The sequence below is a fragment of the Micromonospora sp. CNZ303 genome (assembly GCF_004345505.1).
Genome location: NZ_SLVT01000008.1, coordinates 113,694 through 162,313, shown reverse-complemented (window position 1 = coordinate 162,313; position 48,620 = coordinate 113,694). Strand labels below are relative to the sequence as shown.

At 73.3% G+C, this 48,620-nt stretch carries 38 protein-coding genes and 1 riboswitch (1 of these 39 only partly in view); of the genes, 20 read left to right on the top strand and 18 right to left on the bottom strand.

Annotation, left to right across the window (positions count from 1 at the left end; translation table 11 throughout):
* Positions 1 to 350: 350 nt before the first annotated feature.
* Positions 351 to 1,997 (bottom strand): phosphoglucomutase (alpha-D-glucose-1,6-bisphosphate-dependent), encoded by a 1,647-nt coding sequence (gene pgm, locus EV374_RS15265; RefSeq protein WP_132235812.1) that lies wholly within the window; start codon positions 1,995 to 1,997, stop codon positions 351 to 353.
* The gene (gene glgC / locus EV374_RS15260) at positions 1,994 to 3,226 is read right to left on the bottom strand and encodes a glucose-1-phosphate adenylyltransferase (RefSeq protein ID WP_132235810.1); all 1,233 of its coding nucleotides are present in this window, start codon (positions 3,224 to 3,226) and stop codon (positions 1,994 to 1,996) included. The genes pgm and glgC overlap by 4 nt, the downstream gene beginning before the upstream one ends.
* 95 nt (positions 3,227 to 3,321) lie before the next feature.
* Between glgC and glgA the strand changes: the two genes are divergently transcribed.
* The 4 genes from glgA (at position 3,322) to glgB (ending at position 9,606) form a co-directional block, all read left to right on the top strand.
* Complete coding sequence (gene glgA, locus EV374_RS15255; RefSeq protein WP_132235808.1) at positions 3,322 to 4,524, top strand: glycogen synthase; 1,203 nt, start codon at positions 3,322 to 3,324, stop codon at positions 4,522 to 4,524.
* A 48-nt stretch (positions 4,525 to 4,572) separates the two neighbouring features.
* Complete coding sequence (locus tag EV374_RS15250; RefSeq protein ID WP_132235806.1) at positions 4,573 to 5,088, top strand: DUF3592 domain-containing protein; 516 nt, start codon at positions 4,573 to 4,575, stop codon at positions 5,086 to 5,088.
* A gap of 334 nt (positions 5,089 to 5,422) precedes the next feature.
* Positions 5,423 to 7,516: an alpha-1,4-glucan--maltose-1-phosphate maltosyltransferase gene (locus tag EV374_RS15245; RefSeq protein WP_132235804.1), complete on the top strand. Its 2,094-nt coding sequence runs from the start codon at positions 5,423 to 5,425 to the stop codon at positions 7,514 to 7,516.
* Positions 7,504 to 9,606, top strand: coding sequence for a 1,4-alpha-glucan branching protein GlgB (gene glgB, locus EV374_RS15240; protein ID WP_132235802.1), 2,103 nt, complete (start codon positions 7,504 to 7,506; stop codon positions 9,604 to 9,606). The genes EV374_RS15245 and glgB overlap by 13 nt, the downstream gene beginning before the upstream one ends.
* A 188-nt stretch (positions 9,607 to 9,794) precedes the next feature.
* Here the strand turns inward: glgB and EV374_RS15235 are convergent, their stop codons facing one another.
* A complete protein-coding gene (locus tag EV374_RS15235; RefSeq protein ID WP_486485771.1) occupies positions 9,795 to 11,831 on the bottom strand; it encodes a family 10 glycosylhydrolase in 2,037 nt (678 codons plus the stop codon).
* Between the two features lie 758 nt (positions 11,832 to 12,589).
* Entirely contained in the window at positions 12,590 to 13,630 is a 1,041-nt protein-coding gene (locus EV374_RS15230; protein ID WP_132235800.1) for an App1 family protein phosphatidate phosphatase, read from the bottom strand.
* A gap of 237 nt (positions 13,631 to 13,867) precedes the next feature.
* On the opposite strand from EV374_RS15230, the gene EV374_RS15225 reads away from it, so the two are divergent.
* The 4 genes from EV374_RS15225 to EV374_RS15210 all read left to right on the top strand — a co-directional run bounded on the left by EV374_RS15225 (position 13,868) and on the right by EV374_RS15210 (position 18,233).
* Positions 13,868 to 15,487, top strand: coding sequence for a hypothetical protein (locus EV374_RS15225; protein WP_132235798.1), 1,620 nt, complete (start codon positions 13,868 to 13,870; stop codon positions 15,485 to 15,487).
* Between the two features lie 60 nt (positions 15,488 to 15,547).
* Positions 15,548 to 16,345 carry a peroxide stress protein YaaA gene (gene yaaA / locus EV374_RS15220; protein ID WP_132235796.1) on the top strand — a complete coding sequence of 266 codons (798 nt, stop codon included), beginning with the start codon at positions 15,548 to 15,550 and terminating at the stop codon, positions 16,343 to 16,345.
* A 101-nt stretch (positions 16,346 to 16,446) separates the two neighbouring features.
* On the top strand, positions 16,447 to 17,121 hold the full coding sequence (locus tag EV374_RS15215; protein WP_132235794.1) for a hypothetical protein: 675 nt from the start codon (positions 16,447 to 16,449) through the stop codon (positions 17,119 to 17,121).
* A gap of 137 nt (positions 17,122 to 17,258) precedes the next feature.
* Positions 17,259 to 18,233, top strand: coding sequence for a TAXI family TRAP transporter solute-binding subunit (locus tag EV374_RS15210; RefSeq protein ID WP_486485770.1), 975 nt, complete (start codon positions 17,259 to 17,261; stop codon positions 18,231 to 18,233).
* 54 nt (positions 18,234 to 18,287) lie between these two features.
* Here the strand turns inward: EV374_RS15210 and EV374_RS15205 are convergent, their stop codons facing one another.
* The 3 genes from EV374_RS15205 to EV374_RS15195 form a co-directional block, all read right to left on the bottom strand.
* Positions 18,288 to 19,739 (bottom strand): ATP-binding protein, encoded by a 1,452-nt coding sequence (locus EV374_RS15205; RefSeq protein ID WP_132235790.1) that lies wholly within the window; start codon positions 19,737 to 19,739, stop codon positions 18,288 to 18,290.
* Positions 19,740 to 19,748: 9 nt separating this feature from the next.
* On the bottom strand, positions 19,749 to 20,405 hold the full coding sequence (locus tag EV374_RS15200) for a response regulator transcription factor (protein WP_132235788.1): 657 nt from the start codon (positions 20,403 to 20,405) through the stop codon (positions 19,749 to 19,751).
* Between the two features lie 141 nt (positions 20,406 to 20,546).
* The gene (locus EV374_RS15195; RefSeq protein ID WP_132235786.1) at positions 20,547 to 20,858 is read right to left on the bottom strand and encodes a hypothetical protein; all 312 of its coding nucleotides are present in this window, start codon (positions 20,856 to 20,858) and stop codon (positions 20,547 to 20,549) included.
* Between the two features lie 114 nt (positions 20,859 to 20,972).
* On the opposite strand from EV374_RS15195, the gene EV374_RS15190 reads away from it, so the two are divergent.
* Both EV374_RS15190 and EV374_RS15185 read left to right on the top strand, forming a co-directional pair.
* The gene (locus tag EV374_RS15190) at positions 20,973 to 21,311 is read left to right on the top strand and encodes a DUF952 domain-containing protein (protein WP_132235784.1); all 339 of its coding nucleotides are present in this window, start codon (positions 20,973 to 20,975) and stop codon (positions 21,309 to 21,311) included.
* A gap of 159 nt (positions 21,312 to 21,470) precedes the next feature.
* Positions 21,471 to 22,016 carry an acyltransferase gene (locus tag EV374_RS15185; protein ID WP_132235782.1) on the top strand — a complete coding sequence of 182 codons (546 nt, stop codon included), beginning with the start codon at positions 21,471 to 21,473 and terminating at the stop codon, positions 22,014 to 22,016.
* A gap of 64 nt (positions 22,017 to 22,080) precedes the next feature.
* Here EV374_RS15185 and EV374_RS15180 read toward each other — a convergent pair whose 3' ends face one another.
* Positions 22,081 to 23,838: a CDP-glycerol glycerophosphotransferase family protein gene (locus tag EV374_RS15180; RefSeq protein ID WP_207914203.1), complete on the bottom strand. Its 1,758-nt coding sequence runs from the start codon at positions 23,836 to 23,838 to the stop codon at positions 22,081 to 22,083.
* A 497-nt stretch (positions 23,839 to 24,335) separates the two neighbouring features.
* Here EV374_RS15180 and EV374_RS15175 point away from each other — a divergent pair, with 497 nt between their 5' ends.
* Complete coding sequence (locus EV374_RS15175; protein WP_132235780.1) at positions 24,336 to 26,414, top strand: DUF6541 family protein; 2,079 nt, start codon at positions 24,336 to 24,338, stop codon at positions 26,412 to 26,414.
* A gap of 75 nt (positions 26,415 to 26,489) precedes the next feature.
* On the opposite strand, the gene EV374_RS15170 is transcribed toward EV374_RS15175, so the two are convergent.
* Positions 26,490 to 27,455 (bottom strand): Gfo/Idh/MocA family protein, encoded by a 966-nt coding sequence (locus EV374_RS15170; RefSeq protein WP_132235778.1) that lies wholly within the window; start codon positions 27,453 to 27,455, stop codon positions 26,490 to 26,492.
* On the bottom strand, positions 27,452 to 28,552 hold the full coding sequence (locus EV374_RS15165; protein ID WP_165947798.1) for a DegT/DnrJ/EryC1/StrS aminotransferase family protein: 1,101 nt from the start codon (positions 28,550 to 28,552) through the stop codon (positions 27,452 to 27,454). The genes EV374_RS15170 and EV374_RS15165 overlap by 4 nt, the downstream gene beginning before the upstream one ends.
* A gap of 204 nt (positions 28,553 to 28,756) precedes the next feature.
* Between EV374_RS15165 and EV374_RS15160 the strand changes: the two genes are divergently transcribed.
* Complete coding sequence (locus EV374_RS15160) at positions 28,757 to 29,884, top strand: lysylphosphatidylglycerol synthase transmembrane domain-containing protein (protein ID WP_486485769.1); 1,128 nt, start codon at positions 28,757 to 28,759, stop codon at positions 29,882 to 29,884.
* Between the two features lie 98 nt (positions 29,885 to 29,982).
* Here the strand turns inward: EV374_RS15160 and EV374_RS15155 are convergent, their stop codons facing one another.
* Genes EV374_RS15155 through EV374_RS15140 form a run of 4 tightly spaced genes read right to left on the bottom strand, consistent with a single transcriptional unit; the run spans position 29,983 to position 33,746 of the window.
* The gene (locus EV374_RS15155; RefSeq protein WP_132235774.1) at positions 29,983 to 31,170 is read right to left on the bottom strand and encodes a glycosyltransferase family 4 protein; all 1,188 of its coding nucleotides are present in this window, start codon (positions 31,168 to 31,170) and stop codon (positions 29,983 to 29,985) included.
* A 13-nt stretch (positions 31,171 to 31,183) separates the two neighbouring features.
* Positions 31,184 to 31,651 carry an acyltransferase gene (locus tag EV374_RS15150; RefSeq protein WP_132235772.1) on the bottom strand — a complete coding sequence of 156 codons (468 nt, stop codon included), beginning with the start codon at positions 31,649 to 31,651 and terminating at the stop codon, positions 31,184 to 31,186.
* Positions 31,648 to 32,580: an NAD-dependent epimerase/dehydratase family protein gene (locus tag EV374_RS15145; RefSeq protein ID WP_132235770.1), complete on the bottom strand. Its 933-nt coding sequence runs from the start codon at positions 32,578 to 32,580 to the stop codon at positions 31,648 to 31,650. Before EV374_RS15145 ends, EV374_RS15150 begins: the two co-directional genes overlap by 4 nt.
* A 26-nt stretch (positions 32,581 to 32,606) precedes the next feature.
* Complete coding sequence (locus EV374_RS15140) at positions 32,607 to 33,746, bottom strand: DegT/DnrJ/EryC1/StrS aminotransferase family protein (protein WP_132235768.1); 1,140 nt, start codon at positions 33,744 to 33,746, stop codon at positions 32,607 to 32,609.
* 119 nt (positions 33,747 to 33,865) lie between these two features.
* On the opposite strand from EV374_RS15140, the gene lhgO reads away from it, so the two are divergent.
* Entirely contained in the window at positions 33,866 to 35,062 is a 1,197-nt protein-coding gene (lhgO, locus tag EV374_RS15135) for an L-2-hydroxyglutarate oxidase (protein WP_132235766.1), read from the top strand.
* 73 nt (positions 35,063 to 35,135) lie between these two features.
* Here lhgO and EV374_RS15130 read toward each other — a convergent pair whose 3' ends face one another.
* A complete protein-coding gene (locus EV374_RS15130; protein WP_132236034.1) occupies positions 35,136 to 35,744 on the bottom strand; it encodes a TetR/AcrR family transcriptional regulator in 609 nt (202 codons plus the stop codon).
* Between the two features lie 205 nt (positions 35,745 to 35,949).
* Between EV374_RS15130 and EV374_RS15125 the strand changes: the two genes are divergently transcribed.
* From EV374_RS15125 to EV374_RS15110, 4 genes are all read left to right on the top strand, one after another.
* Complete coding sequence (locus EV374_RS15125) at positions 35,950 to 36,846, top strand: ABC transporter permease (protein WP_132235764.1); 897 nt, start codon at positions 35,950 to 35,952, stop codon at positions 36,844 to 36,846.
* Complete coding sequence (locus EV374_RS15120; protein ID WP_132235762.1) at positions 36,839 to 37,657, top strand: ABC transporter ATP-binding protein; 819 nt, start codon at positions 36,839 to 36,841, stop codon at positions 37,655 to 37,657. The genes EV374_RS15125 and EV374_RS15120 overlap by 8 nt, the downstream gene beginning before the upstream one ends.
* A 143-nt stretch (positions 37,658 to 37,800) precedes the next feature.
* On the top strand, positions 37,801 to 39,303 hold the full coding sequence (locus EV374_RS15115; RefSeq protein WP_132235760.1) for a bifunctional cytidylyltransferase/SDR family oxidoreductase: 1,503 nt from the start codon (positions 37,801 to 37,803) through the stop codon (positions 39,301 to 39,303).
* Between the two features lie 36 nt (positions 39,304 to 39,339).
* Positions 39,340 to 41,067, top strand: coding sequence for a CDP-glycerol glycerophosphotransferase family protein (locus EV374_RS15110; RefSeq protein ID WP_132235759.1), 1,728 nt, complete (start codon positions 39,340 to 39,342; stop codon positions 41,065 to 41,067).
* 60 nt (positions 41,068 to 41,127) lie between these two features.
* Here EV374_RS15110 and EV374_RS15105 read toward each other — a convergent pair whose 3' ends face one another.
* The 3 genes from EV374_RS15105 to EV374_RS15095 form a co-directional block, all read right to left on the bottom strand.
* Positions 41,128 to 41,871 carry an alpha/beta fold hydrolase gene (locus tag EV374_RS15105; protein WP_132235757.1) on the bottom strand — a complete coding sequence of 248 codons (744 nt, stop codon included), beginning with the start codon at positions 41,869 to 41,871 and terminating at the stop codon, positions 41,128 to 41,130.
* 105 nt (positions 41,872 to 41,976) lie between these two features.
* Positions 41,977 to 42,822, bottom strand: a complete 846-nt coding sequence (locus tag EV374_RS15100) for a C39 family peptidase (protein ID WP_132235755.1) — start codon at positions 42,820 to 42,822, stop codon at positions 41,977 to 41,979.
* Positions 42,823 to 43,051: 229 nt separating this feature from the next.
* Positions 43,052 to 43,192: riboswitch (cyclic di-AMP (ydaO/yuaA leader) on the bottom strand.
* 320 nt (positions 43,193 to 43,512) lie between these two features.
* Positions 43,513 to 44,751, bottom strand: coding sequence for an acyltransferase family protein (locus tag EV374_RS15095; protein WP_132235753.1), 1,239 nt, complete (start codon positions 44,749 to 44,751; stop codon positions 43,513 to 43,515).
* 287 nt (positions 44,752 to 45,038) lie between these two features.
* On the opposite strand from EV374_RS15095, the gene EV374_RS15090 reads away from it, so the two are divergent.
* The 3 genes from EV374_RS15090 to EV374_RS15080 all read left to right on the top strand — a co-directional run.
* Positions 45,039 to 46,364, top strand: coding sequence for a polysaccharide pyruvyl transferase family protein (locus tag EV374_RS15090; protein ID WP_132235751.1), 1,326 nt, complete (start codon positions 45,039 to 45,041; stop codon positions 46,362 to 46,364).
* A 100-nt stretch (positions 46,365 to 46,464) separates the two neighbouring features.
* A complete protein-coding gene (locus tag EV374_RS15085; protein WP_132235749.1) occupies positions 46,465 to 47,100 on the top strand; it encodes an alpha-ketoglutarate-dependent dioxygenase AlkB in 636 nt (211 codons plus the stop codon).
* Between the two features lie 245 nt (positions 47,101 to 47,345).
* Positions 47,346 to 48,620, top strand: partial view of a glycosyltransferase family 39 protein gene (locus tag EV374_RS15080; RefSeq protein WP_165947797.1) — the 5' portion only. Its footprint extends 255 nt past the window's final position; 1,275 of the gene's 1,530 nt are visible here — the first part of the coding sequence; the start codon lies at positions 47,346 to 47,348; its stop codon lies off the right edge, out of view.

Below are 48,620 nucleotides of genomic sequence, written 5' to 3'. Positions count from 1 at the left end.
GGGCCCGGCACACGCTGGGCCCGGCACACGCTGGGCCCGGCACACGCTGGGCCCGGCACACGCTGGGCCCGGCACACGCTGGGCCCGGCACACGCTGGGCCCGGCACACGCTGTCGAGCTGATGTCGTAGACGACTCAGCTCGACAGCGAGGCAGGCTCGACCGGTCAGGCACGCACGACGGGCCTGGCAGGAAGGCTCCCGTCAGCGGGCTCCCGCGCCGGAGTCCGCCCCCTCCTGCCCTCGGGCATGGGGCAGCTCGACAGGCGCGCACGGCCTTCTGACGCCGGCACCGGCGCCGCTCGGTCCGGCGCACACCGGTGTCGGCTGCGGTGGGAGGCGCACCGGGCGTTCAGGCCTGCTTGAGTACCTCGGAGACCAGGTCCTTCGCCTCCTGCTGGATCCGGGCGAGGTGCTCCGGGCCCTGGAAGGACTCGGCGTAGATCTTGTAGACGTCCTCGGTGCCCGACGGCCGGGCGGCGAACCAGCCCGACTCGGTGGTCACCTTGAGTCCGCCGATCGGCGCGTCGTTGCCGGGCGCGGTGGTGAGGGTCGCGGTGATCGGCTCGCCGGCCAGCTCCGTGGCGGTCACCTGCTCCGGCGAGAGCTTGCCGAGCACGGCCTTCTGCTCGCGGGTGGCCGGCGCGTCGATGCGGGCGTACGCGGGCGCGCCGAAGCGCTCGGCCAGCTCCGCCCAGTGCTCGCTGGGGGTGCGGCCGGTGGTCGCGATGATCTCGGCGGCGAGCAGGCAGAGCAGGAGGCCGTCCTTGTCGGTGGTCCAGGTGCTCCCGTCGCGGCGCAGGAAGGACGCGCCGGCGCTCTCCTCGCCGCCGAAGCCCACCGCGCCGTCGAGCAGCCCGGGCACGAACCACTTGAAGCCGACCGGCACCTCCAGCAGCGGGCGGCCCAGGTCGGCGGCGACCCGGTCGATCATCGAGGAGGAGACCAGGGTCTTGCCGACGGCGGCGGCCGGACCCCACTGCGTCCGGGTGCGGAACAGATGGCCGATCGCCACCGCCAGGTAGTGGTTGGGGTTCATCAGGCCCCCGTCGGGGGTGACGATGCCGTGCCGGTCGGCGTCGGCGTCGTTGCCGGTGGAGACCTGGTAGTCGGCGCGGGCGGCGATCAGGGAGGCCATCGCGTTCGGTGAGGAACAGTCCATCCGGATCTTGCCGTCGCCGTCCAGGGTCATGAACCGCCAGGTCGGGTCGACCGTCGGGTTGACCACGGTCAGGTCCAGCCGGTGCCGCTCGGCGATCTCGCCCCAGTAGGCCACGCTCGCGCCGCCGAGCGGGTCGGCGCCGATGCGCACCCCGGCGTCGCGGATCGCGTCGACGTCGATCGCCGCCGGCAGGTCGTCGACGTAGCGGGCGAGGAAGTCGTACGACCCGGTGGTGTCGGCGGCGCGGGCGCGGGCGTACGGGATCCGGCGGACCTCCTTCAGGCCGTCGGCGAGGATCGCGTTGGCCCGGTCCTGGATCCACCTCGTGACGTCGGCGTCCGCCGGGCCGCCGTGGGTGGGGTTGTACTTGAAGCCGCCGTCGCCGGGCGGGTTGTGCGACGGGGTGATGACGATGCCGTCGGCGAGCCCGCTGGTGCGCCCCCGGTTGTGGGTGAGGATGGCGTGCGACACCGCAGGGGTCGGCGTGTAGCCGTCGCGGCTGTCGAGCAGCACGGTGACCTCGTTGGCGGCGAGGACCTCGAGCGCGTCCACGGCGGCCGGGGCGGAGAGCGCGTGGGTGTCACGGCCGAGGAAGAGCGGCCCGTCCAGGCCCTGCTCGCGGCGGTAGTCACAGAGCGCCTGGGTGACCGCCAGGATGTGGTCGGAGTTGAACGCGTGGCGCAGGCTCGACCCGCGGTGCCCGGACGTGCCGAAGGAGACCTGCTGCGCCGGGTCCTGCGGATCGGGGTGCTCGGCGTAGTAGGCGGTCACCAGCCGCGGCACGTCGACCAGGTCGGCGGGCTGGGCGGGCTTGCCGGCCCGGGGATGACTGCTCACGGTTCCACCTTCTGTCCCTTGCCGATCACCACGATGCCGTTGTCGGAGACCGTGTAGCGCTGCCGGTCCTTCTCCAGGTCGACGCCGATCTCGGCCCCCTCGGGCACGATCACGTTCTTGTCGAGGATCGCCCGGCGCACGACCGCGTGCCGGCCGATGTCAACCCCCTCCATCAGCACCGCGCCGTCCACGTGCGCCCAGGAGTGCACCTTCACCTTGGGCGAGACGACCGAGTTCTCCACCAGCGAGCCGGAGATCACCGCGCCGGGCGACACCATCGAGGCGACCGCCCGGCCGACCCGCTCGCCCCACTGGTGCACGAACTTGGCCGGCGGGTACGTCAGCTGCCCCGTGTAGATGGGCCAGTCGAAGTTGTAGAGGTTGAACACCGGGTGCACGTTGATCAGGTCCATGTGGGCGTCGTAGAAGGAGTCGAGCGTCCCGACGTCACGCCAGTAGCCGCGGTCCCGGTCGGTGCTGCCGGGCACCTCGTTGTCGCGGAAGTCGTAGACGTTGGCCTCGCCGCGCTCGACCAGCATCGGGATGATGCTGCCGCCCATGTCGTGCTTGCTGGTCTTGTCCTCCGCGTCGCGCTCGACCGCCTCGCACAGCGCCTTGGTGCTGAACACGTAGTTGCCCATCGAGGCATAGATCTGGTCGGGCGCGTCGGGCAGGCCGACCGCGTCGGTGGGCTTCTCGCGGAACGCCCGGATCCGCCGGCCGTCCTCGCCGACCTCGATCACTCCGAACTGGTCGGCCATCGACAGCGGCTGCCGGATGCCGGCCACGGTGACGCCGGCGCCGGAGGCGATGTGGTCCTCCACCATCTGCCGGGGGTCCATCCGGTAGATGTGGTCGGCACCGAAGACGATCACGTGGTCGGGCTGCTCGTCGTGGATGAGGTTGAAGCTCTGGTAGATCGCGTCGGCGGAGCCGGCGAACCACCACGGGCCGCGGCGCTGCTGCGCCGGCACCGGGGTGACGTAGTTGCCGAGCAGGGTCGACATCCGCCACGTCTTGGTGATGTGCCGGTCCAGCGAGTGGGACTTGTACTGGGTCAGCACGACGATCTTGAGATAACCGGCGTTCGCCAGGTTGGACAGGACGAAGTCGACCATGCGGTACATCCCGCCGAACGGGACGGCCGGCTTGGCCCGGTCCGTGGTGAGCGGCATCAGGCGCTTGCCTTCTCCGCCGGCCAGGACGATCGCGAGCACCTTGGCAGCCATGTCCAGACGCTATCTACCCCGCCGTCACTTCACCACTCGTACGGCACAGTTCCACAGCCGGGTGCGGCAGCGCGTTCTGCACTAGGGTGCCGTTCATGAACGACTCCGCCGGGCTGCGCGTCGACCTGCTGACCCGTGAGTACCCGCCCGAGGTCTATGGCGGCGCCGGTGTGCACGTCGAGTACCTGGCCCGGGAGCTGCGCCGGCTCGCCGACGTACGGGTGCGCTGCTTCGGCGCGCCCCGCACCGAGGCGGGCGTCACCGCGTACACCGAACCGGCGGGCCTGACCGGCGCGAACGCCGCGCTGCGGACGATGGGCGTGGACCTGGAGATGGCCGCGGCCTGCGCCGGCACCGACGTGGTGCACAGCCACACGTGGTACGCCAACTTCGCGGGGCACACGGCGAAGCTGCTGCACGGCGTGCCGCACGTGGTGACCGCGCACAGCCTGGAGCCGCTGCGGCCGTGGAAGGCCGAGCAGCTCGGCGGCGGCTACGCGCTCTCCTCCTGGTGCGAGCGCACGGCGTTCGAGGCCGCCGACGCGGTCGTCGCGGTCAGCGAGGGGATGCGGCGCGACGTGCTGACCGCCTACCCGGCGGTGAACCCGGACCGGGTCCGGGTGGTGCACAACGGCATCGACACGGCGCAGTACGCCCCGGACCACGGCACGGACGTGGTGGACCGGCTCGGCATCGACCCGGCCCTGCCCAGCGTGGTGTACGTGGGGCGGATCACCCGGCAGAAGGGCCTGCCCTACCTGCTGCGCGCGGCGCGGGACCTGCCGGCGGACACCCAGCTGGTGCTCCTGGCCGGGGCGCCGGACACCCCGGACATCGCCGCCGAGGTGGAGGGCCTGGTGGCGGAGCTGCGGGCGAAGCGCTCCGGGGTGGTGTGGGTCGCGGAGATGCTGCCGAAGCACGAGGTGATCCAGGTGCTCACCCACGCCACGGTCTTCGTCTGCCCCTCGGTCTACGAGCCGATGGGCATCGTGAACCTGGAGGCGATGGCCTGCGAGACGGCGGTGGTGGCCACCGCCACCGGCGGCATCCCCGAGGTGGTCGCCGACGGCGGGACGGGGCTGCTGGTCCCCATCGAGCAGGCCACCGACGGCTCCGGGCGGCCGCTGGACCCGGACCGCTTCGTGGCCGACCTGGCGGCGGCGATGAACGAGATGCTCGCCGACCCGGCCCGCACCGCCGACCTCGGCCGGGCCGGGCGGCGGCGCGCCGTGGAGCACTTCTCCTGGGACACCATCGCCGCCCGCACCCTCGACCTCTACCGCTCGCTGCTGGCGTAAGGAAGGGCACCGAAGACACGCCTTGCGGGCGGCGGGCAGGATGGCGGCATGGGCTGGCGGAGAAGACGCGCGCCGGTGCGGCTGCGCAGCCGTTGGCTGCCCGGGTACTGGCTGCGGCACCCGCTGCCGAGCCTCATGGTCCTGCTGCTCGGCGCCGTGGTGTTCCTGTGGCTCGGAGTCGACTCGGCGCACCGCGCGCACCGGTTGGCCGCGTACGGCGTGCGTGCCGAGGCGACGGTGCTGGAGGTGCACCATCTTCAACGGGACTCGTACGTGGTGGCCGCCTTCACCACCGCCGACGGCCTCCGCGTCGTCGCTCAGGTCAGCGACTACTACTGGAATCCACCGCCGGTGGTGGGCGACGCGGCCACCGTGCTCTACGACCCGGCCGACCCCGCCGGGATCGTGCGCGACGTACGCCTCGGCGACGACTCCGTCATGGCCTGGCTCGGCGTCGTCCTGGCCGTGGCGTGGGGAGTGGGCGGCGGCGTCCTCCTGTGGCGCACGTGGTCGATGTGGCGCGAGAACGCCGAAGACTGGCGCTCCGGACGCCACTTCGCCTGACGGCGAATCGGGGCTCAGGTGACGTGCAGGGCGGCGGCGAGGCGGGCCCACCTGCTGGGCATAACGTTCCGGATCTCGGGACAGCAATAGATCTTGGCAGGAAACGGCCCTCCAGGGGACCATTTCGTACCAAGATCTACAACGCCACTATCCACACCCCGCCATCGTGCCCACGCCAGCCGCCGCGCCTTGGGCGACGATGGCGGACTCGGGCGGATGGCGCGGGCACCAGGTTGTCCGCCGGGCCCTGACCGGACCTCTCTGGACACGTCGGGAGGGAGGGCGATGGGTGCTTGGCCGCGCGCGAAAGGATCTCGCGCAGTAGGTTGAACCGGTGACTGGACGGTTCCCGATCGAAGACGTCTCCCCCGTCGTCTCCTGCGGTCGCTACCCGGCCAAGGCGGTGGTCGACGAGCCGGTGCCGGTGTCGGCCCGCGCCTACCGGGAGGGGCACGACGCGCTGGGCTGCAACGTGGTCTGGCGCGGTCCCGACGGGCGGGCCCGGCCGTTCACCCGGATGCGCCCCGGCGAGCCCGGGCAGGACCGCTGGCACGCGGTGATCCGCCCCGACGCGGTCGGCGAGTGGACCTTCACCGTCGAGGCGTTCCAGGACCCGTACCTGACCTGGCAGAACGCGGTCACCAAGAAGATCGCCGCCGGTCAGGGGCCGGCGGACCTGGCCAACGACCTCGCCGAGGGCGCCCGGGTGCTGACCGCGGCCGTGGAGCTGGTGCCGGCCGGCGACGCGGGGCGGGTCCGCGCGGCGGTGGCGGCGCTGGGCGACGCCGACAGGGAGCTGCCCCGGCGGGTCGCCCCCGCGCTGGAGCTGGCCGACCTGCTCTGGGCGCACCCGGTCCGCGAGCTGGTCACCACCGGCGCGGAGCACCGGCTGTGGGTGGACCGCCGGCGGGCGCTCTTCTCCGCCTGGTACGAGTTCTTCCCCCGCTCGGAGGGCGCCATCCCGGCGACGGTCGACGCGCCGGCCCGCTCCGGCACGTTCGCCACCGCCGCCGAGCGCCTGCCGGGCGTCGCGGCGATGGGCTTCGACGTGCTCTACCTGCCGCCGATCCACCCGATCGGCCGGGTCAACCGCAAGGGCCCCAACAACTCGCTGACCGCCGGGCCGGACGACGTCGGCTCGCCGTGGGCCATCGGCGCCGCCGAGGGCGGCCACGACACCATCCACCCCGACCTGGGTACGCCGGAGGACTTCCGCGACTTCGTCGCCGCCGCCGCCGAGCAGGGCCTGGAGGTGGCGATGGACCTGGCGTTGCAGTGCGCGCCGGACCACCCGTGGGTGACCGAGCACCCGGAGTGGTTCACCACCCGGGCCGACGGCAGCATCGCGTACGCGGAGAACCCGCCGAAGAAGTACCAGGACATCTACCCCGTCAACTTCGACAACGACCCGGAGGGCATCCGGGCCGAGGTCCTGCGGGTGGTGCTGCACTGGGTCGGCGAGGGCATCCGGATCTTCCGGGTGGACAACCCGCACACCAAGCCGTTCGACTTCTGGCACTGGCTGATCGCCGAGGTGAAGAAGGTCGACCCGGACGTGCTCTTCCTCGCCGAGGCGTTCACCCGGCCGGCGATCATGCACGGGCTGGGCAAGGTCGGCTTCACCCAGTCGTACACGTACTTCACCTGGCGCACGTCGGCGGCGGAGATGCGGGCGTACTGCGAGGAGCTGGTCGAGGCGGCCGACTACATGCGGCCCAACTTCTGGCCGAACACGCCGGACATCCTGCACGAGTCGTTGCAGCACGGCGGCCCGCCGATGTTCAAGATCCGGGCGGTGCTGGCCGCGCTGCTCTCCCCCTCCTGGGGCATGTACGCCGGCTACGAGCTGTTCGAGCACGTCGCCCGCCCCGGCGCCGAGGAGTACCTGGACAACGAGAAGTACGAGCTGCGCCCCCGGGACTGGGCCGGTGCCCAGGCGCAGGGCCGCTCCCTCGCGCCGTTCATCGCGGTGCTCAACCGCGTACGCCGGGAGAACCCGGCCCTGCACGCGCTGCGCAACCTGGTCTTCCACGACATCGACAACCCGGCGCTGCTCTGCTGGTCCAAGCACGACCCGGACACGGGCAACACGGTCCTCGTGGTCTGCTCGTTCGACCCGCAGACGGTGCAGTGGGGCAACACCACGCTGGACATGCCCGCGCTCGGTCTCGACTGGCACGACCGGTTCACCGTGCGCGACGAGCTGACCGGCGCCAGCTACGACTGGGGGCAGCGCAACGCCGTGCGCCTCGACCCGTATCTGCAACCGGCGCACGTGCTGACGGTGCGGCGACCCGCGCCCGGTGCCGGCCCCGTGCCGGCGCAGGCGGCGCCGGACCTGACCGTCGAAGACGTTCCGGACGACCTCTCGGGCGGCACCGCCCCCACCACTTCCGCCCAGAAGGACGACGCCCGATGGACCAGTTGATCGCCGGCGCCACGCACGACCCGCACGCCGTCCTCGGCGCGCACCCGGCCGACGGGCGGACGGTCGTCCGGACGCTGCGCCGGGGCGCCGCCGACGTCGCCCTCGTCGTCGACGGCGAGCGGCACCGGATGCGGCGGGTGCACGACGTCGGCGTCTTCGAGGCGGAGGTCGCGGGCGAGGTGCTCGACTACCGCGTCGAGGTCGACGGCCGGACCCACGACGACCCGTACCGCTACCCGCCCACCCTGGGCGAGCTGGACCTGCACCTCATCGGCGAGGGCCGGCACGAGCGACTCTGGGAGGCGCTCGGCGCGCGGGTCTTCGACGAGGGCGTGGCGTTCACCGTCTGGGCGCCGAACGCGCGCGGGGTGCGGGTGGTCGGGGACTTCGCGGGCTGGGCGCCGGACGACGGCTGGCCGATGCGCTCGCTCGGCGGCAGCGGGGTGTGGGAGCTGTTCGTCCCGGGCGTCGGGGCGGGGGCCCGCTACAAGTACCGGATCCTGGGCGCCGACGGGCAGTGGCGGGACAAGGCCGACCCCCTGGCGGCGTACGCGGAGGTGCCGCCGGCCACGGCCTCGGTGGTGCACCACTCGACGTACGAGTGGGGCGACGCCGACTGGCTGGCGCGGCGGGCCCGGCGGCAGCCGCACCAGGAGCCGATGAGCGTCTACGAGGTGCACCTCGGCTCGTGGCGCCCCGGGCTCAGCTACCGGGAGCTGGCCGAGCAGCTGACCGCGTACGTCACGGAGCTGGGCTTCACGCACGTGGAGTTGCTGCCCGTGATGGAGCACCCGTTCGGCGGCTCCTGGGGCTACCAGGTCACCGGCTACTACGCGCCGACGTCCCGCTTCGGCGACCCCGACGAGTTCCGGCACCTCGTGGACGCGCTGCACGCCGCCGGCGTCGGCGTCATCCTGGACTGGGTGCCGGCGCACTTCCCCAAGGACGAGTGGGCCCTCGGTCGCTTCGACGGCACCGCCCTCTATGAGCACCCCGACCCGCGCCGGGGCGAACACCCCGACTGGGGCACGTACGTCTTCGACTTCGGCCGCCCGGAGGTGCGCAACTTCCTGGTCGCCAACGCGCTCTACTGGTGCGACCAGTTCCACGTCGACGGGCTGCGGGTGGACGCGGTGGCCTCGATGCTCTACCTGGACTACTCCCGCCAGGAGGGGCAGTGGCTGCCCAACCGGCACGGCGGCCGGGAGAACCTGGAGGCCATCGCGTTCATGCAGGAGGTCAACGCAACGGTCTACAAGCACCACGCCGGGGTGACGATGATCGCCGAGGAGTCCACCGCCTGGCCGGGGGTCACCCGCGCCACGGCCGACGGCGGGCTCGGCTTCGGCTTCAAGTGGAACATGGGCTGGATGCACGACACCCTGCTCTACACGTCGAAGGACCCCGTCCACCGGCAGCACCACCACCATCAGCTCACGTTCTCCCTGGCGTACGCCTGGAGCGAGAACTACGTGCTGCCGATCAGCCACGACGAGGTGGTGCACGGCAAGGGCTCCCTGGCCGGCAAGATGCCCGGCGACACCTGGCAGCGGCTGGCCAACGTACGCGCGCTGCTGGCGTACATGTGGGCGCACCCGGGCAAGCAGCTGCTCTTCATGGGCTGCGAGCTGGCCGACGACCGGGAGTGGAGCGAGGAGCGGGGCCTCGACTGGTACCTGCTGCACGACCCGGCCCGCGCCGGGGTGCAGCGCCTCGTCGGCGACCTGAACCGCGTCTACCGGGACACCCCCGCGCTGTGGGCGCAGGACACCGAGCCGGCCGGTTTCCGCTGGATCGCCGGCGACGACGTCGCCAACAACACCGTCTCGTTCGTCCGGATCGCCCCCGACGGCGCGACCCTCGTCTGCGTGGCGAACTTCTCCGCCCTGCCGCTGGAGGACTACCGGATCGGACTGCCGGCCGGCGGCACGTGGGCGGAGGTGCTCAACACCGACGCCCACCACTACGGCGGGTCCGGGGTGGGCAACCTGGGCGCCGTGCACGCCGAGGACGTGCCGTGGCACGGGCTGCCCGCCTCGGCGGCGCTGCGGGTGCCCCCGCTCGGCGTGCTCTGGCTGCGCCGCGACTGACCGGCCGTCACTCAGCACACGCTCACCGACCCCCGGCACGACCGACCTGACGGAAGATCTTGGTAGGAATCCGCCCCTCCAGGGGCCGATTCCTACCAAGATCTCCGACCATCCCAGGAAGCAGAACGTGACTTCCGAAGGGTGGAAACAGGAGGGCGTCTAGGTGCCGTACGGCAGGTCTCTGTCGCTCAGAGGCGGGTGATCCGGACGGCGTCGGCGACGACGTACCCCTGGGTGCTGGTCCAGCGGCTGACCCCGACGACCTGGCGCGTGCCGGCGGCGAGGTCGTAGGTGCCGAGCACCCGCCACTGCCCGCCGCCGGTGCGCTGGTCGACCCTGGTCGTGACGGTCCCGTTCGCCGTCGCCACCAGGTGCGGGGTGGCGCTGTTGTAGCCGGGGTCGGCCGGGTACCACACCTCGACCCGGTACGAGCCGGCGGCGGGCAGCGTCGCGGTGAACCAGGCCGGGTCGCTGACCGCCTGCGGGCTGGCGAACCGGTAGTTGGCCCCGTAGCGCGCCGGGAGGTACGACGACGTGCCCCAGGTGGTGGCGGCCGTGAAGCCGCCGGCCGTGGCGTTGTCCACGATCACGCTGAACGTACCGCCGGTGCCGGTGACCACCCGCGCGTTGCTGGCGGCGCTCTCGTGGTGCAGCCGATCGAGCGCCGTCACCAGGTAGCGGTACGTCGAGCCGGCCGCGGCGGTGGCGTCGGTGAACGTCCCGGTGCCGCCCGAGGCGCGGACCGTGCCGAGCAGGTTGCGGGCGTCTGCCAGGTCGCAGGCGTCGACCGCGCCGTCGCCGGGCAGCCGGTACACCGCGTACGCGGCGGTGCTGCCGGTGGCGCCGCGCTGCCAGGTGAGGGTCACGCCGCCGGTGCCGCGTACCGCCGAGGTGAGGTTCGGGGCGGCGGGCGCGGCGCCGCCCACCCCGGCCGGCGCCAGCGCGGGCCGGCGGTAGTGGTCGGTCGCCGTCCGGGAGACGGCGCCGATGCGGTCCGCGCGGACGTCCTTGGCGCTGAAGTGGATGTCGCCGACGATCCTCGGGTAGCTGCGGTTCAGCGTGAGGTGATCGGTCAGCTCGGCCGGGTCCTGCCAGGCGGTGTCCTGCCCGGACGCGCCGGCGCGGTAGGTGGCCTGCCCGACGAGCAGCTGCACGTCGGTGCCGGCCACGGTCTCGGACCACCAGCGGACCAGCTCCGCGTAGTCGGCCGCCGGGTGGCCGATGTGCCAGTAGATCTGCGGGGCGATGTAGTCGACCCACCCCTGCCGCACCCAGCGCCGGGTGTCGGCGTAGATCGCGTCGTACGACTGGAGGCCCGTGGTACGCGAGCCGAGCGGGTCGGTGCCGGCGTTGCGCCAGATGCCGAACGGACTGACGCCCAGCTTCACCCACGGCTTGGCCGCCCGGATCTTGTCACGCATCTCCCGGACCAGCAGGTTGACGTTGTTGCGCCGCCAGTCGCCGATGGTGCTGAAACCGGCGCCGTACTGGGCGTAGGTGGCCTGGTCGGGGAAGGCCACCCCGCTGACCGGGTACGGGTAGAAGTAGTCGTCCCAGTGCACCGCGTCGATGTCGTAGCGCTTGACGGCGTCCATCATCGCGTCCTGCACGAAGGCGCGGACGGCGGGAATGCCGGGGTTGTAGTAGATGTGACCGCCGTAGGTGACCGTCCAGCCCGGGTTCTTGCGGGCCGGGTGGCTGGCCGCCAGCTTGGTCAGGTCGGTGTGGTTGGCCACCCGGTACGGGTTGAACCAGGCGTGGAACTCCAGGTTGCGGGCGTGCGCCTCGGCCACCATGAAGGCCAGCGGGTCGTAGCCGGGGTTGCCGCCCTGGGTGCCGGTGAGCCACTGCGACCACGGCTCGTACGTCGACGGCCAGAACGCGTCGGCGGCGGGGCGGATCTGCACGACGACGGCGTTCATCCGCCGCTGCTTGGCCAGGTCGAGCCAGCCCCGGTACTCCGCCTGCTGGGCGGCGGGGGTGAGCCCGGTGCGGCTGGGCCAGTCGATGTTGGCCACGCTGGCGATCCACATGCCGCGCAGCTGCCGCTTCGGGGTGGCCGGGTCGGTCACGCAGGCCGCCTGGGCGGACACGGGCACGGTGTCCGGCGCGGTCCCCGGCCCGGCGGGCGAGGTGGCGGGGGCGGCCGTGGGGAGGGCCGCGCCGAGCGCCAGCGCCGCCACCAACGCCAGCCCGGACAGGTATCGACCATAATCTCTACGCACGAAAAGATATTCAGCGTTGCTGCGCCGTTTCGCAAGTATCCTTCACGGTTTTCACCGACCGGGGTCACGGCGGTGCCGATGGTGAGACCTCCCCGGGAGCGGAGCCCGGAGGCTCGACTGGCATCTGCGGGTCGGCCCTCGCTCAGTGGCTGGTCGCCGGGCCCCAAACGCCCGCCTGCGCGCCCGGTGGCTGGCTCGCTGGCGAACCGGCCTTTATCCGAATCCGCATCGGTTACGGAGCGCCACTTTCAGCAGAACCCCACCCTTTCTTACCCTGCGTAATTGACGCTTCCCCCTGCGGCAATCCTTCAACCCGACCCTTCATTGCCGCGAGACGCTGAGCAGGCATTACCTGTCCTTGCGCTTCACCCGCCCCATCATCCCTCCGCGCCCTTTGCTCTGCAGCCATATCGGCACCAGATACGTTGCGTCAGCGGTGCATATGCGGCTGCAGAGCAAAGGGCGCGGAGCAAGGGCAGGCAAGGGCCGAGAACGACCACTTTCCGTAACCGAAGGATTGTTGTCGGGCTCGGCGGGCGTGTCGCCGGGGCGCGGTGTCACGGGTGGACCTGACGAGGCCTGGGCCTGAGCTGAAGATCGCTTCAAGTGACAACGCCCGCATCGACGGTGCCTGTTGGGCCTACTACCGAATCGCCCCGCAGCGGATCCTCGCCCGGCGGGAGGAGCACGAGCTGCCGGGTCGCGAGATCATGCGCGACGGCCACTGGCTCCGCCGGCCGCTGGGCCGGCTGTCGGGATCAGACCAGGCCGGCGTCGCGCAGCAGCTTCCACAGGCCGGCGCCGTCGGGCGCGGAGAGCCACTTCTGCCCCACCGGCCCCGCCGACGACTCGCCGGCCGGGGTGGGCAGGCTACCGGCCAGCACCGCCTGCGTGGGCGAGAGCCGGCGGATGCCCACGCCGGCCACGTTCTCCGGATGGGCGGCGGCGAACTCGCGGTAGATCTCCGGGTCGTGCTGCCCGTCGTCGCCAACCAGCAGCCACTTCACGTCGGGGAACTCCTTGGCCAGCCGGGCCAGGGTGACCCGCTTGTGCTCCCGCCCGCTGCGGAACCAGCGGTCGGCGGTCGGCCCCCAGTCGGTCAGCAGCAGCGGCCCGGCCGGGTAGAGGTGCCGGGACAGGAACCGGGTCAGCGTCGGCGCCACGTTCCAGGCGCCCGTGGAGAGGTAGAAGACCGGAGCGCCCGGGTGCGCGGTGACCAGCCGCTCGTAGAGCACCGCCATGCCGGGCACGGCGTTGCGGGCGTGCTCGTCGAGGACGAACGTGTTCCAGGCGGCGAGCAGCGGCCGGGGCAGCGCGGTGACCATGACCGTGTCGTCGATGTCGGAGAGGATGCCGAAGCGCACCTCCGGGTCCAGGATGCGCACCGGCGCCTCGACCGGCTCGGCGTCCGGCAGGCTGATCCGCACCGAGCCCCAGCCGGGCGGCAGGTCCGCCTCGACCACGGCGTCGACGAACCCGCTGCGGTCGGCCCGCGCCTCGTGCCGTTCCCCGCCGGCCTCGATGGTGACCGTGACGTGCTTGGCCGGCAGCGTGGTGAAGCTGCGCCACCCGCGCACCTTCTCCAGCCGGCCGCGTTGGCGGGTGTCCGGCCGGCCCAGCAGCACCCGGCACATCACCCGCACCCAGCCGGGCGCGCCGTAGCCGGTGTACGCGATGACGTTCGTCCGCCAGCCGGTGCGCCGCAGCCGGCGCTCGACCAACGAGTGCACGGCGTCCTCGATCCGCGCGGCCCGGTGCAGGTTCGGTACGGCCAACTGGCCGGCGGCAGTGGGTGGCACGCCAGCAACCCTGCCACAACCCGGCCACCTCGGCCACGCGAGGCGATCTTCCCCGGCCGCCGGGCAGCCCGACGCCTTCCCCGGCCGCCCGGGAGGCCCGACGCGTTCCCCTGCCGCCGGGAGGCCCGACGCCGTGCCCGCCGTGGTCCGGCGGATCGTCCGCGCTACGCCGAACCGCCCCGGCCGGCCCCCGCGGCGTGAAACACTCCGGTCGGGACGACGACGGGGGCGTTGGTCGTGTCGCAACCAGTGCGCAAGCGTGGGCGGTGGCGCCCGCAGCTCGACCGGCCGGCGCTCGTCGCGCTGCTGCTCGGGCTCGCCGGGGTCGGCTACCGGCTGGTCCTGACCCTGCACACGGTGCCCGTCTCCAACAGCGACGAGGCGACGTTCGGGCTGGCCGCGCTGCACATCGCGCAGGGCCGCGAGCTGCCGGTCTTCCTCTACGGGCAGCGCTACATGGGGGTGCTGGAGTCGTACCTGGCCGCGCCGCTGATCGCGGTGGCCGGGCCGGGCTGGCCGCTGCTGCGCCTGCCGCTGCTGCTGCTCTACGCCCTCTTTCTCTGGCTGATCCACCGGCTGACCCGGCGGATCGGCTCGCCCTGGTTCGCCACCGGGATCGTCGGCCTGCTGGCGCTCGGCGGGGAACGGGTCGTCCGGGACCAGCTGACCGTGGTCGGCGGCCGCCCGGAGGTCAAGGTCGCGGTGCTGCTGATGCTGCTGATCGCGGTGGGACTCGCCCGGGGAACGGTGCGGCACCGCCGGCTGGCCGTCGGGCTCTTCGGCCTGCTCGCCGGGGTGTCCGTCTGGTCGGACTGGCTGATCCTGCCCTACCTGGCGGTGGCCGCGCTGGTGTTGGCGTGGGTGGCCCGTCGGGAGCTGCTCGGTTGGGCCGGGGCGCTGCTGCTGGCCGGGTTCGCCGTCGGGATCGCGCCGATGATCCGGGACAACCTCGTCGCCCCGCCCGGCGAGGACTCGCTGTCGGTGTTCCGCGAGATCAGCACCAAGGCCGGGCCGACGCCGCCGTGGTCGCGGCGCCTCGACGGCGGGCTGTTGGAGGGGGTTCCGCTCGCCGCCGGCCTCTGCCCGATCGACGGCTGCGCCCGCTGGCAGGGCTGGTTCGGGCTGCTCTACCCCGTGCTGCTGGCGGTCGCCGCCGCGCTCGCCGTCCTCGCGTACCGCCGGGCCGCGGGCGCCCCGCGCGGCGAGCGGGTCGGCCCGGTGGTGCACCTCGCGCTGGTCGTCGGCGCGGCGCTGACCCTGCTGTCGTACGTGCGCAGCCCGCTCGCGGCCACCAGCCCGCTGGACAACGCCCGCTACCTGTCGGTGCTCCAGCTCTCCCTGCCGGCGGTGCTCTGGCCGCTCTGGGTGGCGGCGGTCGCCTGTTGGCGGGGCACGGTCGGCGCGTTCGGCCGCCTGGCCGGCGCGCTGGCCACCGCCGTGCTCGCCGCGCTGGCCGCGACCACGCTGGTGGTCACCGTGCTGTTCGCGGCCACCGGCACCGGGGCGTCCCGGATCGAGGAGCGGCAGGCCCGCGAGCTGGCCGACACGCTGCGCGCGGGCGGCCCCCGCGAGGTGTACGGGGACTACTGGACCTGCAACCGGCTGATCTTCAACACGGCCGAGGCGGTGGTGTGCGCGGTGCTCGACGGCGACCTCACCCCCGGGCAGAACCGCTATCCGGCGTACTGGCGGCAGGTGGGGCGGGCCGACCGGCCCGGGTACGTGCTGGCGGCCGGCTCGGCGGCGGAACGGCGGCTGCGCCGGCTGCTGGGCGACCGGGCCGACGCCGCGCTGGTCGCCGACGTGGGCGGGTATCGCGTGTACCACCCCCAGACGCCGGTGCGGCCGTGGCGGTAGGGCCGGCCGTACGCTGGCCGGACCGGCGCGCGGACGCCGCGCCGAGCCGAGGAGTCACCGATGCTCATCCTGCTGCCGCCCTCCGAGGGGAAGGCCGACGCCGGCACCGGCCGGCGGCTCGACCTCGCCGGGCTCTCCCTGCCGGAGCTGACCGGCGCCCGGGAGGAGGTGCTGACGGCGCTGGTCGCGCTCAGCGCCGACGGCGACGAGGGGGCGGCCCTGGCGGCGCTGGGGATCAGCGAGGGCCAGCGCGGCGAGTTGCGCCGCAACGCCCGGCTGCGGGCGGCGGCCACCGCGCCCGCCGGCCGCGTCTACACCGGGGTGCTCTACGAGGCACTCGATCTCGCCTCGCTGCCGGCGCCCGCGCAGCGGGCCGCCCGCCGGTCGGTGCTGATCAGCTCGGGGCTCTGGGGCGCGGTACGCCTCACCGACCGGATTCCGCCCTACCGGTGCCCGATCGGGGCGCGGCTGCCGGGGCTCGGCGCGCTGTCGGCGTACTGGCGGCGGGCGCTCGCACCGGCGATGGCCGCGGCGGCCGGCGACGGGCCGGTGCTCGACCTGCGCTCCGGCGCGTACGCGGCCACCTGGGCGCCGCGCGGCGAGGTGGCCGACCGCACGGTGACCGTCCGGGTGCTGCACGAGCGGGAGGTCGACGGCGTGCCCGTCCGGTCGGTGGTGAGCCACTTCAACAAGGCGACCAAGGGGCGGCTGGTCCGGGACCTGCTGACCGCGGGCGCCCGGCCGCGTACCGTCGGCGGGCTGCTGACCGCGCTGCGCGACCTGAAGTATCCGGTGCTGGAGCAGCCCGCCCCGCCCGGTCGGCCACGCCAGGTCGACGTGATCGTCACGGAGCTGTAGGACAGCCGCAAGATTTCCTCAAGGCTGGGGCTGATCGGTTTCCCCGGCGGCGTCGAGCGACCACGGTAGAGGGACCCCGACGCCGACAAGGAGTGCCCACGTTGGCTCCCGAACAGATCCTGCTCGATCGGCCGCGCCTGCCCTCGACGCCGCCGCCGTTGGACTGGTCCACCCTGGCCGACGCGTTCGAGGCCGCCTGCCTGCTGCGCTGCACGCCCCCGCCGGCCGTCGTCGGCACCCGCCGGCCGGCGGCGGAGCACCGCCCCCCGTCGGTGGAGTTCAACCGGGAGGAGGCGGCGCACCGCATGCGTCAGCTCCTCCACCGGCTGGACGTCCCCATCGAGCACGAGGTGACCGTGGGCGGCCTGCGTCGCCGCTTCGAGCTGCACCGGCTCTCCGTGCCGCACCAGCACCGGCCGGCGTACGCGAGGACGTTGGAGGCCGGTTGGCGGCAGGGCCGGCGCGAGCTGCTGGGCGGACCGGTCCCGGGCGCGTCGACCGTACGGCGGGCGTGGCGGCCCCGGCTGGCGGCGGCCGCCTGGCGGGCCGCCCTGCTCGCCGGTGGGCGGCACGTCCGCCGGCACATCCTCGGCGTCCGGATCACCGACCGGGAACTGGCCGCGATCCTGGTACGCGGGGCCGCCCTGCTGGACGTTCCGGCGCTGCTGCGCCCCGGCACCGGCTGTTACCTGGTCTGTGTCGCCGACGGCCCGGACCGCCAGCGGATCCTGCACAGCACCGCGCTGGATCCCACCCACCTGCGCGAGCGGTCGTGATTGCCGGATGAGCACGTTCGGCGGCGCTGCGGCCCGGTCGCGTAGCGCAGCTAGCTGACCATCGGCACCGACCCGCCGCCGGGTTCCTAGCCCGGTCGGTGGGCGGCGGGTTGCGGCGACGGCCCGCACGGCGCAGAGTGCAGCGCGTGAGTCGCACCGGGTTCCGCTGTGTCCGCCCGCGCCGTGTCCGCCCGCCGGCGCTGCTGGCGCTGCTGCTGGTGGTGGCGTTGCCCGGCGTCGCCGGCTGCCAGGACGCTCCCGAGCCACCGGTCCGGATCCGGATCGCGACCGGCAGCCCGACGGCGGTCTACCACGCCTTCGGGCAGTCGCTGGCCGCCGTGCTCAACCGGGAGCTGCCGGACGTCCGGGCCAGCGTGGTGGTGACCGCCGCCTCGGCGGAGAACGTCCGGCTGGTCGGCTCCGGCGAGGCCGAGCTGGGTTTCACCCAGGCCGACGTGCTGCCGGCGGCGCCGGCGACGCACCCGTCCGTGGTCGCGGTCGCCCGGGTCTACGACGACCTGCTGCACCTGGTCACCACCGCCGGCGGTCCCGTCCGCACCCTGAGCGACCTGCGCGGGCGGCGGGTGTCCGTGGGCGCGCCCGGCTCCGGCACCGAGATCACCGCCGTCCGGCTGCTGGAGGTGGCCCGCCTCGGTGGCGACCGGGTGCGCCAGGAGCACCTCGGCCTCGACGACTCGGTCGCGGCGTTGCGGGCTGGCAGGATCGACGCGTTCTTCTTCTCGGGCGGGCTGCCGGTGAGGGCGCTGGAGCAGCTCACGGACGACAGCGCGACCCGGATCGTCGACCTCGGCGAGTGGACCGGGCCGCTGCGCGAGAGCAACCCGGAGGTCTACGTCTCCCGCGACATCCCCCGCTCGGTGTACGGCACCGACCCGGTGACCACGGTGGCGAACCCGAATTTCCTGATCGTCCGGGCAGACCTGCCGACGCCGCTGATCCGGGAGGTGACCCGGCTGCTGATGGAACGCCGCCAGGAGTTGGCCGCCGCGCATCCGGCCGCCGGGCGGATGAGCCCCCGCTCGGCCATCGCCACCGCTCCCCTGCCGCTGCACCCCGGCGCCGCCGACTGGTACCGCGCCGCCAAGCCCTGACCTCGCGACACCTCTGCGCCCGCCGGCACCCCTGCGACCGCCGCCAGGCCCGCCCTACGGCACGTCAGCGGGGCCAGCGGCGGCGTCGGCGAGGACGGGGGCGGCGTTGGCGGGGGCGAGGGCGGCGGAGCCAGCGTCGGCCGGGGCGGGGAACCAGAGGCCGGCGACCAGGCCGCGCGGCTCGCCCCCGCGCATGGTGAGCCGCCCGTCCGAGGCGTCGACCAGCACGGCGACGATGGTGAGGCCCAGCCCGGCCCCGTCGATGTTCTGCACCTCCGGGGCCCGCCAGAACCGCTCGGTCGCCTGCCCGAGCTGGCTCGCCGTCATGCCCGGGCCGGTGTCCCGGACCTCCAGCGCGGTGCCGTCGCCGTCGTGCCGGACGGTCACCGTCACCTCCCCACCGGCGTCGCTGAACTTGACCGCGTTGTCGATCAGCGCGTCCAGGGCCTGGTCGATGGCGGTCGGCACGGTCCGCGCGTACGCCGGGGCGTCCCCGGCCACCAGCCGGAGGGTGATGCGGTGGTGCCGGGCGAGCGGCTCCCAGGCGGCCACCCGGGACGCGGCGACGGCCGCCGCGTCGACGGTGACCCGCTGGTTCTCCCGCCGCTCGGCGCGGGCCAGGGTCAGCAGCGCGTCCAGCACGAGCGCCAGCCGGTCGGTCTCCTCCAGGGCCAGTTGGTGCTCGGCGCGCCCGTCCGCGTCGGTGAGGCTCGGTCCCAGCTCCTCCACGCGCAGCCGCAGCGCGGTCAGCGGGTTGCGCAGCTGGTGGCTGGCGTGGGCGACGAACGCCCGCTGCCGGTCCATGACGTCGGAGACGACGTCGGCCATGTGGTTGAAGCTGGTCGCCAGGCGACGCAGCTCCGGCGGGCCGAGCCGGTGCTGCACCCGCGCGCCACGGTCCCCCTCGGCGATCTCATGGGTGACCGCGTCCAGCTCGGTGACCGGGCGCAACACCCAGCCGGCCAGCCCGAACGCGGTCAGCACGCAGGCCAGCACGGCGAGCAGGCCCGTTCCGGCCAGCGCCAGCCACCAGACGGTCACGGCCCGCCGGACCGGATCGGCGGGGGTGGTGATGACCACCGCCCCGAGCACCTCGCCACCGTCGTTGATCGGCACCGCCACGACGATCGGCCCGTCGACCCACGGCCAGACCGAGTCCGGCCCGCTGGCCTGCTGGCCGGAGAGCGCCATGTCCAACGCCTCGCGGGAACCCGGGGCCATCCGCCAGCTCCCGGAGGCCGCCACCGTCCGACGCTCCCGGTCGACCACCGCCGCGCCGATGTCGTACAGGGCGTCGTAGCTGCGCAACTCGTTGGCGAGCGGGCCGGGGGTGCCGCCGCGCAGCGCCGGGCCGGCCAACGAGGCGAACCGGGTGGCGTCGGCGAGCCGGTCGGCGCGTACCCGGTCGGTCTCCCGGTTGGCCAGGGTGACCGCCAGCGGGGTCTCCAACGCGATCAGCACCAGCACCATCAACAGCAGATAGCTGATCACCAGCCGACGTCGCACGGCGTCCCCTCACTCGCCGCGCAGGCGGTAGCCGACCCCGCGTACGGTCTCCACCAGGCCGGGGTCGCCCAGCTTGCCACGCAGCGAGCCGACGTGCACCTCGACCGTGTGCCCGTCGCCCCAGGTCGAGCCCCAGGCGTCGAGCAGGATCCGTTCCCGGGCCACCGCCACGCCGGGCTGCCGGGCCAGGGAGAGCAGGACGTCGAACTCCTTGCGGGTCAGCGCCACCGGCCGGCCCCCGACGGTGACCGTCCGGGCGGCCACGTCGACGCGTACGGGCCCCACCTCGATCAGGTTGCGCTCCGGCACGGCGTGCGCCGCGCGGCGCAGCACCGCCTCGATGCGCGCCTGGAGTTCGGTCATGGAGAAGGGCTTGACCACGTAGTCGTCCGCGCCGAGCCGCAGGCCGAGCACCCGGTCCCGTTCCTCGCCCCGGGCGGTCACCGCGATGATGCCGAGCTGGCTGCTGCGGCGCCGCAGCTCCCGGCACAGGTCGGTGCCGTCCCCGTCGGGCAGGGTCAGGTCCAGCAGCACCAGGTCGCAGGGGGCCGCGCAGAGGGCCGCGGCGACGGTCGCGGCGTGCTCCACCTCGTACCCCCGGCGGGTGAGGGCGGAGGAGAGCGCGGCGGCCACCCGGCGGTCGTCCTCGACCAGCAGGATGCGCACCCGGGGCCCCCATTCGTCGGTCTGTCGACCCCGAATGGTGGCAGAAGTACGCCCGCGACGGGAGGGCTGGTCCCGCACCGACCCGGCGACAGCCCCGTCGGCGCGCCGGCGCCGGGGCGCCGGTGGTGCTCGACCGGCAGGTCAGAGACCGAAGACCTCGTCGGCCGTGGCGTCGCGGACCCCGTCGACGAAGCCCCGGAAGGCGGGGTCGTCGTGGCTGGCGGGCACGCTGGTGACGATCTCGCCGGTGGCCTGGGTGACCGCGTCGACCAGGGGCGGATAGTCGATCTCGGCGTCCGGGAGGGTGTCGTCGTCCGCCTGGCCGAGGTTGATCACGTGCTGCACGTCCTCGGTCGGGGTGTCCGGGTCGCCGGCCCACTCGCCGCCGGCCCGGTGGCACTCGTCGTACAGCGCCCGCTGGCTGTCGGTCCAGTCCTCGTCGTAGCTCTCCATCGCCATCCCTCCGCGACCCGCTGCCCCGAGCATGCCGGGCGGCGGCGGGCACCGGGGCGGTACCGGGAAACCGGGACGGCCGCCGGCGCGACCGGCCGCGCGTAGGCTGCCGGGGTGATCTACAAGCTCCTCACCACCACCGAGTGGGACGACGCGCTGGCCGCCGGCCACCTCGACGGTACGGCGCTGGACCGGCAGTCCGGGTTCATCCACCTCTCCGGCGCCGACCAGGTGGTCGGGACGGCCCGGCGCTACTTCGCGGGTGCCACCGGGCTGACCCTGCTGACGGTGGACCCGGACCGGCTGGGCGACGCGCTGCGCTGGGAGCCGTCGCGCGACGGGGCGCTCTTTCCGCACCTGTACGGCCCGCTGCCGGTGCCCGCCGTGGTGGCCGCCGACGCGCTGCCGGCGGACCGGCCGGTCGCCGACGCGGTGGCGGCGCTGCTCGCCTGACGGGTCGCTATGCTACGCCGAGTCCGCTCCCCCGGCCTCGCCCGCGCGCCCCGGGGCGGGTGTGGCAGAACCGGTCCGCGCGATCGACGCCCGCCCGGCGTACGCCGACGCGGACCACCGACGGCGCGACGCCGCGCCCCGAGCCATGCGAGTTGAAGGATGACTGACAGCAGTTCCCTGCCCCGCTCCGTCTTCGTCCACCCGACGGCCGACGTCGAGGAGGGTGCCCGCGTCGGCGACGGCACGAAGGTCTGGCACCTCGCCCACATCCGGTCCTCGGCGCAGGTCGGCGCCGGCTGCGTCATCGGCCGCAACGTGTACGTCGACGCCGGCGTGACGGTCGGCGACCTGGTCAAGATCCAGAACAACGTCTCGGTGTACCAGGGCGTCACCATCGAGGACGAGGTCTTCGTCGGCCCGTGCGCGGTCTTCACCAACGACTTCCGACCCCGGGCGCAGAATCCGGACTGGACGATCACGCCGACCCTGGTCCGCCGGGGCGCCTCGATCGGCGCCAACGCCACCCTCGTCTGCGGCATCGAGGTCGGCGAGTACGCGATGATCGCGGCCGGCTCCGTGGTGACCCGGGACGTGGCGCCGTACCAGCTCGTCGCGGGCAACCCGGCGCGGCCCAAGGGCTGGGTCGACGAGCGTGGCGAGGTCGTCTCCCGCGACGTGGACAACCCGCCGCCGCCGCGGGACTGACCCCTCGACGCGCGACGGCGGTGGACGGGTGCTCCCCTCCACCGCCGTCGCGCGTCCGGTCCGCTCAGCGGCAGAGCCGCCCGATCTCCTCCCGGAACCGCTCCATCGGGTTCTCCTCGGCCGGGCCGAGCAGATAGGTCTTCAGCTCCCGCCGGGCCTCGGTCATCGGGTCGTCCCCGGCCCGGGTCACCGTCACGATCTTCTCCAGCTCCCCGCAGTCCCGGGAGAGCAGGTACGCGCCCCGCGAGGTCGGGTACTCCCGGCGGAACTCGTCCTCCGGCAGGCCGCTCGGGTTGGCCACCACGTACGGCCGCTGGCTCTGCACGAAGTCCGAGACCACACTGGACACGTCGCTGATCAGCAGGTCGGTCTGGTTGAAGCAGTCGAACAGGGCCGGCGTCCGGCCGGTGACCACGAGGTGCCGCGTACCGTCCAAAGAGGTCGCGTCCGGGTTGCCGCCGGCGGCGCGGATCCGCTCGACGATCCGCTCGTGCACCGCCTTGGCATCCTTGGACCGCGAGCCGGTCAGGGGGTGCGGCTTGTAGATGAGCCGGACTGCGGGCACGGCGGCCAGCAGTCCCTGGACGATCCGCTCCCCCATCAGCACCAGCGAGGTGTGGTACGGGTCGTCGTCCAGCCACCCCTCCCAGGTGGGGGCGTACAGCACGGTGAACGGCCGGTCGACCGACTCCGCGCCGAAGGTGTGCACCCCGGCGAGCTGCGGGCGTCCGACCTCGACGATGTCGGAGTCGAGTACGCCCACCCCGGCGCGCGCGTACCGCTCGCGGCCGGCGAGACCGGCGACCCACACCTCGTCGTACACCTTGCTGTACGGGTTGACGCTGGCCTGCTTGTCGCTGTCGCCATGCCCGACGAAGACGTGCTTCATGCCCGGCTCGCGGAGCATGTGGATGTTCGCCCCCACGTTGGCCGCGTAGAGCGCCGCGCGCACGCTTCGCAGTTCGAGGTTCATGAAGTCGACCCCGGCCGGCACGCAGATCACCGGCAGCCGGGTGTCGGCGAGTTCGAGGAACGCCTCCTTGCTGCGCAGCAGCACCACCGCGCGCTGGTCGAGCGCCTCCGTCGGGGCGAGCCACATGTTGGCCTGGTAGACGTCCTTGGCCGGGCCGGCGAAGTAGAAGGCCACCTCGGGGCGGTAGCTGTCCAGCCAGCGCTGCACGGCGGGCAGCAGCGGGCTCTGGCCCATCCCCCGGCCGCGCAGCCAGGTCAGCGCGACCAGCCCGCCGACCAGCGCGGCGGCGAGCACGGCCGTCACTCCCGCGCCGATCACCGGCGCGGGGTTGTCGAGCACCACCGCGAACACTGCGGCCGGGGCCAGCACCACGTTGACCAGCGCCAGCCGGTCACCGGCGAGCCAGGTCGCCCAGTCCGGCGGGCGGGGCGCCGCCCGCATCGGGCCGAGGTCGATGTTGCGCACCATCGCCGAGAGGGGGTTACGCCGGTCGATCATCGTGGCCAGCGCGCCAGCGAAGACCGCGATCAGCCAGACCGCGGAGGGCAGCAGCAGGATCAGGCTGAGTTCCGTCGCGCTCGGGCGGAGCGTGGCCGCCACCAGCAGGACGACCGCGAGGTCGCGGGTGAGCTGGCGGTAGTCGCCGCGCAGCCCGACCTTCTCGAGCAGCACGTGCGTCGCAGGCGACCAGCGGGCGAGCGCGTACTCGCCGACGAGCGCGGCGACTCCGGCGACGGCGAAGGCGCCGACCCAGCCGAACAGGCCGGCGGCGAGCAGCACCAGGTAGGCCACCAACAGCAGTGCGCCGCGGGCGGCGACTCCCGCCGGTCCCATCAACTTGCCGAACAAGGACTAGCTCCCTAGAGGTCGACGACTGGCTCACCGGCTGTCGCCGGCGCCGTGACGGCACGAGTTCCCCGCTGCGGCGGCCGTCGGCGCCCGGACACCAGCAGTGTGCCCCGGGTCGCGACGGGGACGGTCTGTGGACGCGCTCGACCGGCCCGTTCCTCGTCGTCACCGACCGGCAGCGGCACCGGCGCCCGCGGCCTGCCCGCCACCACGCCGGTGTGACCTTAACGCGAAGGAACGCACCGGTATCGCTCGGGTACCGGCACACCGGGACGATTCCCTACGACTGGGCGGCAGCCGGGGCCGGGACGGAACGATCCCGACGAAAGCGACGTGACCGACGGGTCCGCGACGGTGGGCTCGCCTGCGCGGGGCGAGGTAGGTCACCTTCCTATACTGGTCCGGCCGCTCGCCACCCGGCCGGCGCAGCCACGCCGGAGGCCTCGCACGCCATTCGTCGCGGGGACCTGCGTGTTCCGCTGGAAAGGATCCACGGTTTGACGACCCTGATCGCGTTCGCCGTCGCCGTCGTGCCCGGCGCGCTGCTCGGATTTGCGCTCCCTCCCGGCCGTTACCGGTGGGCGACCTGGGCCGCCGCCCCGGCCCTGACCCTGGGCCTGGTCACCCTCGCGATGACCTGGCTGCCCAAGGTCGGGCTCCCCGACGATCCGCTGGCGGTGCTGGCCGCCGAGGTCCTCCTCGCCGGCCTCGCGGTGCTCGCCTCCCGCCTGGTGAGCCGCGGCCTGGTCGAGCGGAAGGCGACCGCTGGCGACACCGACCGGCACGCCGACGCCTCCCGCACCGACGCGCCGACCGGGTGGCGGGCCCGGGCGGGCCGGCTGCGGCTGCCCGCGGCTCGGCCCGGACGCGCGGACGTGATCGGTATCGCGGTGCCCGCCGCGATCAGCGTCGCCTTCGGCTGGCTGATGCTGGGCCGGCTCATCGCTCCGCCCGGCTGGGACGCCATGAACCACGGCTTCCTCACCCGGCGGATCATGGACACCGACAGCGTGCTGATCTCCTCGGCCTGTACCACGGGCGCGACCGAACCGGCGCTGTCCTGCTCCTTCTATCCGCTCGCGGCCAACGTGGCGTGGGCGCAGGCGGCGGAGCTCTCCGGCGGGCGGATCAGCACCGTGATGAGCGCCTGGTCGATCCTCGTCGGGCCGCTCGCGCTGGTCGCCGCCGTCTACGCCTGCGTCCGGGCGCTCGGTGGTCGGCCTGTGGTCGCGGCCAGCGCCGCCGCCGCGCCGGCCGTGCTCGGTCCGATGTGGATGTCGGTGATCACGGGCCGGATCACCGAGCAGACCGCCCCCTGCATGGCCGGGGCGATCGCGCTGCTGATCGCGCTCTCCGCGCGCGGCGCCCACCCGGTCCGGCTGGGCCTGCTCGCCGGCCTCTGCGGCGCCGGGATCGTCATGACCCACACCTACGACGTGCTGTTCATCGCGGTCCTCGCCGTCGGCATGCTGCTGGCCCTTCGCGGGCGCTGGGTGCTGCGCCGGGTCGCCGCGGCGGCCGGGGCGATGCTGCTGGCCGGCCTGGTGCCGCTGGTCCCGCTGCTCGGCGTGCTGGCCGGCGCCAACGGCGAACGGCTGTCCAACCCGCCCGCCCTGCTCGGCCGGTACGACGAGGCGTTCGAGTACTGGGTGAGCGACCCGCAGCGGTACGTCCTGTTCGCCTACCCGGGGGTCGGCGGCGCCGACTTCCAGCTCAGCGAACCGACCATCCGGATCGCCCTCTGGCTGGTCATCCCCTGCCTGCTGCTCTCGGTGCTCTGCCTCGTGCTGCCCCGGCTGCGCTGGGCGCGACCCTGGTTCGCGGCCGGCGTGATCTGGACCGCGATCGGAGTCTGGACCACCGCCTCCGACTCGACCGCCGCGATCACGCTCTCCAGCCTCTGGTACGGCGTCCGGGAGCGCGTCCGCTCCATGATCTTCCCGGTGTACGGGGTGCTGGCGGTGGCCGGGGCGGTGGTGCTGGGGATCGCGGTGCAGTGGCTGCTGGCCCGCGTCGCCCGGCGTGCCGAGGCGCTGCGCGGCTCCGACGTGCCCACCGCCGTCGCCGCGGCGGCGCTGGTCGTGGTGCTGCTCGGCCTGGCCGCCGTGCCGGCGAGCTGGCAGCCGCTGCGCGGCGCGCTGAAGGGCCGGGCCCCGGTCGGCGAGTCGTACGTGCGCACGTACGAGTGGCTGGCGGAGAACACGCCGCGGGGCGGCACGGTCGCCTACGACCGGCACCACGAGTTCATCAGCTGGTCGTACGCCGACTACGAGGTGCCGATGCTGTTCGGCATCCCGCCGCTGCCCGGCCTGCCGACGGAGAACTACGACCGGCGCTGGGACGCCTGGAACTGGCTGGTCGACAACGCCGACGCCCGGCCGGCCGGCTGTGAGGTGCGCCGGTTCAACATCGCCTACCTGGTCGTCGGGACGCGGAACATGCCCGGCGCCTGGGACAAGCACTACGAGCGCAAGCGGCTGGAGGCCAGCGACCGCATCGAGCTGGCCCAGAAGTTCGGTCGGATCAGGATCTACCAGGTCACCGACGCCGGCCGGAGCTGCGCCGAAGGCGGCTGAGCCGGCGCGGGACCGGACCGGTCGACGAAAAAGGGCGGGGCGACCGTGGTCGCCCCGCCCTTTCGTCGGTGTGCGTCAGCGCCCGTTGTCGGCGAAGAGCCGGCCGACCACCCGGTGCGCGGGCAGGATCCGCTGCCGCTCCGCGTCCGCGTCGGCGGTGCCGGCGACGATGTCGACGAAGTGGTCGAGCTGGGCGGCGAGCGGCTCCCGGTTGGTGAGCAGCTCGGGCACCTCGATGATGGTCTGCTGCCGGTAGCCGCGCCCGTCCGGGGTGGCCGCGTCCGAGGAGACGTGCCGGTAGATGGTGACGTGCTTGCGGATCAGGTCCGCCTCGACCAGCCGGTCGACCTCGCTGATCACCAGGGTGCGGACCTTGCGCTGCCCGATCCGGCTGGCCGAGACGTTGGCCAGGGCGCCGCTGCCGAAGCTGAGCACGGTCTCGGCCACGTCCTCGGCCTCGGTGAGCGAGTCTGGGTGGAAGTGCCCGAAGGTCCCCCGTACCGCCGCCGGTTCCTCCCCGCCGAACGCCTGGATGGCCAGGTCGACGTCGTGGATGAGCAGATCCCAGGCGACGCCGGTGCGGATCCGCGGCGCGTACGGCGAGTGCCGGGTGGCCGTCAGGTGCACGGGGCGGTCGACCAGGGCCAGTGCGGTCAGCACCGCCGGGTTGAAGCGCTCCAGCAGCCCGCACAGCAGCGGCACGCCACGCTTCTCGGAGACCGCGACGATCTCCTCGGTCTCGGCGAGGCTGCCGCAGACCGGCTTCTCGATCAGCAGCGGCTTGTCGGCGGCGAGCACCTGGTGCGCGAGGCCGTGGTGGAACTCGGTCGGCGCGGCGATCACCACGGCGTCGACGTCGGAGAGGTCCTCGGCGTCCGGGGCCCAACCGGCGCCGTACCGCTCGGCGATCTGCTGGCCGGCGGAGCGGCGGGGCTCGATCACCCGGGTCAGCTCGGCCCGGTCGGACTGGGCGATCACGCGGGCGTGCAGCGACCCCATCACGCCGGTGCCGACCAGGGCGAAGCGCACCTTGGCGGTCATGCGCCCACCGCCGCGCGGACGGCCTCGACCACCTGGTCGAGGTCACCGTCGGTGAGGTGGTGGTGCACCGGCAGCGAGACGCACTGGCGGACGACGCGGTCGGCCACCGGCGCCGGGTCGGCGACGACCCGGGGGTGCTCCCGGTAGCAGTCGTAGTCGTAGACCGTCTTCGGGTAGTAGATGCCGCAGCCCACGCCGCGCTCGGTCAGCCGGGCGATCACCTCGTCCCGGCTCACCGGAGCCTCGTCGGTCACCAGCACGGTGTACTGGTGCCAGACGTGCGACCGGCCGGGCAGCTCGACCGGCAGGCGCAGCCCGGGGACGTCGGCCAGGCCGGCGGAGAGGCGGGCGGCGTTGTCCTTGCGGCGCTTGACGTTCTCGCCGTACGCGGCGATCTGCGGGATGCCCAGCGCGGCCTGGAGGTCGGTGAGGCGGTAGTTGTGCCCGGCCACCTCGTACTGGTAGCGCTGCCGCATGCCCTGGTTGCGCAGCACGCGCAGGCGGTCGGCGAGGCCGGCGTCGTTGGTGGTGATCATGCCGCCCTCACCGGTGGTGAGGTTCTTCGTGGCGTACAGCGAGAAGGTGCCGAGCCCGAAGCTGCCGGCGCCACGGCCGGAGATCGTCGCGCCCAGGGACTGCGCGGTGTCCTCGACGAGGCCGAGGCCGTGCCGCTCGGCCAGCGGGGCGATGGCGTCCATGTCGGCGGGCTGGCCGTACAGGTGGACCGGCATGAGCACCTTGGTGCGCGGACCGACGGCGGCGGCGAGCGTCTCCGGGTCGACGCAGAAGTCGTCCTCGCGGATGTCCGCGAACCGGGCCGTCGCACCGGCCTCGAGGATCGCGTTGAGCGTCGCCACGAAGGTGAAGGGGCTGGTGACGACCTCGTCGCCCGGCTGGAGGTCCAGCACCTGGAGCGCGGCCACGAGCGCGGTCGTGCCGTTGTTGACGGCCACCGCGTGCTCGACTCCGACCAGATCGGCGAACTCGCGCTCCAGGCGCGCCACCATCGGTCCCTGCGCGATGACGCCCGAACGGATCACCTCGACCGCCAACCGTTCGGCCGCCTCGTCCAGCTTGACGACGGAAATCGGGATCACAGGAGCTCTCCTTGGGGTGTGGGGCAGCGTTGCAGACCGTAGCAGCGCGCGAGATCCAAGGCACATCTGGACCGCCGCACGGAGAGTCAGCGCACGTCCAACTCGCCGCCAGGCGGGTTCGTGATAGGTGCCTCGCTGCGCTAGTCTCGGCGAATTGTGCAGGCGACCCCGACGGGGTCCGGGCGACGCAGAGGCAGGACGGCCGTGGCAAAGACCGCGACGCAGGTCGAGACGGTGACCCCAGCGGCCGGGGGGGCCGACGCGAAGGGCTCGTCCCGGTGGCTCTCGCTGGGCGTACGGGTCGTGGTGATCGCCGCGATCGCCGCGGGCATGACCTGGAGCGTGGTGAGCCAGTGGCCGGACGTGCGGCAGACCTGGCTCGACCTCGCGTGGCCCTCGGTGCTGCTCGCCGTGCTGGCGGTGCTCGCCGGGATGTTCGCGAACTCCATGGCGTGGCGGGCCGCCGCGGAGGACCTGGAACACCGGGTGTCCGTTCCCGCCGCCCTGCGGATCTGCATGGTCGGGCAGCTCGGCAAGTACATCCCGGGCAGCGTGTGGGCGTACGTCCTGCAGATGGAGCTGGGCCGACGGGCCGGCCTGCCCCGCGCGCGGGCCTTCCTGGCCACGCTGGTCGCGCTGGGCCTCGGCGTGGTCGCCGCGCTCGGCGTGGGCCTGTTCAGCCTGCCCTCGCTGCTGGACGCGACCGCCGAGACCGGGGCCGAGTACGCCGAGCCGGTGCGGGTGGCGCTCTACATCGTGGCCGTGCTGTTCCCGATCGCCCTGATCTGCGCGATCCCGGCGGTGCTCACCCGGCTGATCCAGCTCGTCCTCAAGGTGCTGCGCCGGCCGCCGTTGCAGCACCGGCTGACGCTGCCCGGCGTGCTGCGCGTGGTCGGCTGGAGCGCCCTGGGCTACACCCTGTTCGGCGTGCACCTGTGGCTGTTGGCCAACGCCCAGGCCGCCCCCGGCTTCGGCGGCCTGCTGCGCAGCATCGGTTCGTTCGCCATCGCGATGACCGTCGGGATGTTCGCCTTCCTCTCCCCCTCCGGGCTCGGCGTGCGGGAGGCCGTGCTGGTCGCCACCATGGCGCCCTTCCTCGCGGACGCCGGCGGTCTGGGGGCCGCGACGGGAATCGCGCTGGCCTCGCGGCTGATCTTCACGGTGGCGGACCTGCTCGCCGCCGGCATCGCCGCCCTGTCCGGGATGCGGCAGCTGCGCCGCTCGGACGGGGCGCCTGACGAAGCGTCCCTCGGGGACCCGGTCGCCGCCGAGCAGGTGCCGGCGCCGCGCTCGGGCGTGGAGCAGGCCACCGCACCCGTGACCACCCGCTGAGGTCCTCCCCCGCCGGGCCACCCGGCGGGACGAACCCCGACACGAACGCCGGTGCCCCCGACCAGAGCTGGTCGGGGGCACCGGCGTTCGGCGTACGGTCAGCGGCGGCGGGTGGCCGCCATCTCGGTGAGCACCTCCAGATGCCGGTGCAGCACCCGGTCGAGGCTGAACCGCTCCCGGATCAGTGCCTGACCGTTGACCCCGATCTGCTTGGCCAGGGCCGGGTCGGTCAGCGCGGCGATCAGCCGCTCGGCCAGCCCCCGGACGTCGCCCGGCTGGCAGAGCAGCACGTTCTCGCCGTCGCGCAGGGAGATGCCGGGGAAGTTGTCGGCCCGCGCCGGCGCCACCACGGGCACGCCCGCCGCCATCGCCTCCAGGGTCGCCGTGCCGAGGCCGAGGCCCTGCTCGTGCGACTCCACCGTCGCGGCGGCCAGGTAGTCGGGAATCTCGTTCTTGGGCACCTTGCCCGCCGTGACGACGGCGTGCTCGACGCCGAGCGCGCGGGCCCGCTCGGCGAAGAGCCCGTAGTAGATCTGGCCGCAGACGAGCAGCTTCGCGTCCGGCACCCGGGCCAGCACCTCGGGCAGCGCCTCGACCAGGGCCACCCGGTCGCGCAGCGGGATCACGTGCCCGACGGAGAGGATCACCGGCGAGCTGCCCAGGTCGTGCCGCTCGCGGACCCGCTGGCCGTTGCCGCCGACCACCCAGTCCGGGTCGACCCCGACCGGGATCGGCACCAGGCCGGAGTGCGCGCCCCGGTAGCGGGACTCGATGTACTCCTGCATGAGCACGTCCATCACCACCAGCCGCGGCTTCGACCGCCACATGAACGGCTTGACCATGGTGGCGTCCAGCCCGCGGAACACCTTCGCGTAGCGGGCCTGCGGGTTCTCCAGCCGGGTGTGGATGGAGAGCAGCGCCGGCACGCCGCGCTTGCGCGCGTAGAGGGCGGTCGCCCAGGTCAGGTCGAAGAACTGGCCGTGCTGGTGGATCACGTCCGGCCGGAACTCGTCGAGCAGCTTGCGGACCCGCCGCAGCAGCGTGGGCCGGCTGGTGAACGAGATGTCGAAGCTCACGGCCAGCCGGGTCTGCGGCAGCATCCACGCCGGCAGCCGGACGATCCGGAGGCCGTCGCGCTCCTCGACCTCCGGGGCGTCCTGGTAGGCGGCCGTGAGCACCAGCACGTCGTGCCCCTCGGCGGCGTAGCCCTTGGCGAGCGACTCGGACAGGTGCGAGCTTCCGCCCGCACGCGGCGGGAAGAAGTTGTTGACGACTGCGATACGCACGGGAGGGGTGCTCCTAGCTCTCCGCTACAGGGACGAACCGGACATCGCCGCCGTCCAACTCGACTGTGGAGACCACCCGGGCGGGGACCCCCGTCACGACCGCCCCCGGTGGCACGTCTCTGGTGACCACGGCCCCCGCGCCGACGACCGCGCCGTCGCCGATGGTCACGCCCATCATCACGGTCGCATTCGCCCCGATGAACACCCGGTCGCCGATCGCCACGGGCGCCCGGTCCACCGAAGCATAGACACGCCCCGACACGCAACGCCGCGCGGTGGAGTGGGTGTAGATCTGCGCGCCGCAGCTGATGTCGCAGCCGGCTCCGATGGTCAGCCCGCCGGAGCCGTCGATGACGGTGAACGCGCCGATCCACGTCCCGGCGCCGATCACGGGCTCGCCGATGACCCAGGCGTGCGGGTTGTACGGGTTCGCCGGGAGCCCGTGCGACGACGGACCCCCGGCGGACGAGGACTGGGTCACGCGACCTCGGTCTTGATGAGGTCGGTCATCCCGTCCTCGACGGCGATGGTCGACTCCCAGCCGAGCACCTCGCGGGCCCGGGTGACGTCGGCGGCGCGCCGGCTGACCAGCACCTCGCGCGGGTTGAACTGCGGCTGCACGTCCACGCCGACGGCCTTGATCAGGATCTCGGCGAGGGTGGCGATCGAGGTGTCGATGCCGGTGCCGATGTTGACCGGCACGTTGCCCTGCTCGGCCTCCATCGCGGCGACCACGGAACGGGCGATGTCGTGCACGTGGATGAAGTCCATCGACTGCTCGCCCTTGCCGTCGATGACCGGCGGCTCGCCGTTCTTCAACCGCTTCACGAAGTGGTTGATCACGGAGGTGTAGTAGGCGGTCGGCTTCTGGCCCGGGCCGTAGACGTTGAAGAACCGCAACGCGATCCAGTTCAGGCCCTTGCTGCGCTGGTAGAAGCCGAGCAGGTCCTCGCCGGCCCGCTTGGAGATGCAGTACGGGGTGAGCGGGTCGAGCCGGTCGTCCTCGTGCATCGGCAGCTTCTGCGGGTCGCCGTAGACCGAGGCCGACGACGCGAAGACCAGCCGCTTGACGCCGTGCTCGGCGGCGGCGGCGAAGACGTTGTGGTTGCCGACCATGTTGATGTCGATCGACTCGTGCGGGTCGGCCTGGCTCTTGTTGATCGAGACGGCAGCGAGGTGGATCACGTAGTCGCAGCCCTTCATGGCCGCGTGCACGGCGCCGCCGTAGCGGACGTCCTGGTCGATCAGCTCGACGTCGCCGGTCGCCACCAGCTCCGCGACGCGGTCCCGGTCACCGCGGAACATGTTGTCGAAGATGCGGACGCGGTAACCCTTCTCCAACAGCATCGGTACCACGTGCAGGCCGATGAAACCCGCGCCTCCGGTGATGAAGACGGTCTGCTTCGACATGGCGGAGCGTGTCCTTCCTGGGGGGATCAGCGGCTGGTGGCCGCGGTGGTGACGACGTCGATCAGCGCGGCCGCGACGGTCTCGACCTGGACGTCGGTGAGGTTGGCGTGCATCGGGATGGCCAGGTGCCGGGCGAACAGGTCCGCCGAGACCGGGCAGGGCGTGGTCTGGCCGTAGAGCGGCTGGACGTGCGAGGCGTACGTGCCGAAGGTGCACTGCACGCCGCGCTGCCGCAGCGCCAGCGCCACCGCGCCCCGGTCGACCGAGGGGGCGAGCGTGACGACGTACGACTGCCAGGGGTGCTCGCGGTCGGGTGCCTCGTACGGGGTGGTGATCAGCTCATGGTCCTTGAGCAGCTCGCCGTAGCGGGCGGCGGTGCGGCGCTTGGCGGCCAGCAGCTCCGGCAGCCGGTCGAGCTGGGCGAGCATGATCGCCGCGGAGATGTCGGAGAGCCGGTAGTTGTAGCCGAGCTCGGTGAAGGTCGGGATCGGCAGGTGCGACAGCTCGGCGCGGGTGAGCGCCCCCTCCACCCCGTACGTGTGCAGCTTGCGGGCGTGCGCGGCGAGGTCCTCGCGGTCGGTGACGTAGGCGCCGCCCTCGCCGGCGGTGATGCCCTTGCGGCCGTGGAAGCTGAAGGTGGCGACGTCGGCGAGGCTGCCGGCGGGCCGGCCCTTGTAGGTGGCGCCGGCGGAGCAGGCGGCGTCCTCGATCAGGAACAGCCCGTGCCGGTCGGCGATGGCACGCAGCTCGTCGTAGTCCGCCGGCTGCCCGAACGCGTCGACGGCGATGATGCCGACGGTGCGCGGGGTGACGGCGGCCTCGACGGCGGCCGGGTCGACCGTCCAGGTGTCCGGCCGCACGTCGGCGAAGACCGGCTTGGCGCCGGTCCACATCACCGAGTGCCCCGTGGCCGGGAAGGTGTAGTCGCCGACGATCACCTCGTCGCCCGGCTTGACACCCAGGGTGAGCAGCGCGAGGTGCAGGGCCGACCCGCAGTTGCTGGTGGCGAGCGCGTGACCGGTGCCGGTGACGGCGGCGAAGCGCTCCTCGAAACGACGACAGGTGGGCCCGGAACCAGCGAGCCAGCCGGAGGCGAAGACCTCGGCGATCGCGGACAGCTCCGCCTCGCCGACCGTGGGCTGACCGAGCGCGATGACCTCAGACATGAGACTCCCAGAGAGATGGACCCGGAGCAGTCTAGGCCAACCGGGCGGGTCTTCCGCGACTCGGGCGCGCCGGGTGGGCTTGGTTACCATCGGTCGCGGCGTCCGGCAGGGGAGATGAGATGACCAGGTTCGTAGTGGTGGGTGGCGGCATCGTCGGGCTCGCGGTGGCACACCGGCTGATCACCGACCGGCCCGGGGACCAGGTGACCGTGTTGGAGAAGGAGGCCGGCTGGGCGGCCCACCAGACGGGCCACAACTCGGGCGTCATCCACGCCGGGGTCTACTACAAGCCCGGCAGCCTGAAGGCGACCATGTGCCGGGCCGGCAGCGCGTCGATGGTCGAGTTCTGCGAGCGGCACGGGCTCACGTACGACATCTGCGGGAAGCTGATCGTGGCGACGGACGCCGCGGAGCTGCCCCGGCTGCACGACCTGCACCAGCGCGCCCTGGCCAACGGCCTGCCGGCGCGGCTGATCGACGCCGCCGAGGCCACCGAACACGAGCCGCACGTGGCCACCGTCGGCGCGCTGCACGTCGCCTCGACCGGCATCGTCGACTTCGGGGCGGTCTGCCGCAGGCTCGCCGAGCTGCTCGCGGCGGGCGGGGCGGAGCTGCGCACGGAGACCGAGGTCACCGGCGTGGCCAACCGGCCGGACGGGGTGGTGGTCCACACCACCCGGGGCGAGGTGGTCGCGGACGTCCTGATCAACTGCGCCGGGCTGCACGCGGACCGGATCTCCCGGCTGGCCGGCGCGCCCACTCCGGTGCGGATCGTGCCGTTCCGGGGCGAGTACTACGAGCTGGTGCCGCAGCGGCAGGGCCTGGTGCGGGGGCTGATCTATCCGGTGCCGGACCCGCAGTTCCCCTTCCTCGGGGTGCACCTGACCAAGATGATCGACGGCACCGTGCACGCCGGCCCGAACGCGGTGCTGGCGACCGCCCGGGAGGGCTACTCCTGGGGCCGGTTCAGCCCGCGCGACGTGTGGGACGAGCTGACCTACCGGGGGCTGTGGGCGCTGGCGCGCCGGCACTACCGGTACGGCCTGACCGAGGTGACCCGGTCGCTGTCGAAGAAGCGGTTCGCGGCGAGCCTGGCCCGGCTGGTGCCCGAGCTCACTGCGGCGGACATCGTCCGGGCGGGCGCGGGCGTGCGCGCGCAGGCGATCCTGCCCGACGGCGGCCTGGTGGACGATTTCCTGATCGTCGAGGCGGAGCGGCAGGTGCACGTGCTCAACGCGCCCTCCCCCGCCGCGACGAGTTCGCTGGAGATCGCCCGGCACATCGTCTCCCGGCTGCCGGTCGACGCCCCGCGCTGACCCGGCCGCGCACGTGGGCGGCGCCCGCTGCCGGACCCGTCCGGGGCGGGCGCCGGAGGGTGACCGGGAGCGGTCAGGCGGGCGCGGCGTCCGCCGCCGCGTCGCGGGGGCGTGGCACGCCGGCGCCCGCGCCCAGCCCGGTGGCCACCGCCTCCACCAGTGTGCCGAGGTAGGCGTCGGTGAGCGGGGTCCGGGAGATCGCCAGCCGCCAGTAGAGCGGGCCGACGATCAGGTCGACGGCCGCCTCGGGGTCGGTGCCGGGCGGCAGCTCGCCGCGCTGCACTGCGCGGCCGATCAGCCGGCCACCGAGCTCCTGCTGCCGGGCGCGCAGCACCTTCTGCAGGGTCTGGTCGATGGTCGGGTTGCGGGCGGCCTCGGCGAGCAGGTCGGGGATGATCTGCGAGGCCAGCGGGTGCCGCAACGCGTGCGCCACCACCTGGAAGAGCAGTTCGAGGTCGCCGCGGAGCGTGCCGGTGTCCAGCGCGGGCAGCTTGCCGGTGGCCGCCGTTGCGACGATCTCCAGCACCAGGTCGAGCTTCGAGTTCCAGCGCCGGTAGATTGCGGTCTTGCTGACCCCGGCCCGCCGGGCCACCGCCTCGATGGAGAGCCGGCCGTAGCCGACCGCGGCGAGCTCCTGCATCAGCGCACGGCGGATGGCCGTGGTGATGTCGTCTCGGAGCACCGCCGCGCCGGCCGGCGCCCGCCTCTTCCCGGTCGTCACCTGGAGCTCGTCTCGGCTGTCACGAGGAACAATGTAGCGCAACGACGGTACGGTTGCGTCCCGACGTGTTTCGGACTACTGTCCACGCAGCGGCGAGGCGGCGCTCCACGCTTGGTTCCATCGTCGCGCCTCACCCGTCGTCACGAAAGATCGGAGCGGCCATCCCATGGCCAACACCGCGCTGGCCGATCCCGACTCCGGCCTCTCCCAGGCGCAGCTGGCCGCCCGGTACGGGCTGCGGTTCGCCGGCGAACGGCCGTCCCTGGGCGAGTACGCCCGGCGGCTCTGGCGCTACCGGCACTTCATCGCCGCGTACGCCAACGCCAAGCTGGTCGCCTCGTTCAGCAACGCCCGGCTCGGGCAGCTGTGGCAGGTGCTCACCCCGCTGACCAACGCGGCGGTCTACTACCTCATCTTCGGCTTGGTGCTGGAGCAGGACCGTGTCCCGAACTTCATCGCCTACCTCTGCACCGGGCTGTTCATCTTCAACTTCACCCAGACCGCCGTGCAGACGGGCACCCAGTCCATCACCAGCAACCTCGGGCTGATCCGGGCGCTGCACTTCCCCCGGGCCTGCCTGCCGCTGGCCGTCACCGTCACCCAGTTCCAGCAGCTGCTCGGCTCGATGGTGGTGCTCGTCGCCATCGTGCTGGTGACCGGCGAGCCGATCACCCTGGCCTGGCTGATGCTGCCGCCGGCGATCCTGCTCCAGACGGTCTTCAACGCCGGGCTCACCATGACGGTGGCCCGGCTGGGCGCGAAGCTGGCGGACCTCAAGCAGGTCATGCCCTTCGTGCTGCGCACCTGGATGTACGGCTCCGGGGTGCTCTACAGCGTCGCGCTCTTCGACGAGCAGCTGCCGGCGTGGGCCGCCCGGCTGGTCGAGTTCAACCCGGCCCTGGTCTACATCGAGCTGGCCCGGGTGGCGCTGCTGGAGCAGGCGCCGCTGCTCAACTCCTCCCTGCTCCAGCTCTGGCTGGCGGCGGTGGGCTGGGCGATCGTGATGGGCGTCGGGGGTTTCATCTACTTCTGGCGGGGCGAACAGGAGTACGGCCGTGGTTGAGCAGTTCGAGTCGTCCAACGACGTCACCGTGACGCTGCCCCGGATCCAGGACCGGATCCCCACCGTGGTGGTCGACGACGCGCACGTGATCTACCGGGTGCACAAGGGCGCGGGCGGGGGCGGCGGCCCGGTCGGCGCGCTCAAGCGGATCGTCAGTCGCAGGTCGGCCCCGAACATCCGCGAGGTGCACGCGGTCAAGGGGGTCAGCTTCACCGCGTACCGGGGCGAGGCGATCGGGCTGATCGGCAGCAACGGCTCCGGCAAGTCGACCATGCTGCGGGCCATCGCCGGGCTGCTGCCGGTCAACCGCGGCGCCGTCTACACCCAGGGGCAACCCTCGCTGCTCGGGGTCAACGCGGCCCTGCTCAACGACCTCTCCGGCGAGCGCAACGTCGTGCTGGGCTGCCTGGCCATGGGCATGCCGCCGGCGGAGGTGCAGCGGCAGACCCCGGAGATCATCGAGTTCTCCGGCATCAACCAGCGGGGCGACTTCGCCTCGCTACCGATGCGCACCTACTCCTCCGGCATGTCAGCCCGGCTGCGCTTCTCCATCGCGGCGGCCAAGAAGCACGACGTGCTGCTCATCGACGAGGCCCTCGCCACCGGCGACAAGGGCTTCCGCAAGCGCAGCGAGCAGCGGGTCCGGGAGCTTCGGGAGAGCGCCGGCACGGTGTTCCTCGTCAGCCACCAGCTCTCCTCGATCCGGGACACCTGCGAGCGGACGATCTGGCTGGAATCGGGCGTCCTGCGCATGGACGGCCCGACCGACGAGGTGCTGCGGGCGTACGAGGCGTTCGCCAACGGCAAGTAGGGTCCCGCGCACGTACGGCATCGACCCCGGCACCGGACGGCCGCGTCGTCCCGTTGGGGCGACGCGGCCCGCGCGTTAAGGTTCATCCCGCCGCCGCGCGGGCGGAACCTCTGTTCACCATCCCCGAGAGTGAGGATTCGGCAATGACGCAGGACCACACCACTGGCCCGGACGCCGCACCGGACACCCCGGCGCCGTGGCGGCCCTCGCGGACGGTGGCGGTGGTGCTGGCCGGCGGTACCGGGACCCGGCTGGGCCTCGGCATCCCGAAGCAGCTACTGAAGATCGCCGGTAAGCCGATCATCGAGCACACCCTGGCGGTGTTCGAGGCGGCGCCCGAGATCGACGAGATCGTCGTGCTGATGGCCACGGGCCACGTCGCCGACGCCCAGCAGATCGTCGACAAGGCCGGCTTCCGCAAGGTCTCCAAGGTGATCGAGGGCGGCGACACCCGCAACGCCACCACCCGGATCGCGCTCGACGCCGTCGGCGAGGGCGACTGCAACATCCTCTTCCACGACGCGGTGCGGCCCCTGGTCAGCGGCCGGATCGTGCGGGAGTGCGTGAACGCGCTCTGGACGTACTCGGCGGTCGACGTGGCCATCCCGTCGGCCGACACGATCGTCCAGGTCGACGAGAACGACTGCATCACCGACATCCCCGTGCGCTCCTCGCTGCGCCGGGGCCAGACCCCGCAGGCGTTCCGCTCGGGCACCATCCGCAAGGCCTACCGGCTCGCCGAGGACGACCCGCACTTCGCCGCCACCGACGACTGCGGGGTGGTGCTGCGCTACCTGCCCGGCACCCCGATCAAGGTCATCGACGGCTCCGACGAGAACATCAAGGTCACCCACCCGGTCGACGTGCACCTGGCGGACAAGCTGTTCCAGCTCGCCGCCGCGCAGGCGCCCCGGGTGACCGACGAGCGCAGCTACACCGAGGAGCTGACCGGCCGGACCATCGTGATCTTCGGCGGCAGCTACGGCATCGGCCACGACCTCGCCGAGCTGGCCCGCCGCTACGGTGCGCAGGTCTTCCCGTTCAGCCGCTCCAGCACCGGCACCCACGTCGAGCGCGCCGAGGACGTCGAGGCGGCGCTGAAGACCGCCTTCGAGGCCACCGGCCGGATCGACCACGTGGTGGTCACCGCCGGCATCCTGGAGAAGGGTCCCCTGTCCGAGATGGACCAGGAGACCATGGACCGGGTGCTCCAGGTCAACTTCGTGGGGCCCGTCATCGTCGCCCGCCAGTCGCTGCCCTACCTCCAGCAGACCAAGGGCCAGCTGCTGCTCTACACCTCCAGCTCGTACACCCGGGGCCGCGCCGACTACGCGCTCTACTCCTCCACCAAGGCGGCCCTGGTCAACCTCACCCAGGCGCTCTCCGACGAGTGGGCGGAGTTCGGCGTACGGGTCAACTGCGTCAACCCGGAGCGGACCGCGACGCCGATGCGCACCAAGGCGTTCGGCGAGGAGCCGGAGCACACCCTGCTCGCCGCCGAGACCGTGGCGCAGGCGTCGCTGGACGTGCTGATCTCGGACCTGACCGGCCAGGTCATCGACGTGCGTCGTGCGCCCGGCGAGGTGCCGGCCCAGCCGGGGTCGACGCGGGTGGAGCGGGACGCCAGCCCGGCCGACGCCGGCTGACGCGGATTTCGGGCCACGGCGGGAATCGGAGCCGACATGCGTGGTGACCTGGTTCGGAAGCTGCTCGCCCGCGCGCTGGCCACCGGCCTGGCGGTGCTGGCGTTCCTCGTCGTCGCCCTGACCGGGGCGACCGGCTGGGGGCTGGGGCTCGCCGTGGCCGCCCTCGCGGCGGCCACCTGGGAACGGCGGGTGCGCCCGGGCGCCGACAACTCCGCCGAGACCGCGCTGGTTGCGGCGGCGATCCTGGTCGGCTACGCCCGCCGCCTCGACGCCGGGTTCGATCCCGCCCTGGCCGTGACCGCACTGGCCCTGCTGGGGCTGGTGCTGCTGGTCAACCCGCTCCGCGACGCCGGCGGTCTGGAGGTGCGCGCCGCGAACCTGCCGGTGCGCTCGTGGACGCCCCTGGTCGCCGCCCGCCTCGGCGACGCGCTGGCGGGGCTGCTCGCCCTGCTGGCGCTGGCGGCCGTCGTGGGCCTGCCGGCCGGTGTCGCGTTGGCGGCCGTCGCCCTGGTCGCCGCCGGTGCCGCGGCGGTCGGGCTGGACCTCGCCCGGCGCAAGTTCCGGCCGGGGGCCGGCGGTTCGGCGGTGTCCCGCGCGCTGCGCCGGCACCAGCCCGAGTTCCTGCTCCACTTCTCCGCGCCGCCCGGCTCGGAGTACCAGGTCACCATGTGGCTGCCGTACCTGGAGCGGATCGGCCGGCCGTTCCTGGTGATGGTGCGCGAGCCGGAGTCGCTGCCCCTGGTCGCCGCGGCCACCAGCGCACCCGTCGTCTACTGCCCCACCACCAAGGCGATGGACGAGGCGCTGGTGCCGAGCCTGCGGGTGGCGTTCTACGTCAACCATGGCGCGAAGAACAGCCACTGCATCCGCTTCACCCAGCTGACCCACGTCCAGTTGCACCATGGCGACAGCGACAAGGCCCCCAGCGCCAACCCGGTCTCGGCGATCTTCGACCGGATCTTCGTCGCCGGCCAGGCCGCCATCGACCGGTACGCCCGCGCCGGGGTGGACATCCCGGCGGAGAAGTTCGTCGTCGTCGGCCGCCCGCAGGTCGAGTCGATCGAGGTGCGCCCGGAGCCGGCGCGCGGGCGGGCCAACCCGACCGTGCTCTACACACCGACCTGGACCGGGCACAACGCGGACGCGAACTACTGCTCCCTGCCGGTGGCCGAGACGCTGCTGCGCCGGCTGCTCGACCGGGGCGCGACGGTGATCCTGCGGGCCCACCCGTACACCTCGCAGAACCCGGCCTCCGCCCGGCAGCTGGGCCGGCTCACCGAACTGCTGGCCGCCGACCGGGCCCGCAGCGGCCGGCAGCACGTGTTCGGGGCCGCCGCCAGCCGGGAGCTGACCCTGACCGAGTGCGTGAACCGCTCGGACGCGCTGGTCTCGGACGTGTCCGGAGTGATCTCCGACTACCTCTACTCCGGCAAGCCGTACGCGGTGACCGACATGGTGGACTCCGGTGACCGGTTCCCCGAGCAGTTCCCGCTCGCCGGGTCGGGCTACGTGCTGCGGCGCGACATGGCGAACGTGGACGAGGTGCTGACCGCGCTGCTGGACACCGATCCGCTGGCCTCGGCGCGGTGGGCCACCCGGAGCCGCTACCTGGGCGACTTCCCCGCCGAGTCGTACGCCGAGGCGTTCCTGGAGGCCGCACGGCGCCAGCTCGACGAGCGCGGGAAGACGCCCGCCCCGCGCACGGGCGGCGCGACCGGCCTGCCGCTCGACCCGGACGAGGCGACCCTCTCCCCCGCCACCTGACGCCCCGGCAGCCAGGCACAGCGGTCGCGACGGCGGACCTCCGGGCCGGCCGGCGCGCCGTCAGCGGTACGGCTCGACGAGGTCCAGGACCGCCTCGGGGGCCTCGACGTGGGCGTTGTGCCCGAGGCCGGGCAGGACCGCCACCGGCACCCCCAGCTCCGTGAGCTGGGCGTCGGTGACCATGGGGTCGTGCTCGCCGCGGGCCAGCAGCACGGGCACGTCGGTCGCCGCCAGCAGGGCGGGCAGGTCCGGCGCGCCCACGCCGAACGCGGCCGCGTCCATCGCCAGCCGCCAGCGGCCGTCGACCTGCCGCAGCCCCGCCTGCACGACGGGGTGGTCCGGGGCGAAGAGCCCGGTCAGGCCGGCCACCCGCAGGTAGCGGCGGGCCGCCTCGTCCCGGCTGGCGAACCAGGTCACCGGCCGGGCCGCCAACTCACCCGCCTTGGCCAGCTCCGCCGGCGACCAGACGGCCTTGATGCCGAGCCCGACGACGGCGTCGACGGGCAGCCCGGCACCCCGGGCGGCCAGCGCCAGCCCGACCACCCCGCCGAGGGAGTGCCCCAGCACGACGAGCCGGTCCCCCGCCGCGAGCCCCGCGGCGATCCGCGCGGCCAGCCCCGGGAAGGAGTACTCCGGCAGCGGCGGCGACCAGCCGTGGCCGGCGAGGTCCGGCGCCAGCCACCGCCCCGCCCACCGGCGCTCCAGCAGCGGCGCCCAGGGCAGCCACACGTCGCCGGTCGCGCCCATGCCGTGCAGGAGCAGGAGCACCCGCCGGCCGTCCCGGTCACCCGACTCATCGACCATGGGCGCAGTGTGCCACCCGTCGGACGCCGCGGGCGAGGGCCGTGACCCGGACACGACATCGGGCGCCGACCCCCCGGGTGGGGAGCCGACGCCCGAGGACGTCGCTCAGGCGGAGTAGCCGCGGGTGGCGGCCCAGTTCGCCAGGGCGATGGTGCTGATCCAGTACGACGCGGTCGCCGGGTTCGCCGAGTCGGCGATCTTCACCAGCCGCCCCTCGTCCTGGTAGCCGACCACCGCGACGTAGTGGCCGCCGGGGAAGGAGTGCCAGCCGCCGTCGGTGTCCGTGGCGCTGCCGGCGACGTTGACCACGACGCCCCGCCCGTCGGCGATGGCCGCGACGACATCGGCCTGGAGCCGGTCCATCTGGGCCGGGGTGGCGGCGCCACCGGGGATCATCCGGGTCCGGTACGGGTCACCCTTCACCGTCGCGTTCAGCACGCGGGTGGTGTCCTGGGCCGAGTCGGTGCCCATCTGGTCGGTGCCCAGCTGGGCGCCGAGGGCGTCCTGGCTGCGCGCGATGCCGGCGGCGCTGAGGGCGTGCCGGACGGCCGCCGGACCACAGTTGTAGAAGGTGGTCTGGGCCTGGTAGTCGTAGTCCAGGCTCTTGGCGGCCGGAGGCTTCGGCGGCGCCGGCTTGCGGGTCAGATCCGGGTCCGGGGCGGCGCTGGACGCGCTGGCCGACGGGGCGGCGCTGGACGCGGCCGGGGCGGCGCTGGACGGGGCGGGCGCGACCCGGGCCTGGCTGCGCGAGGCCGCGGCGTCGTCCCGCAGTTCGGTGGCGGCCACCGGGGCCTGCGCGGCGGCGGGGGCCTCGTCGGCTCCGGCCAGCAGCGCGCCTGTGCCCGACGCCAGCACGAGCGCCGCGGCGGACGCGGCGGCCAGCTGGTACGGACGCTCGGACGTGAGGCGACGCAGCTGTCGCTTGAGGTGGTGCTTCACGGTTTCCTCCACGGGCTCAGGGGTGAGCGGCCGTCGGTCCGCGCCGAGGGCAGGGCGGACCGACCGCGCGGACGGGCGTCCGGGCGGGTGGTGGACCACTCAGGGGATGCGCCCGGGACGCCGGGCGACGGACGGTGACCGGTGGGTCAGCTCATGACCTGCGGGCGGACGAGCGCGGTCACCGTGGCGCCGTGGAGACGGCGGCACAACCGAGGGGTGTACGGGTGTGGCATGAAGATGGAACTCCTTCCGACACCGCCGACCGGGTTAGCTGACGGATTCGGGCGGGAAGAACGCCCTACCACGGGCCCACGGCCCACGGATTCACCCCAACGAGCACTGGGTCCCCGGTTCGTCGTTCACGATTAGGCGGGTCGGCGCGGCGTCGCCTCTGGCGATCGGGTACCGCACCGGACGCGCCGACATTACTGGCCGGCCCGCGCCCTGCCAACCCCGTCCCACCTGCCTAAACCTTGATCCGGAAACAATTTTTGCGGGCACTTCGCCACTGACGCGACTCAATGGGACGACCGCTTCTGCGCGCACCTTGAGGCGACAACGGGACAAGTGGCCGACATCGGCGCCGAAACCCCGGCAGGAATCGACCGGGCCGCGCCCGATGACCGGTTCGCCGACGTGGTGACCGGCGTCACCGAAACGGTCGGGATTTTCGTCGCCCGGGCTCTCCGGCCGCCGGGGCGCTCAGTGCGAGTCGGCGTACGTCGGTCGGTGGCCGTCCTGCGGGTCGGCGGCCCGGGGGCGCGGCACGGCGCTGCCCCCGTCCGCCGGCGCCGCCCCGGGGCCGCCGGGGCCCTTCCCGGCGCCGTCCCCGTCCCGCGGCGTCCGGGCCGGCCTGCGCGGGGTGAGCAGCCGCATCATCGGCGTCTCGACGAGACGGTGCAACAGCCCGGCCAGGGCCAGGTTGACCAGCAGGAAGCCGAGCACCACCGCCAACCCCCACCAGCCGGTGAAGCCGACGCCCCAGTCGCCGGTGAGCCGCAGGACGGTGATCATCACGAGGACGTGCACCAGATAGAAGGCGAAGGAGACCTCGCCCAGCCAGACCATCGGCCGGGACCGCCACGGTGAGCGCCGCCCGCGCACGTCCGCGTCCGCCGCCGCGGCGATGACCAGGATGTACGCCACCGAGAGCAGCGCCGCCCACAGTTCGGCGCGGACCCACTGCGCGGCGACCACCCAGGTCGCCACGAAGACCAGGCTGGCCAGCGGCAGGCCCGGCCCGCGCCATCGGCCACGCCGCATCAGCTCGGCGGCGGCCACGCCCATCCAGAACTCCAGCGACCGCACCGGCGGGAAGACCTGGGTGAACCACCAGCGGCTCTCCTCGGGCACCAGCGCCTGGGCCGGCCAGAGCGCCAGGATGAGCAGCGGCACCGCGACCACGACCGCCCACAGGGCCCACGGCCGGGCCCGGCGGATCAGCGGCAGCGCCAACGGCAGGCAGAGGTAGAAGAAGAACTCGCAGGACAGCGACCAGCTGACCGTGTTGATGCTGTAGAAGTGGCCCGGCCGCGGGTCCCACGCCTGGAGGAGGAACAGGTTCTCCACCGCGACGAACCGGTCCACGGGGTCGGCGAACCAGGCCGCGACCGCCAGGGCCGCCACCCACAGCACCACGTGGCTCGGCCAGATCTTGGCCACCCGGCGCCGCCAGAACGCCCGACGGGTGTCGGTGGGTCGGGCCGACCAGACCAGCACGAAGCCGCTGAGGATGAAGAAGAACTGCACGCCCGACAGCCCGAGCGCGAAGGCCCAGTCCACGACGGCCTTCTGGCCGGGCTCGGCGATGATGCCCATCGTCGCGACGTGGAACCCGAAGACGAGCAGGGCGGCGACCCAGCGCAGCCCGGTCAGCGACGGCAGGCGGCTGGCCGGGGACGCGGGCCGGGCGGCCGGCGCGACGGTCGCGGCGGCGTTCATGCCGGCATCCCGACGATCGGCAGGGTCACCAGCACGTACGTCTCCTCCTCGACCCCGTCGCCGGGCGTCCCGGGAGGACGCCCCGTGGCGGCTCCGGTCGGCACCGCCCGCCGGGCACCATACCCGCCGCTCCTGCTGATCTTTCCGTCCCGTCCGGAAGCGACTGTTCCGCCCTATTCAGGGCGATCGTTGCGTCCCGTCCCCGTGACGGGGGTGACGGCCGGCTAAGCCCTCGTCGGCCGGTGGCCTAATATTCCGTGACCCAGAGGCGACGAGAGGCGGGGCACATGCATCGGCGGATCCTGATGCGGGCCAAGAAGGGCCCGTTTGACGTCTACTCGCCGGAGGAGAGCTACGAGCACAACTGGATCGGGGAGAACAACGGCAACCTCGTCTTCAGCCACGCCGCACACAAGCTGCTGCGCACCGCCACCGCCGAGATCGCCTCGACCGAGTTCAAGGTCAACCCGCGCGACGCCGACATGATCAACGAGCGGTACGACGTCTACGTGGTGCCGCTGGCCAACGCCTTCCGGCGCAGCTACGCCCACCGCGTCGAGGCCATGACCAAGCTCATCGAGCGGCTGAAGATCCCGGTAGTGGTGCTCGGGGTCGGCGTACAGACCGACGTCCACGGCGACCGGGAGTACCTGCGCCCGATCGACGACGTGGTGACCCGGTTCGTCCGGGCGGTGCTGGACCGCTCGCCCAGCATCGGCGTCCGAGGCGAGATCACCGAGGGCTACCTGCGCACCCTGGGCTTCTCCGCCGTCGACGTGATCGGCTGCCCGTCGATGTTCCTGCACGCCGACAACCTCCGGGTGGAGAAGCGGAAGGCGGCGCTGGCGCCGGACGACCGGCTCGCGCTCACCGTCTCGCCGTACGTCAAGTCGATGGCGAAGATCATCACTCGGCACCACGAGCGGTATCCGAACCTGCGCTACCTGCCACAGGACCTCAAGACGCTCGGCACCCTGCTCTACGGCGACGCCCCCGAGGACCGGGGCAAGTCCAGCGCGATCCCGATCCACACCTCGCACCCGCTGTTCACCGAGGACAAGGTGCGGATGTTCGTGGACCCGTGGACCTGGATGGACTACCTCTCCGGGTTCGACTTCGCGTTCGGCACCCGGATCCACGGCACCATCACCGCGCTGGTCGCCGGTACGCCCGGCTACCTCTTCGCGCACGACTCGCGCACCCTGGAACTCGCCCGCTACTTCGACATCCCGCACCGGGTGATGAAGGACGTGCCGGCGGACGTGGACGCCGCCCAGCTCTACGACGAGGCGGACTACACGGCGCTCAACGACGGCCACAAGGCACGCTACGAGACCATGCTGGCCTTCCTCGCCAAGCACGACCTGGGCAACGCCTTCGCCGACGGCGACAGCGCGGCCCGGTTCGACGCGCAGGTGCGGGCCACCACCTTCCCGCCCGCCGTGCGTCCGGCCGCCGCGACCGCACCGCCCGCGCTGCTGGAGCGCATCCGGTGGCTGCACGACCGCAACACCGAGTTGCAGGCGGAGGCGGAGACCCTGCGCGAGCAGCGCCTGCGGAGCCGGGTGAAGCGGGCCGTCGGCGGCCCGGTGCGCCGGATCCTGAACCGTTGACCCGACGTCGGGCAACGCCGACGTGTGCGCCAGGTGACCGACGGGCGACGAGCCGCCCCCATCGTCGTACACCTGTGCCAACGGGCGGTACGCTGGGCCGATGACCGGGGCCGCCTACCAGCCGTCGATGCTCGACCTCACCGCCGCGCAGCCGTCGCTGGGTCCGTTGGCCGGCCGGCTGCGCCGGCACCCGCTCACCTCCGGCGCGTGGGTCGACCACCTCCCCGGCTGGATCGCCAGCTCCGACCAGGTCTTCGACACCCTGCTGCGGGACGTGCCCTGGCGGGCCGAACGCCGCACCATGTACGACGCCGAGGTCGACGTGCCCCGGCTGCTCTGCTGGTACGCCGGGCACCGCCCGCTGCCGCATCCGCTGCTCACCGAGGCGCGCGCCGCCCTCACCCGGCACTACGCCCCCGAGCTCGGCGAGCCCTTCGTCACCGCCGGCATGTGCCTCTACCGCGGCGGCCGGGACAGCGTCGCCTGGCACGGCGACACCCAGGGCCGCTCCGCGCACACCGACACCATGGTCGCCATCGTCTCGTTCGGCTCGCCCCGCGCGCTGCTGCTGCGGCCCCGGGGCGGCGGCACCAGCCTGCGCTTCCCGCTCGGGCACGGCGACCTCGTCGTGATGGGCGGCTCCTGCCAGCGCACCTGGGAGCACGCCGTACCCAAGACCACCCGGCCCGTCGGCCCCCGGGTCAGCGTCCAGTTCCGCCCCGCCGGCGTCGCCTGAGCCCCCCTACCCACCGGAGCGGCGGCGGCCGAGCGGATGGCCGGACCGTCCGGTCGGCGCCCGCGGTGCGGCCGTTCGTACGAGTATCCGCAGGGTCAGCGCCGGATCGACCGTTTCGGGCGCGTGAACGGCAGAGGGCGGGTCGCGGACGTCGGATGCCGTGCCCGGTCAGTACACCCACCGTCACCGTCCATCGTGCTAGCTTGACCGCGCCAATCACTCTCCGCTGTCCTTGGGAGCCTTCCTTGCCCGTTGGACGCCCGACCGCGCGGTGGGCCGGTCCGCGTTCCCTCCCCGCCCTGCTGCGCCGCCACGTCGGCCTCGTCGCCGTGCTCGCCGCCGGTGTCGCGCTGCGGATCACCACAATGGCCGCGTACCCGCCCGCGCTGTGGTTCCAGGGCGACTCCGGGTCGTACCTCAGACGGGCCGCCGAATGGCCGGCCATGCCGGCCCGGTGGACGTACCCGTGGCTGCTCAAGGGCTTCGAATGGACGGGCACCGTCGCCTCGGTGGTGGCCCTGCAACACCTGGCCGGGCTCGCCCTGGGCGTCGCGGCCTACCTGCTGCTGCGCCGCCTGGGCGGCGGCCCCTGGCTGGCCACCCTCGCCGCCACGCCGGTCCTGCTCGACGCCACCCAGCTCACGCTGGAGCAGTACCTGCTCACCGAGACGCTCTTCACCACCGCGCTGGCCGTGGCGGCGCTGCTGCTGGTGTGGCGGGAGCGGCCCGGGACGATCGCCGGCCTGGGCGCGGGCGTCGCCGTCGCGCTGGGCATGGCGACCCGGCCCACCGGCGTCGTCGCTCTCGGCGCCCTGCTGCTGTTCCTGCTCGTACCGTGGCGCGGCTGGCGGGCCCCGGCGGCGTACCTGCTCGGCATCATCGTCCTCTTCGGCGTCGCCTTCGCCGGCATCGGTACCGTCACGGGCGCGCTCGGCCTGGAGGGCGGGAAGTTCCTCTACGGCCGGACGGCCCAGATCGCCGACTGCGACCGGCTCGAACTGCGGCCCGGACTGCGCAAGCTGTGCCCGACGCAGCCGCTGGGCCAGCGTGCCCCCAGGCCCGACTGGTACATCTGGAACCGGGACAGCCCCATCCACGCCGCCGAACGGCCCGAGGACCTCGACGAGTTCGCCCGGGAGGTGCTCCGGCAGCAGCCCGGCGACTATCTGGCCGCCGTGGCGTCGGACACCGCCCGCTACTTCTGGTCGGCCCCGCTCGCGCCGACCGAGGCGTGCCTGGCCAACTGGTGGCGACCGCAACCCGCGCCGACCGACTGGGCGGCGGACCACGACTGCGTGCCGCGCACCGCCAGCCCCGACTACCAGTGGCAACCGGCGCCGTCGCGGGACGTCGAGCCGAACGCGGCCAGCCGGTTCCTGCACGGCTACGGACGGTACGCGGTCACCCCGCCGCCGGCCCTGGCGGCCATGGTGCTGATCGCACTGGTCGGAGCGGTGTGGCCACGCCGGGGCCGGCGGCGGCTGAGCATGATCGGCCTGCTGTACGCCGGTGTCGGCCTC

Bases quoted from the DNA above. Each gene is read 5' to 3' on its own strand.
- EV374_RS15125 (WP_132235764.1), top strand. From the start codon at position 35,950: ATGGCCAACACCGCGCTGGCCGATCCCGACTCCGGCCTCTCCCAGGCG.
- glgC (WP_132235810.1), bottom strand. From the start codon at position 3,226: ATGGCTGCCAAGGTGCTCGCGATCGTCCTGGCCGGCGGAGAAGGCAAG.
- EV374_RS15085 (WP_132235749.1), top strand. From the start codon at position 46,465: ATGACCGGGGCCGCCTACCAGCCGTCGATGCTCGACCTCACCGCCGCG.
- EV374_RS15090 (WP_132235751.1), top strand. From the start codon at position 45,039: ATGCATCGGCGGATCCTGATGCGGGCCAAGAAGGGCCCGTTTGACGTC.
- EV374_RS15115 (WP_132235760.1), top strand. From the start codon at position 37,801: ATGACGCAGGACCACACCACTGGCCCGGACGCCGCACCGGACACCCCG.
- EV374_RS15250 (WP_132235806.1), top strand. From the start codon at position 4,573: ATGGGCTGGCGGAGAAGACGCGCGCCGGTGCGGCTGCGCAGCCGTTGG.
- yaaA (WP_132235796.1), top strand. From the start codon at position 15,548: ATGCTCATCCTGCTGCCGCCCTCCGAGGGGAAGGCCGACGCCGGCACC.
- EV374_RS15145 (WP_132235770.1), bottom strand. From the start codon at position 32,580: ATGTCGAAGCAGACCGTCTTCATCACCGGAGGCGCGGGTTTCATCGGC.
- EV374_RS15110 (WP_132235759.1), top strand. From the start codon at position 39,340: ATGCGTGGTGACCTGGTTCGGAAGCTGCTCGCCCGCGCGCTGGCCACC.
- EV374_RS15170 (WP_132235778.1), bottom strand. From the start codon at position 27,455: ATGACCGCCAAGGTGCGCTTCGCCCTGGTCGGCACCGGCGTGATGGGG.
- EV374_RS15105 (WP_132235757.1), bottom strand. From the start codon at position 41,871: ATGGTCGATGAGTCGGGTGACCGGGACGGCCGGCGGGTGCTCCTGCTC.
- EV374_RS15195 (WP_132235786.1), bottom strand. From the start codon at position 20,858: ATGGAGAGCTACGACGAGGACTGGACCGACAGCCAGCGGGCGCTGTAC.
- EV374_RS15095 (WP_132235753.1), bottom strand. From the start codon at position 44,751: ATGAACGCCGCCGCGACCGTCGCGCCGGCCGCCCGGCCCGCGTCCCCG.
- EV374_RS15140 (WP_132235768.1), bottom strand. From the start codon at position 33,746: ATGTCTGAGGTCATCGCGCTCGGTCAGCCCACGGTCGGCGAGGCGGAG.
- glgB (WP_132235802.1), top strand. From the start codon at position 7,504: ATGGACCAGTTGATCGCCGGCGCCACGCACGACCCGCACGCCGTCCTC.
- glgA (WP_132235808.1), top strand. From the start codon at position 3,322: ATGAACGACTCCGCCGGGCTGCGCGTCGACCTGCTGACCCGTGAGTAC.
- lhgO (WP_132235766.1), top strand. From the start codon at position 33,866: ATGACCAGGTTCGTAGTGGTGGGTGGCGGCATCGTCGGGCTCGCGGTG.
- EV374_RS15185 (WP_132235782.1), top strand. From the start codon at position 21,471: ATGACTGACAGCAGTTCCCTGCCCCGCTCCGTCTTCGTCCACCCGACG.